The following is a 57671-nucleotide window of genomic DNA, read 5'->3' as shown; positions in this document are numbered from 1 at the left end:
GCTTCCATCGTCGGCGCCGAGCCTTCGATCAGCGCGGTGTTGCCGAGCGTCTTCACGCTGGGCGTGGAGGCGTCGGTGAGCGCGGCGGTCGCGGGCGCGCAGACTTCGATGCGCCATTTGGACGGCGTGCGCGTGTTCGGTTCCCACAACATGACATCGGTGACGCCGGGCGTCTTGCCGACCACCATCACGCCGTCATTGCCCTTGAGGATGAGCACGTCCGCCACGTTCGGATCGCCCACCGCGACGCGCCGGAGCGTCTTGCCCGGCGCGAGCGGCTTTTGTTCGCCGGTGGTGAGTTTGATGACATCGGTCTGCGTAGCCTCAGCTTGCGGGGCAGATTGCGTGCGGCGCGCATCGGCATGCGTGCTCGCGCACAGTGCGACCACGCACGTGGCGGCAAGCAGCGAATGTCGGAAGTAAAAGTTGGAGCGCATGGTCTGGTTGCCGCGATCAGTTGTTCGAAACGCTTTCGCTATGCGAGCCGCGTATCACTTCGATGCCGCCCACGCCCGACGACGCCACGCGGCGCGTGCTGCCCGTATTCGCGGGCATCGGCGGCAGCATGGGCGTGCCGGCGAGCATCGAAGGCGGCAGCGGGCCGTTGCGCGTGCTGCTGTTATTGACAGATGCGCCGCCCGTCAGCGTGGCGAGCGACACGCCCGCCGCCGCACGCGCAACCGGCGACTGGTTCTTCGCGATCGTGGCGACGCTCACTTGCGTGCTGTCGCCATCGGACGGATTGCGCAGCGCGAGCATCAGGCGTCCGCTGTTTTCGGCGAGCGTGAGGGCATCCACATCTTCCACGCGCACGCCGAGCACCGCCGTGCGGGCCGCACCGGACTGGCCGGGCGCTTTCGGCGCGGAAGAGGCATCCGCATTCGCGATCACGTTGTCGCCGAAACCGAGCACGCGCACTTTCGACAGCAGCAGACGCGCGTGGCTCGCGGGCACTTCGCCATCGGCGGAATCGCGTTTGAGGACGACGAACACATCCACCGCATCGCCCGGCTTCACGAGATTGCTTACCGCGTTGCTTTCATCCACGCGAATGGCGATGGCGCGCTCGCCCGGTTCGATCGCAGCGGAAATGCCCGTGCCGAGCAAGCCTTCGGTCAGCGCACCGCCCGCCGGAATGCGCGCGGCAGGCAAGCGTCCGATCAATACGGATGCCGAAGCAAATCCGCCCGCCGGCAACGCGTCCTGCATGGCGACGGCGAGATCGTCCGCCACCAGCGCGTGGCCCGGCGTGAGGTCGCGCGCGGCGACGATCACCGCCACCCGTGGCGCGGCGGGCGCGGCCATCGGCGCGTGCGCGTTCTGCGGCGCAGGCGTGCCGCGCGTGAGCGTGAACGCGTACAGGCCGAGCAGGCCCGCGACGCCGAACAGGCCGAGCGCGAAGAGGCGGGAAGCGTTCGCCATGACGTTGATTCTCTCCGTGGCTGCGTGTCAGAGCAGCGTGTTGGGGTTGATTTGCACGGTCGCGTGCGCGGCCAGTTGCGTGGGCAGTGCGAGCGACAAAAGCGGCAGCGTGGGCACCAGCGGATAGGCCGCGTAGTTGTACGTCACCGCCACGGAGATGCATTGCATGGTTGCGTCGAACGAACAGGACGCGGCGGTCGCGGTGCATGTCGGTTGATGCGCGCCGAGCCAGCCGGTCAGGCCGCTCGCCGCCGTGCAGGTCGCCGACACGCGCACGGCGAGCGCTTGCGCGATCGTCGTCGAACCGGCCTGATAACGCAGCGCCGCGCGTGCGCCTTCTTCCGCCGTCAACGTGAGCGATTGCTGCGCGACGTAGATCAGGCTATACGTCACGATCGCGTACAGGACCAGGAAGAACAGCGGAAACACCATCGCGAATTCCATTGCGCTCACGCCTTGGTCGTCGTGCGCGAGACGTGTGGCCCATCGTCGATTCTTCGAAATCCGCTTCATCTCTCGTGCTCTTTTTTTCATGCGGGCGGCGGTTGTGATACTCCGCTGCCCTCTACGTTTTAACGGGTTCAAACGCATGTCTCTTGACCTCGAACAGAGCCGTAAAAGCCCCGTATATCGGGCGATGACATCGTTCAATTCAACTGATACGAGAACGATGCATTCACGCGCGGACTGCGGCTCGTGCTTTCGACCGGTGCATCGCCGACCGCGCGCGCCACCGACAGATCGACGCTGTAGTGCTTCGCATCCGACACACGAAAACCGATGCCCAGCGACGACAATCGACGCGGATTCGGCGTGCCGCCATGCAGATAGACGCGCGCGGCATCGACGGAAGCGTAGGGCGTGAGCGACTTCAGATACGTCCATTCGAGCGGCAACGGACGGTTCACTTCGAAGGACGCGCCCCAGCCCGAATCGCCCGATACTTCGCCCGGCTGATAACCCGCCGCATAACGTCCCGCACCGAACGCGATCTGCTCGGACGTGGGCAACGTATCCGGCGAATACTGGCCGGTTGCCGAGACGACCGTGCCGATCTTGAACGGCCATTCGTTGGTCTGCGTGTAGGTCGCGCCGCTGCGGAAGAAGGTGAGCGAGACCGGGTTCGTCAGCGCGAGCCCGGCCACGTTCGATTCCGCCGCCTTCGACGCGCCGAACGTGTTCACCGCTTTCGCCACGTTGAAGTTCACGCGGCGCGTCATCTCCGGCTGCACGCCGACGTAATCCAGCGAGAGCTGCGCCACGCGAATCTGCGAGCGTTGCGTGAGATACGGCATGGTGTCGATGGCGGTGTTCTTCAGCCGGTCTTCGTCGTGCGTGGCATAGACCGTCGCCGTGCCGATCAGGCTGCGCGTGTTGCTCAGCAGGAACGGATACGTGCCCGAGAACGCCAGCTTGTCGTTGACCACCGTGCGTTCGATGTTCGACGGCAGGCCGGGGTTGTCCACCGGATGGCCGTAGTAATGCGAGGCATCGACCTTGAGCGCGAAGCCGTCCGAGCCGACCGGGGCCATCGCGTTGATGCCGTAATAGCTGTTGTCGTTGCGGCCCTTCGGCGCGAGCGCGGAGGCGGTGATCGTTTCGCCCAGACCGAGCATGCCGTTTTCTGTCGCGCTGAAAATGCCCTGCACGCCCGGATGATTCAGATCGATGCCGCTCGACAGATTGAAGCGCTTGCGCGTGACGTTCAGTTCGAGCGTGGTCGCGCCGTCGGTGTTTTGCGGCGGCGCGACGGTCGCTTCGATCTTCGCGCCCGGCACCATGCCGAGCACGTTGACATAGCGCTCGAAGGTCGATTGACGCAATGGCCGGTCAGCCGCGATGTGCTGCGCGATCGCGCGGATGCGCTTTTCCAGATTGCCCGGCTCGCCTTTGACGACGATGTCCTTGACATAGCCTTCGACCACCGTCACGCGCACCACGCCATTGGCGAAGTCCTGCGCGGGCACGAAGGCGAACGACAGCGCGTAGCCGCGTTCCTTGTAGAGCGCGGTGACGCCGTTGGCCGTATCCACGAGTTGACCGACCGTGATGTCCTTGCCCACGAACGGTGTGAAACGTTTGGCCACTTCCTCGAACTTGAGCGACTTCACGCCTTCGAGCTGAATCGTCTTCGGCGTGATGTGGCGCGCGAGGAGCGCCTGCAATTGTTGTTGAGGCGCCTGCACTTCGACTTCGACGGCGGGCGGCTTCGCGGGCGCGTTCACTTGCGGGAGCGCTTCCAGCGGATTCCCGCCGATGCTGGTGCGCGGTGCCGTCTGTGCTTGCGCGAGTTGCGCCGCGGCGAGGGCGGCGGCCAGCGCGGTCGTTTTCCAGATGCCCATTTCTCTCAGGTTCGCTTTGTGTTGTGTGATGAAGTGCTGCTCGGGCCGGGGCGGGCTGCCCCGGCTTTACTGCTTCGACTGGTTTTACTTGCGTGCGAGTGCGCCGCTCAAACCCGAGGTCACGCCGGTCAGCAAACCACCAACGAGGCCGGTGCCGCCGGTCGTGCCGCCGGTGAGGGCCGCAGTCGTGGTCGTCGCGGTAGTGGTCGCGGCCGGTGCGGCGGCGGTCGTCGCCGGCGCGGTCTTCACGCCGGAGGTGACCGTGCTGACCGTCGATGTCACCGGTGCGAGCGCCGTGGTGGCCGCGCTCGAACCCGTCAGTGCGCCGACCGCGCCGGTCACGGTGTTGACCGCGCCGGTGACCGTACCCGAGACGAGGCTCGCCACCGACGTGGTGCCGGTCGCCGCCGTGATGCCTGCGACCGTGCTGCCCGTGGCTGCAGCCGGCGTGCTCGTGGCCTTGCCGCCGACCAGCGTGCCCGCCGTCGCGACCGTCGAGCCGACGCCCGACACCAGCGCGCCGACGCCCGCGCCCGCAGCGCTGCTGCCTGCCGCTGCGCTGAGCTTGTCGCCGCCCGCCACCAGCGCGGAGCCGACGTTGTTCAGCAGACCCGCGACCGGCGCACCGAGACCCGTCGCCGAGCCAACCGTTTGCGTGGCCGTGCCGACCAGATTCGTGATCGGCGTGATGGCCGTGGTCACGTTCGAGGTCAACTGCTGAACGGGTGCGCTGGACAACGCGCTCGTCAGGCCCGTGCCGGTTTGCGTGACGCCCGTGCCCAGACCGCTCACTAGTGCGCCCACCGGATTAGTGATCGCGGCCAGCGGTGCAAGTGCGCCGTTGCTCAGGCTCGATACCACGCCGCCTGCGCTCGTCACTGCATCGCCGACTTTCTGCACGACGCCGCCCACGCTCGTCACCGTGGTGCCGACGCCGTTGGCGTTGGTCGCGAGCGAGCCGAGACCGTCCTGCACGCCGTTGCCGAGCGTCGCGACCGCCGCGCCCAGGTTCGACACCACGCCGCCAAGCTGGCCGGTGGTGGAGTCCGACAGGCCCGCGATCTTGGTGCCGCCGAGATTCGTGCCGACATCGGTGACGGTGTTGCCTGCGGTCGTGACCAGATTGCCGGCCTTGTCGACGACGGTTGCGACGACATCCGTCGCGGTCTTGCCGCCGACGTTGATCTTGGTGGGCGGAACGAGCCCGCCACCACCGCCGCCGGTATCGACGCTGACGAGTCCGCCGCCGTCGGTGCCGGTCGCGGCCTTCACCGTGCTGCTGGTGTCGTCGGCGGTGCTGCCCATGCCCATGTCGCGCGCGCCGACAGCCGTGTGCGAGTCGCCCGACGTATCGGCCGACGCGGTATTGGCCGATTTCGCGGCCGCGCCCGTGGACTTGCCGAGTGCGCCCGAGCCCCCGCAGGCGCCCAGTGCGAGCATTGCCGCCACGGCGGCCGCGGTGGCCGTCATGCGAATGGTTTCGCGATTAAAAATAAAGGTCTTCATAACGCTCTCTCAGAGATATCTGTTTTTGATTGATGGTTTATCCGCGACCTCGACGCGGTAAAACCATCAGGAAGCCGAAAAATAAACACGGCACTGCAAATGCACATGCGTGCTGGAAACCGGTTGATTTCTCGCGAGCATGGCGGTGCGGGCGCGTGCATCCGCGTGGTTGCGCGGACGAACATGCCCGTTCCGCGACTTGTGGTCGCGGTTTATCGTCGCTTCGGATGTGCGGTATTCCGCGCGCGTTCAGGCAGCCTTGAGCGCGGCGGTAATACTCTGAAAGGTCGTCGTGAGCTGGCCGGCGACGCCCGTTACGGCGGTCATGATGCCCAGTGCCAGCACGCCAGCGATCAGGCCGTATTCGATGGCCGTGATGCCGCGATTGTCGAGAAGATAACGTTTGCAGAAGTTCTTCATGATTCCGATCCTCGGTCAATGATTTGCTATCCGATGTCCGAATCGCTTGCTGGCCTATTTGCCACGGTGTTCCGACGCTCTCAGTTGACGGAACCCGGTGGTGTTTGGAAGTGCAAAAACGCCAATAAACGCCCGGACTTTTACTCTCAGGTTCTACTGCTCTCGGCTCGTGATCGAGCTCTGGTGAAGTTGTCTTTCCGGCTTGGACCCGGACATTTTTTTCCGGGGAATGGAGCAGGTAAGAGGTACTTCTTGCTACGTGTTATCGGACGGTATACCGCGGACCTTAGGGCCGCTGAATTAAAAGTTGAGGCTTAAATGAATCTTTAGGCTGTAATTTGTGCCGATGTTTGGATTTTTGGTTTTGCTGGCGCTTGGTTGGGTTGATTCATTTCTTTGCTTTCGGGCCGATAAAGGTTTTATGTGGTTTGGATTTTTGGTTTTTGAGGATTGGGTAATGAAGAAGCGATCGAGCGTTTCGTTTGTTGTTTGTGGATTGGTTTGCGCTAGTGCATTTGCCGAGGAACCACAGGTCGGGGATTCGGCGCAGGCCTGGATTTCTATGCAGGCTGACGGGTCTGCTGCTGCTCCCTCGGCGGGGACGATGCCTGGAGCGCAGGCGAGCGCGGCCTATACGCGGTATCTCAAATCGTTTGAAGGGAAGATTCCTGAGCGGTTTGGGTCTTCGGTTAAAGGGGATGTTTCGGGGTCTTCTGGAGGGTGAGGTTTTTTCGTGCAAAGGGTTGCTTCTGTTTGTGTCTTTATTGCAGTAGCCGCCTCCCCGGCGGGGGGGTAACTTTCTTTGCTGCTGCAAAGAAAGTCACCAAAGAAAGCAGCTTTTTACCCCATGCACGCTGGCTGGAGAGGGTTGGTCTGGATTAACGGATGCAGTGGCCGCAATAGGACGTTCCACTTATAGAGCCGCTTAGGCAACCTGGCGATTACGCGCTCTAACTCTCTAGTCTAAGTGGCCCGCATTCATTCATTCGGCCATGCGCTTCGCGCGCCGAGAGCTTTAGAACGGAATCCCGCAGCCTATCAGTGCCCAGCCACCTCACAAGTCCCCGCAAGATTGCTATTCGGCCCTACCTCGGTTAGCGCTTCAGCGAAAGCCGCATGGACCACGATATGTCAAAGCGCACCGGCACCCGCACCGCACCGCGCGGCAACTAGTGTCACGTCGGCGTGTGATTTTTAGTCGGAGCACTAACGAACGTAGGGCCGAATAGCGATATAGCGGGGAAGCGTGGGGAGACTGGGCGCTGATACGCTGCGGGGTTCCGTTCTTACGTTCTCGGCGCGCGCAGCGCATGGCCGAAGGAATGACTGCGGTCCACTAACACTAAAGGATTCGAGCGCGACATCGCGAGGTTGCCTAAGCGGCTTGTTCTGCGTGGCAAGTCCTATTGCGGCCACTGTATCGTTAATCCAGACCAACCCTCTCCAGCCATCGTGCATGGGGTAAAAAGCTGCTTTCTTTGGTGACTTTCTTTGCAGCAGCAAAGAAAGTTACCCCCCCGCCGGGGAGGCGGCTACTGCAATAAAGACACAAACAGCAGAAGCCCATTGCACGACAACAAAACCAAACCTACTCCCACCCACCCCCAAGCGCCAAAAACAAAGTAACCTGATCCTGCGCAACCTGTCCTTCAGCAGCCGCAACCTGCGCAGCAACACCCGTAAGCGTCCGCGTAGCATCAAGATCAGCAACAAACGACTCGCGTCCAGCAGAATAAAGCCGATGCGTCTCATCCGCCGACTGAACAGCCGACCGATAAGCCGTCCGAAGCGCATCCGCCCGCGTGGCATCCCCCGCATAGGTGGCAAGACTGCTTTGAGTCTCCCGCAGCGCGTTCAATACCACCCCATCGAAATGAGCAAGCGCACCGCTTGAAGAAGCCTCCGCCTGCACGATACGCGCCCTTTGCCCATTCACAGGAAAGCTCCAGCTAATCAGCGGCCCAAACGCCCACCGATTAGTCGACGCCCCCAGCAAATCATCAGCAATCCCAACCGACCCAACCGAAGCCCCAAGCGAAACCGAAGGATAAAGCGCCGCCGTAGCCACCCCAATCCGCGCCGTCGAAGCAGCAAGTTGCCGCTCAGCCTGCCGCACATCCGGCCGACGCTTCAAAAGCCCCGCGCCATCGCCGACTGGAATCGGCTGCCGCAACTTAGGCACACTCTTGCAAGCAAGCGCCGCCTTGGGCAAAGAAGAAACCGGCCGCGCCAGCAATTGCGAAAGCCGATACTGCGCCACCCGCTTGCGCGCAGTAAAACGCGGAATATCGGCGGCCAAGGTATCGGCTTGAGTCTGCCCGCGCGTGACTTCGGACTGGTTGCCACGACCCGCATCGCGCAGACGCCGCGACAACACCACACGCTGCTTCTGCAAGGAAAGCGACTGCTGCGCGATCGCCAGTTCCTCGCCCGCCGAGCACGATTCCACATACGCGCGCACGACATCCGCCACCACGGTAATGCGCGCAAGATCGTTCGCGGCCTGTACGGCATCGTCATCGGCCTTGGCGGATTCCACACCGCGACGCAGCTTGCCGAACAAATCGAGTTCGTAGGAGATCGAAAGATCGAGCGCACCTTCGTTGGCGACCGGGAGCTTCTCCGTCAACAGATACTGTTCCGCCGATTCCTGCGCGCGCTCGAACAACGCCGATGACTTCCCGGAAAAGCCGCCTTGCTGCTGTGCAAACTCGACTTCCGCCCGCGAACGCGCGAGATTCGCCGCCGCCACGCGCAAGTCGGTATTGGAGGCAAGCGCCTGATCCACGAGTTGATTCACCACCGGATCGTCATAAAGACGCCACCACTTCGCCGGCACGTTGCCCTGCGTGACAGGCGCATCGCTTGCGCCATCGATCGCGCCGTTCGCATAGGGCGCGTTGACCATCGCACTGTCGGGCAGCTTGTAATTCGGGCCGACGTTCATGCACGCACTCAACGCAAGTGTCGATGCAACCGCAAACGCGCGCCGCTTCATTGCGATGCACCCGACACATGCGATGCAGGCGCAGTCGGCGCCGCAGGCACCGTCCCCGACGCCGGCTGCGCCCCCAGCGATGGCCCGATGCCTCGCACCGACACCGTCGCCGTGCGCCCCGCGATCATGCGAAAGTCCGCCGGAATCTCATCGAGCGCGACACGCACCGGAATGCGCTGCGCCAGCCGCACCCAGCTAAACGAAGGGTTCACGTTCGGCAACAACGTCGAACTTTGCTGACGGTCGCGATCCTCGATCGCCGCAACGATACTCTGCACATGCCCGCGCAAGAGCCCCGGCTCGCCCATCACCTTGATATCCACCGGCTGGCCGATGTCGATATGGCCGAGCTTGGTTTCCTCGAAATAACCATCGACGCGAAACGAATGCATATCGACCACGGACAGCACCGCACGGCCCGCCGCCACATATTCGCCCACACGCGGCGCGCGGTCGTTGAGATAACCATCCACAGGACTCACGATGGTCGTGCGTTGCAGATTGAGCTTCGCGGTGTCGATGGCGACGTCTGCATCGGCGAGCGCGGCGGCGGCGGTTTCCACACGCGAATGCGTTTCTTCCGTCACTTCGCGCGCCACCAGATTGCCGAGCGAGCGATTGCGCGCATCTTCACGACGCGCCTGATCGAGCGTCGCGCGGCGTTGGAGCGCGGCGGCCTGCGCATTGCGCAACGCGAGTTCATAACGCGCGCGATCGATGATGAACAGCACTTGCCCCGCCTTGACCTCTTGGTTGTCGATCACGTTCACATCGGTGATGAGGCCCGATACGTCTGGCGCGACCTGAATGACGTCGGCGCGCACGTGGCCATCGCGCGTCCACGGCGCGAACATGTAGTAATCGACGAGCTTGTACAGCACGACCGCGGCAATCGCGACGACGATAAGCGTGAGCAGGACTTGCCCGATGGAGAACCAGGTTTTTTTCACGGAATGAGCCGATGCGAAACAACGACGACAAGCCCCAGCACCACCACATAGATGCCGAGATCGAAAACGGAGCGGTGCCACACGAACCGATAAAAGCCCACGCGCGCGAGTGCGGTGCGGATCGCCAGATTCAGCAGATAGGCGATGAACATGAGCACCAGCACGGCAGGCACGAACACGCCGAGAATGTCGATTTCACCGATCATGCCTGACGCTCCATGAAGAAAGATTGAAGGGATGCAGCGTCATCACGCCGGTTCCTCGCGCGGTGCGCCGCCGCGTGAATCGGCGCGGATTTCATCGGCGGGCGGATGCAGCGACAGGCGCATGCCGGTGAGCGCATGCAGCGTGTCGCGTAATGACTTTTCGCCGAGCGCCATGCGGGGCGCGGTCGATGCTTCGGCATCCGCAATATTGCGCGTGGTCACGCGAGAAGCCGCGGAATCGATGCTATGAATGAGTTCGCTCGGCACCGACTGACGCGTGCGCGAATCGATGCAATATTGAAAGTATTGACGCACGCCGCGCAGCACGTCTTCGATGGCGGTCTGCACATCGTCGGGCAATTTGCGATGCGCGCGTTGCAAATCCAGCGCATTGAGCGCCACGCGGAAATCGCGAAAACTTTCGATCGACGGATGCTTCTGCGAATCCGTCGCGGCCAGACGCGGCAGGAGTTGCATCAGCCGGTCGAGCATGCGCGAATAGAGATTGCGCTGATCTTCGACCGCCCCCGGCGATGCGCATACGACGATATCGCGCCACGCCGACCGCGTGAGCCGCGCGACGGCCAGATCCGCGCCGAACGGCCGCGTGGTCTGCGTCCAGACGAACGCGAACAACAGGCCCGCCACGCCCGCCAGATTACTGTTCAGGAACACGAAGAAATCCGCCTCGTAAGCGCTTTGAATGCTGATGAACGTCGCGGTGTTGACGGCGACGAGCATCGTCACGAGATTGAATTGCGGGCGCGGAATCAGCGTGCCGATGATGAGAAACGGCACCGCGAAAATGATCACGAGCATGGCGAAGTCGTGCACGTGCGGTAACACCGCGAACACGTAGAGACCGGCGAGCACCACGCTCAGACACGTCGAGAGAAAAAACTTGAACACTTGCGGCGCGGGGTCGTCGAGCGCGGCGAAGAAGCAGCATGCGACGGCCGCCAGCGTGACCGCGCCCGCGCCATCGTTCCAGCCTGATTCGATCCAGATGCCGCACGCAACGATGATCGCGCTTACCGCGACGCCCGTGCTGAACAGCATCAGGCCGCGATCGAAAAAGCGCTCGGTGCCGCCGAGCCGCCAATGTCTGAAATGCGCGCGCCATTCGCTGCTGCCTTGCAAAATAGCCGAGCGCAACGAGCGGATGTCCTGCCACACGTCCACCACTTGCGCGAGCCGCCACAGCGCGTTGGAGAGCAGCGCGCCGTTCAGCGTGGCGAGTTCTTCGGCGCTCGGGCGCATGGCCAGGATGCGTTCGCGCAGCGCTTCGGGCGGGCGGTCGTCGTCGGGTTCATTGGGTTTTGGCACGGGCTGCGCGACCCATTTGGCGACATCGGCGAGCAACGCTTCCAAACCCGGCGGATGCACGCCGCGTTCGCCGATCAGTTCCACCAATGGATCGGCCATCGACGAAATCAGTGGCAGAAAGATTTGCATGCGCCCCTTCATGAAGCGCATGCGGCGGATCGTGACAGGCTGCGTGTGATCGTAGGTCAACTGGCTCACGATCAGTTCCAGCCCGTTGACGGTGGCCGCGAGCCGTTGCCGTGCCGCCGAAATCTTCGCGCCTGAGAGACGGCCGGACAGCGTTTCGCTCGCGTAGAACGCGGCGTCGCGGAACCATGCGTCCGTTCGTTCGATGAGCGTGGGCGCAAGGCGGCTCGGAAACACCGTCGAGCCGACGATGCTTGCCACCGTGATGCCGAGCAGGATTTCTTCCGTGCGCGAGATGGCGGTATCGAATACCGTGGCGGGCGCGAACACGGTCGGCAGCGCGATCAACGGCAACGTGTAGCCCGCGAGCAGAAAGACATAGCTGCGCGCGCTGCGGTCGAACATCGACAGATAGAGCAGCGAGCCGGTCCATAAAGCGACGACCGTGCTGAACAGATACGGCGATTCCACGAACGGCGGCACGATCAGCACCGCGCCCGCCGCGCCGATCATGGTGCCGAGCGCGCGATACAGCGCCTTGGAACGCGTCGCCCCGACGAACGGATTCGAGACGATATAGACCGTCGCCATCGCCCAATAAGGACGCGGCAATTGCAGAAAGAGGCCGATGTACAGCGCGATCATCGCGGCCGCGAAGGTCTTCGCGGAGAACAGCCACTCGCGGGCGGATGGAAAGGTCATGGCTTCTGCGCGCGGCCCTTCGCGGGTGTGTCGTCGATGGTTCTCGCATCCAGCGACGCGTTGAACGCGTCCAGCACGCGCAGCGTGGTTTCGAGGTCCGCGCGGCTCACGCCCTTGAGCAGCCGCGCGCGCAGCGTGACGAGTCGTTCTTCCATGCGCGCGGTGACGGCGCGGCCTTCATCGGTCAGCGTGATGGTGTTGGCGCGGCGGTCTTCCGGGTCTTCGTCGCGCCGCACAAGGCCCGCCGCGCACAACTGATCCAGCAGCCGCACCAGCGACGGCCCTTCGATGCCAACATGTTCCGCCAGCGTGACCTGACGCACGCTCTCGCCCAGGCGATTCGCCGTGAGCAGCGGCACCGCGCACGCTTCCGACACGCCATAGGACGCCAGCACGCCGTGACTCGTGCGACGCCAGCGGCGCGCGGCGAGCACGAGCGTGCTGCTGACAGAGCGGCGGAGAATATCGAGATGACTCATGGGCCGCGATTATAGCCATAAAAAATGACGTTTATTCGTTAGCATGCTATCGAATGTGCGGAGTGTCGCTTTTGCGCAGCAGGCCGCTCGCCAATCTTCATACCGCTCGTTCTGCTTCCGCGACGATCCATTGCTCGAACGCGCGCATGCCCGGCGACGGCTTGCGCGAGCGCAGCCAGATGAGCCAGTAGCTTCCGTTGGCCACCTCGATATCGAACGCGCGTGCGAGCAGACCCGCCTGCAATTCCCGCTCGAACATGGACGGCGGCGCGAGCGCCACGCCCGCGCCCTGCACGGCGGCTTCCACCATCAGGCGCGAGGAATCGAACACGGGACCATTGAGCGTCCACGGTTCGAGCGCGGCGGCGGCGAACCAGTCGGTCCAATCGTCTGCGCGATACGAACGCAGCAGCACTTCATGCGTGAGATCGGCGGGCGTGCGCAGACGCCGCGCGAGTTCGGGCGCGGCGAGCACGGCGAGCGGGGCATCGAGCAGACGCGTGTTGTGCGTCATCGGCCAGTTGCCGGTGCCGAAGCGAATGGCGAAGTCCAGTCCTTCCGACGCAAGATCGACCAGATTGTTATGCGTGAGCAGTCTCAGTTCGACGAACGGATGCGTCTGCCGGAATGCCTTTAGACGCGGCATCAGCCAACCCACGGCAAACGTGCCGACGACGCCGATCGTCAGCACTTCATGAAAATGCCCGCCTTCGAATTGCTTCAGCACACCTTCGATTCGGTTGAATGCATCGCTCAAAACGGGCAGCAGCGCGCGGCCTTCGTCGGTCACGGCGAGACCGCGCGGAAGCCTGCGAAACAGCGTCGCGCCGAGCCGTTCTTCGAGCGCGCGCACTTGCTGACTGACGGCGGCTTGCGTCACGTTGAGTTCGTGCGCCGCGCGCGTGAAGCTCAAATGCCGCGCGGACGCTTCGAAGGCGCGCAATGCGTTTAGCGGAAGGTGAGGGCGCATTCAGGTTGAAAGGAGAGCATTAGATTTTCTTGACCCTGAGGCAAATTATCCTCGATTGTGCTTTTGCGCGCGTGCGCCGATAGTGCGGACTCGGCGGGCGATACATCTCAAGCCATTAGAATTTCAAGCCCAACTCATTCATTGCATCAGGGAAGGAATCGAACATGAAGCTCGGCGCTTTGCGTCTCGTGGTCAACGCCATGTTGTGTGTGTCTTTATCGAATGCGGCGCTGGCCGCCGATCTCTCGCGCGATGACATCAAGCGCACAGTCGATCGAACGATCGAACCTTTGATGGCGAAGAACAATATTCACGGCATGGCGGTCGGCGTGATCGTGCAGGGCCACGCGTACGTGTTTAATTACGGCTTGGCTTCTATCAAGCCGAAGCGGCCGGTCGATGGCAACACGCTCTTCGAACTCGGCTCGGTCAGCAAGACATTCACTGCCACGCTCACGGCTTATGCGCAGGAACGCGGCGCGCTGTCCTTGTCCGATCCCGTGAGCCAATACTTGCCCGAACTGCGCGGCAGCAAATTCGGCGATGACGTCACGCTTCTGAATCTCGGCACGCACACGCCCGGCGGCATGCCGCTGCAAGTGCCCGACGAGATTCACAACGACGCGCAACTCATGACGTGGTTCAGGGCATGGCAACCCGCGCATGCGCCGGGCACGTATCGCACGTATGCGAACCCGACCATCGGCACCCTGGGATTGATCGCGGCTAAAAGTTTGCATCGCGATTTCGACTCGCTTATGCAACTCAGCTTGTTTCCCGCGCTCGGCCTGAAGAACAGCTTCATCGATATCCCTGCTTCACGTGCGAAGGATTACGCGCAAGGCTATACCAAGGACGATGCACCCATCCGCATGAAGCGCGCCGAACTCGCGTCGCAAGCGTATGGCGTGAAAGCGTCGGCCGCCGACATGACGCGCTTCATGCAAATCAACATGAATCTCGTGCAGGGAATCGCGCCGCAATGGCAGCGCGCGGTGACGGCCACGCACACCGGTTACTTTCAGGCCGGACCCATGACGCAAGACCTCATCTGGGAACAATACCCGTGGCCCGTGAAGCTCGAAGCGCTTCAGGAAGGCAACTCGCCGCGCATGATCGTCGATGGCATGGCGGTCACGCGAATAGACCCGCCCCAAGCGCCGCGCGACGATGTGTGGATCAACAAGACAGGTTCGACGAACGGCTTCGGAACGTACATCGTGTTCGTGCCTGCGCAGCATGTGGGAATCGTGATGCTGGCGAACCGGAACTACCCGAACAGCGAGCGCGTGGATGCGGCGCATGCCATTATCGAAGCGCTGACGAACGGCGAATAAGCCTTGAAACAAGGGCTAAAAACATCGGCGAGTCATGCTACGCTCTTGTGCGCTGAACCTCATTGCATCTTCACCACATAGCGGGATTTTCATGACCTCTGTTTTCAAGTTGGCGATGGTCGGCATCGGCAAGATCGCGCGCGATCAGCATTTGCCCGCCATCGAAAATGGACATGGCTTCGAACTCGTCGCGTGCGCGAGCCGCAATGCGAGCGTCGAGGGCGTGCGCAATTATCCGGACATCGAATCCTTGCTGGCGGCGGAGCCGGATATCGATGCGGTTTCGTTATGCGCGCCGCCGCAGGTGCGTTTCGCGCAAGCACTGGCCGCGCTGCATGCGGGCAAGCACGTCATGCTGGAAAAGCCGCCCGGCGCGAGCGTGAGCGAAGTCGAAGCGTTGCGCGATATTGCGCGCGCGCGTGGCGTGACCTTGTATGCGTCGTGGCATTCGCGCGCGGCAAGCGCGGTGGAACCGGCGCGCGAATGGCTGGCGTCGCCGCAGGCGGGCGCGGTGCGTTCGGTGGAAGTGCGCTGGAAGGAAGACGTGCGGCGCTGGCATCCGGGGCAGCAATGGATCTGGGAACCGGGCGGGCTCGGCGTGTTCGATCCGGGCATCAACGCGCTGTCCATCGTCACGCGCATCCTGCCGAGTGAGATTGCGTTGCGCGCGGCCAATCTCATCACGCCGAGCGATACTGCCACGCCTATAGCCGCCGAACTCGATTGCGTCGATACCAACGGCGCACCGGTGCGCGCGGAATTCGACTGGCGTCATGGGCCGGTTGAGGAGTGGGCCATCGATGTCGATACCGATGGTGGACGGCTCGAAATTCGCGAAGGCGGCAAGCGGTTGAGCATCGCGGGGCGTGAGGTCGAAATCGGTGTGGAGCGGGAGTATCCGGCGCTGTATGAGCGCTTCCATGAACTCATCGCGGCGAAGCAGCAGGATGTGGATGTGCGGCCGCTGCAGATCGTCGCGGATGCGTTTTTGCTTGGGCGTAAGGTGGATACGGAGGCGTTTGGTCGCTGACGGTTGATGTGTATTTGCTGATGCTTGATCTGTGAGACAGCGGGTGAGGTGTCGCGTTCGCTGTTTTTTGGGTTGAGGGGTGGTGTTTTTGGTTGTCGTGCAAGGGGCTGCTGTTTGTTGTGTTTTTAATGCAGTAGCCGCCTCCCCGGCGGGGGGGTAACTTTCTTTGCTGCTGCAAAGAAAGTTACCAAAGAAAGCAGCTTTTTACCCCATGCACGATGGCTGGAGAGGGTTGGTCTGGATTAACCGATACAGTGGCCGCGTTAGGATGTCCCACGCATAACTTGCCGCTTAGGCAACCTCGCGATTGCGCGCTCGAATCTTCTAAACGCAGTGGACCGCATTCATTCAATCGGCCATGCGCTACGCGCGCCGAGAGCTTAAGAACGGAATCCCGCAGTCTATAAGCGTAGCCACATCACGCTTCTCCGCAAGATTGTTATTCGGTCCTACCTTGGTTAGTGCTCCGACTAAAAGGTGAATTGCGTTGGTGTGCGTGCTTTGCCCAGAAGCGCTTACCAAGGTAGGGCCGAATAACGACATAGCGGTGAGGTGTGATGTGGCTGGGCGCTGATAGGCTGCGGGATTCCGTTCTCAAGTTCTCGGCGCGCGAAGCGCATGGCCGAAAGAATGAATGCGGGCCACTGAGGGTTTATTTTTGGAGCGCGTATTCGCCAGGTTGCCTACGCGGCAAGTTATGCGTGGCAAGTCCTATTGCGGCCACTGCATCGGTTAATCCAGACCAACCCTCTCCAGCCATCGTGCATGGGGTAAAAAGCTGCTTTCTTTGGTGACTTTCTTTGCAGCAGCAAAGAAAGTTACCCCCCCGCCGGGGAGGCGGCTACTGAATAAACAACACAAACAAGAGAAGCCCTTTGCACGAAAGAACAACAAAACCTCAGCTCGAGCGCTGCCGCCTAAACTTCACGTACTCTCGCGTTCGATAATGCTGAACCCCGTATCGATACGCACAGTCCCCCGGAGCGCATCCGGTTTCGCACTGAAGCGCGCAAGCAGCGCCCGCGCCGCTTCGGTGCCGATCTTGGCGCCATCCACACGCACCGTCGAAAGCGCCGGAAACACATGCGCGGCGGAACTGAGATCGCCGAAGCCCATCACGGCGAGATCGCGCGGCACCTGAAGGCCGCGGCTCGCGGCTTCGGCGAGCACGCCTTGAGCGAGCGTGTCCGAACTGCATACGACGATTTGCGGCGCATCGCCCGAGGCAAGCAAACGGCTGAGTCCTTCGCGTCCGGCCTTGAAGGTCGCGGGCGCGGGCAATACTTCGAACGCCGTGCGCGCCGCGCGATGCTTCGCCACTTCGGCTTTGAAACTCTCGCAACGCCGCAAGCCGCGTGGATCATCGACCGACACGATGCCGAAGCGCTCATAACCCTTGCCAAGCAGATGCCGCGCGACCTCGCGGCCCACTTCCTCGTGTGAGAAACCGATCACGATATCGATCGGCTCGTCGGTCAAATCCCATATCTCGACGACCGGAATGCGCGCCTTGGTGAGCCGCTCGATGGTGGCATCGCTATGACTCGTGCCCGCCAGCACGATGCCGTCCGGACGACGGCCGAGAATGGCTTCGACCAGCGCCTCTTCCTGCTCGCGCGAATAGCCGGTAAGCCCGAGCAAGGTCTGATAGCCCGATGAGGTCACGCCGTCCATCAACGCCTGCACGGTATCCGAGAAGATCGAATTGGCGATGGTCGGCAGCAGAATCGCGATCAGCCGGCTCTTGTTGCTCGCAAGACTTCCGGCCAGCAGATTCGGCACGTAGCCGGTCGCGCGCACGGCATCGAGCACCTTGCGCTGCGTGTCGCTCTTGACCAGTTCGGGACGATTCAGCACGCGGGAAACGGTCATCGGCGCGACGCCGGCGACGCGCGCGACATCGATCAACGTGACGCTTTCGCTCATGCCCATCGGTTGCGCGGCGGCGGTTCGTTCGTTCTTTTTCGTCATGGATGATGGGTTCCGTGCATCTCATCGGGCATTAGACCATGAAGGACGCGGCGTTCCGTCGCCTCGGTGTAAACCACGATGATAGCGCAATCATATCGACCCAATGATTGCGCTATCATCGAATCAACGCCTCGAAAGGAAAAGCCTTATGAACGCCATCCATGCTCTCGCTCCGACGCCCGTCAACGATCAAATCAAGTGGATCCGCGTGGCGTCCACCTTCCTGCCGCTCGCCAATCCGATCAGCGACGCCAAGGTGCTTACCGGCCGTCAGAAACCGATGACCGAGATCGCCATCCTGTTCGTGGAGATCGAAACGGCGGACGGCCATCGCGGCCTCGGCTTCAGCTATTCCAAGCGCGCGGGCGGTCCGGGCCAGTTCGCGCATGCGAAGGAAATCGCGCCGGTCCTGATCGGCGAGGACCCGAGCGATATCGCGCGTCTGTGGGACAAACTGGCTTGGGCGGGTGCATCGGTGGGGCGCAGCGGGATGGCGGCGCAGGCCATCGGCGCATTCGACGTCGCGCTGTGGGACATGAAGGCCAAGCGCGCGAATCTGTCGCTTGCCAAGCTGCTCGGCGCGCATCGCGATTCCGTGCGCTGCTACAACACGTCGGGTGGCTTCCTGCATACGCCGCTGGATCAACTGCTCGTCAATACCGATGCGTCGCGCGAGAAGGGCATCGGCGGCATCAAGCTGAAGGTGGGGCAGCCGGATTGCGCGTTGGACATCCATCGCGTGCAGACCGTGCGCAAGCATCTCGGCGATGCCTTCCCGCTCATGGTCGATGCGAACCAGCAATGGGACCGTCCGACCGCGCAGCGCATGTGCCGCACTTTCGAGCAATTCAATCTGATCTGGATCGAGGAGCCGCTCGATTGCTACGATGCGGAAGGTCACGCCGCGCTCGCCGCGCAGTTCGATACGCCGATCGCGACCGGCGAAATGCTCACGAGCGTGGCGGAGCATTGGGACTTCATCAGGCTGCGCGCTGCGGACTATCTGATGCCGGATGCGCCGCGGGTTGGTGGCATCACGCCGTTTCTTAAGGTGGCGACGCTTGCCGATCACGCGGGCCTTATGCTTGCGCCGCATTTCGCGATGGAATTGCATGTGCATCTTGCGGCTTGCTATTCGCGGGAACCGTGGGTGGAGCATTTTGAATGGCTGGAGCCGCTGTTTAATGAGCGTTTGGAGACGAAGAACGGCCGCATGATGGTGCCGACGCGGCCTGGGCTTGGGTTGAGTCTTAGTGATCGGGTGAAGGGTTGGACGGCGCAGGAAGTGGAATTTGGTGTGCGGGGTTAAAAGCTTCAGGTGTATTAGGTGATGCTCGGGCTGTTTTTTATTGCGTGCAAAGGGCTGCTGTTGTTCGTGCTTTTTATTCAGTAGCCGCCTCCCCGGCGGGGGGGTAACTTTCTTTGCTGCTGCAAAGAAAGTCACCAAAGAAAGCAGCTTTTTACCCCATGCACGCTGGCTGGAAAGTGTGGCCTGAATTAACGATACAGTGGCCGCAATAGGACTTGCCACGCATAACTTGCCGCTTAGGCAACCTGGCGATTGCACGCCCGAGCAATCAACGCTTAGTGGATCGCCGTCATTCTTTCGGCCATGCGCTGCGCGCGCCGAGAACTTTAGAACGGAATCCCGCAACGTATCAGCGCCCAGCCATATCACGCTTCTCCGCAAGATTGCTATTCGGTCCTACCTTGGTTAGTGCTCCAACAAAGGGTGATTTGCGTTGGGGTGCGAGCTTTGCTCAGAAGCGCTTACCAAGGTTGGGCCCAATGGGAGAGGTGCGATACCGTGTGATGTGGCTGGGCGCTGATACGCTGCGGGGTTCCGTTCTAAAGCTCTCGGCGCGCGTAGCGCATGGCCGAAAGAATGAATGCGGACCACTAACACCAAAGGATTCGGGCGCGAAATCGCAAGGTTGCCTAAGCGGCTGTTATGCGTGGCAAGTCCTATTGCGGCCACTGTTTCGGTTAATCCAGACCACGCTCTCCAGCCATCGTGCATGGGGTAAAAAGCTGCTTTCTTTGGTGACTTTCTTTGCAGCAGCAAAGAAAGTTACCCCCCCGCCGGGGAGGCGGCTACTGCAATAAAAGCCCAAAAACCAGCAGCCCTTTGTACGAAAGAACAACAAACCCAACTCGCCAACGGCAGCAAAAACAAACACTATCTGTCACGCCATCCTCTCGGTCCATTTCCTCCGCCATTCCGGCGCATCGAACGGAGTCGAAAAGTACTGCGTCTCGCGCGCAACCTTCCCGTCGCGGAACTCCATGATGCTCACCGTAAGCGCCGATTGCAGCCCGTAGGTAATCAAATATTCAGTCACCCAAAGATCGCGCGTTCCCTGAATCCGCTTCACATCGAACCCCGAAGGCCTATCAGGATGATGCCCCCGCAACGCCTGCAAATTACTTCGCCCACGGATCCGTTCACCCGATTGCGGGTAATCGCAGAGTACGTCGTCATGATAAATAGCGTGTTCCGCTTCAAGATCGCCCGCTGCCGACGCACGCCAGTGTTCGTTAAAGCTTCTCGAATCTGCTCATCGTTCATGCTTGTCTCCGTATCCAGGGCAATCGTTTGCGAATGAAACCCATCGAGCGATCAACATTCTTCAAGTGAACACACGTTCGAGCCGACAGTAATATTTGCCACCCTCACGTGGGATACCCCACAAACGCCCGCCGCGACATGCTCCGCAACTGTGCGTGCGATGCTACCCTCGGGTCACTGTTCTGTAGTCGACTCTGGAACATTCAAAACACCTAATTCCAATCGGGGACGCCCATGCTGCGAAAGGTGGTCGATCGCGTCAGACGCTTCCGGCGCAGCGAAGGATTCAAGCACTCGCTTGCCACGCCGGTCCGCTTGTCGGTGCATGCGCGACAGCGATTGAACCGCAGCGTGTTCGCCATCGAGATTCGGGAGAACTCAGGGTTTTTCTCCGTCATGCAGATGGTGCTCTTTATCCTCATGCATTGCGAGGAGAAGCACTTGACGCCGCAAATCTCAGCGCGCGGCGGGTTGTATGGCGATGCCGAAGGCAAGATCGACTGGTTCTCGGCGTTCTTCGAAAGCGTCCGGCCAATGGCAGCAACGCGATTGCCCCGCAGAGTAAGAACGTCCACGGTGCGCGATCTGGTTCAGCTCGGGTTTCGTCAGCGCTACGAAGCGGGACTTCGCCTGCACAGCGCGAGCGAACTCTTCAACTCGTACTATCGCCCGACTGCCGCGATTCTTGAGGAAGTCGAATCAACGTGTGCGCGGCTCAAGGTCAGCAAGACGACGCTGGGCGTGCATTACCGTGGCACCGACAAGAAGATCGAAGCGGAAACCTTGCCGTGGCCCGAGTTCTGTCGTCTGGTCGAGCAGACGCTCGCGATCAATCCGCATCTGACCGATATCTTCGTGTCGAGCGATGAGAAGGCGTTCATCGAATTCTTTCTGGCTTGGCCGTTCACGCGACCGGTGAGCGTCGCTCCTGCAAAGCTGCTTGCGGATGGCGACCGGCCCGTGCATTTCAGCGGCTATCCGGGCCTTGAAATCGGGCGTGAAGCGCTGGTGTCCAGCTTGTTGCTCGCGAACTGCGGTTATCTGGTGAAGATGCCGTCGTACCTGTCCGCATGGTCGAAGATTTTCAATCCTGAATTGCCGGTCACGCTGGCCGTGCCGCCGCGTCCCGATGCGTTCTGGTTTCCGGATAGTCAAATCTGGATCGGTCAGGAGCAGGCTATCGGCGGAAAAGCGGCCTGAATTAAAAACGAGGTCCGCGCGGACCTCGCTTTTCATGCGGTATTGACTTCGAGCATCAACCGCAAGCCGGCGCCGCCTTCTTGCAGGCATCCGCGAGTTGCGGCGGCGGGTCTTTCTTGAACACCGTCTTGTACGATTCGAGCACGTTCGACTGAAGCACCGGCAAGGACTGCACGCCGATCCACGCAGGCGGCGTTTGTCCGAGCAGCGCCTTCATCATCGCCATGGCTTCGGCCACGCCCTGATCGTAAGGCCGTTGCGAACCGGTCGCCTTGAGCGGTCCGCCCTTGGCGATTTCGATTGCCGATTCCAGCCCGAGATCGACCGTCGTCACCGGCGTGTTGATGCCTTGCGCGCGCATCGACGTGAGCGTGTCGAGCGCGGGCTGATCCCACACCGCGAACACGCCCTTCACATCGGGATTGGCCGTCAAAAAGTCGCCCGCGATCTGACCGACCTTCGACGGGTCCGTGAACGCAACCTGCTTGATCTTGATATCCGGCCGATTCTTCTTGAGCCAGTCGTTCACAGCCTTGGTACGCTCCGTCGTGCTGAAATAATCCACGCCGAAGTTCACCAGCCCGACCGTGCCGCCCTTCGCCACGCACGACGCGAGCACTTTGGCCGCGATCTGGCCATTGCCTTCGCTGTCGGCAGAGACCATGGCCGCATATTGTTCGGGATGCTTGAGACCGGTCGGCACGTTGTCCATGAACACGAGCTTGATGCCCGCCTGCGAGACTTTCTTGTACGTCGCGGCGGTGGCCGTGCCATCGACCGGAATCGAAATGATGCCGTCCGGATGGCGCTGAATGGTGTTCTCGATGTCCGCGATCTGCTTGTCCACCTGATATTCGGCGGATGCCGTGCCGATCACTTCCACGCCGTATTTCTTGAGCGTATCCGTGATGCCCTGCACCTGAAGCTGCGACCAGTCGAGGTTCATCGTCTGCATCGAAATGCCGACCTTGAACTTGCTGGACTTGATCTTGGCGGCTTCGGCATCGGTGAGCTTGACGGCATCGACGGATGCTGCTTTTTCGCCGTTCGGCCCTTGCCCGACGATGCCCGCCGGCCCGATCGACGACGCCTGCAACTTTTCGCACGACTGCGCGAAGGCCTGCGAACAGCACAGCGCCAGCGCGCTCAATGCGGCGACACCCGCCAGCTTCGCTCCTGATCCACGACGATCGTTCATGTCTTCCTCCGTTGGTTTTGTTTTACTGCGTCTCCAGCAGTTCATGGGTTATTTGCGCGTGAACGCCACCGCCGCCACGATGATGATGCCCTTGATGACCAGTTGCAGCGACGAACTCACGCCGAGCAGCACCAGCCCGTTATTCAGGATTCCGATGATTAAACTTCCGAGCAGCGTCCCGAGGATGAAGCCGCGTCCGCCGAACAGACTGCATCCGCCGAGCGTGACGGACGCGATCACATCGAGTTCCATGCCTTGCACGACATCGGGCCGTGCCGCATGCGAACGCGCGGAGAGCACGAGCGCGGCGAGTCCGGCAAGCGTGCCCGTCAGCACGAAGGCAAGCGTCGTCACGCGGCGAATGTTGATGCCGGAATAAAGCGCGGCGGTAGGGTTGCCGCCCGCCGCATAGATTTGCCGCCCGAACACGCTGTAATGCAGCAGCAGAATGCCGCCGATCACCGCGAGCAGCGTCCAGATGATCGGCACCGGCACGCCTGCGATATCGCCTTCGCCGAAGATCGCGATGAAGCGGTCATTCGTGATGATCTCGGGCCGCGTCGTGGTCACCATCAATGCAAGCCCGCGCGCCGCGCTCAAACTGCCGAGCGTGACGAGAAACGACGGAATGTTCAGCCGCGTCGTGACGAAGCCATTGATCGCGCCCACAATCGCACCGGTGCCGATGCCCGCGACCGCGCCGATCATCCAGCTATCGCCGATATGCGACATGGCGAGCGCCGCCGACATGCCCGAGAGCGCGAGCGTCGAGCCGACCGAGAGATCGATCTGCCGCGCAATGATGACGAACGTCATGCCAATGGCGATAATCGACACCAACGCCGTCTGCCGCCCGATATTCAGGAAATTGTCGATGGAGAGAAACCACGGCGACGCGAAACTGAACACCACCAGCAGAATGGCGAACGCGATATACAGCATGTACGGGCGGTCGCCCTGCAAGAGAAGCCGCGCCACGCGCCACGCGCGTCCATGACGCGGGGCGCTTTGTTGTTCGGCGGGCAAAGGCGAAACTGACTCGTTCATGTCGCAGGCTCTTCGATGGAACGGGGGAGTTGAATGAGATGATGCAATTCCTCGGCATTGCGAAGCATCGCGCGCTCGATTGTCTGCGCGATGACGCCATCCACCACGATGGACACGCGATCGCACAGCCGCAGCAATTCGTCCAGATCCGACGACACCACGATCACGCCGGTGCCCGCGTGGGCGGCATCGCGCACCACGCCGTAGATTTCCTCGCGCGCGCCGACATCCACGCCGACGGTCGGTTCATCGAGCAACAGCACTTTCGGGCGCGGATGGTTCCACTTGGCGAACACCACTTTCTGCTGATTGCCGCCGGAGAGAAACTTCACATGGGTCGATGCATCGGGCGCTTTCACGGCGAGTTGTTTCATCGCGGTGCGCGCCTGAAGCGCTGCCGCCTGCGCGCGCAGCCAGCCGCCGCGCGAGAATTGCGGCAGGCGCGGCAAGGTCAGATTGCGTTCGATCGAGTGATCGAGCACAAGCCCCTGCACATGGCGGTCTTCCGGCACGAGCGCGATGCCGCGCGCGATGGCATCGGCGGGAAGGCGCGCGGCGAGCGGCTTGCCTTCGAGTTCGATGGCGCCCGCATCGATCGGCAGGAGGCCGAAGATAGTCTGGAGAATCTCCGTGCGGCCGCTGCCGATGAGTCCCGCGAGACCATGCACTTCGCCGGGATGCACCGCGAGATTCACGCCATGCAGACGCGTGTTGCTCACGTTCGAGAGCTTCAACACGGGCTTAGTGCTCACGATTGGTGCCGTGGCATGCGGTGCGCTGTCTTGCCGCGCCTGCATCGCCGCATGGCGCGGGCCGACGATGGCCGCGACCAGTTGCTTCATGTCGGTGTCGGCGGTGGCGAAATGGCCTGCGTTCGCGCCATCGCGGAACACGGTCACGCGCTGCGAGATGCGGAACACCTCGTTGAGCCGATGCGTCACATAGATCACGCCGACACCGCGCGCCGTGACGGTGCGAACGGCATCGAAAAGAATCTGTTCTTCGCCTGCGGTCAGCGCGGACGTGGGTTCGTCGAGGATCAGCACGCGCACGTCGCCCATCAGCGCCTTGCAGATTTCGGTCATCTGCCGATAGGCGAAGGGGAGCGAATCCACGGGCGCGCGCGGGTCGAGCGGAATATTGTGCTCGCGCAAAAACGCGCCGACCTGCGCCATGAGTTCGCGTTGCTTCACGAAACCCAGACGCGTGCGCGGTTCGCGCCCGAGCATGAGATTCGCGCCCACCGAGAGCGATTCGACCAGACTCAAATCCTGATAAACGACGGCCACGCCCGCTTCGCGCGACTTCGCGGGCGATTCGAACGCGACCTTCTGACCGGCGATTTCGATCGAACCTTCGTCGTGCGTATGAACGCCGCTGAGAATCTTGATGAGCGTGGACTTGCCCGCGCCGTTTTCGCCGAGCAACGCATGCACTTCGCCCGGCAGCACTTCCAGATTCACGCCGCGCAGCGCCTGCACGCCACCGAAGCGTTTGGTGACGCCCGCCACGCGGATCAACGGCGCACGGAGCGGTGAAGCGGCCGCGCCCGCAACCGGCTCACTCATCCTGATGTCTCCTTCGTCGGATGGACGAATTTCTTATGTTTGCGCGAATCGGGTCGCGCGCTATGTTGTGATCTTCGCATCATGAAAATGATGCGTCAATAACATTTAACCCGTATTGGGAGGGGGTTTGGGGTGTGGGGTGGGAGGATTGTGACGATGGTTTGTGAAGATACTAACGCTAAACGTCAAATTTAGACGCCACCGGCTTTATCTGACTGACTCTTCCCAATTGGTCATATTGTGCAGTGCCGGTATCGATTCGATGCGGTCGGCCCCTATAATCCGGCCGGCTTTTTACCGCCTCACTCGTTACCTCGAATCACCGCATCAAGCACTGACCCGAAATGGCAATACCCGCAGAACAAGAAGCTAAAAATCGTCCGTCGCAGTCCGCAATCAAACCCCTCAACACAATCGACCTCGAGGACATCAAGGTCGCCGCGCAGCACTTCGATCAGTGGCTGCAAAGGATCACGAACGGGGTCGTGTCGCTGGAGCGCCTCGAGAGTGTCGCGGGCGGATTGCCCGTGGTGGGCAATGTCATCGCGCTGGTGTCGGTGGCGCTGGATCTCAAAGAACTCTACGACAAGCAGCAGAAGAACATCCCGATCGATGTGCTGGACTATGTGTTCATCGGCATCGACGGCATCGGCTTGATTCCAGTACCGCCCGCCTTCACCGCGATGCGCGCGAGCCTGCGTCCAATGCTGGCCGAGGTGCGCAGCGAGTTGGTGTCGCAGGGCAAGGCGCTGGTGAAGGACTATGCCAGGGCGACGCTGGGCGACTCGCTGGTAGCGCTGTTCGGCAATCACCTGAACGACACGATCATTGGCGACCTCGAACGATTTCTCGCGGAGGCCGAAAGCCGGCTGGAAGAGATTCTTAAGGATACCGGCGTATTTCTCGACGAGTTGCTGGATCACCTCGCCCGCGGCTTGGAAAGTGCCGCCACGGGTTCGCTCGACGCGACAGGCACCGCACAGCAGTCCGCGCGGGAGAGCAGGGAAGCGGTAGAGATCTTCGTTCACGATCCCGGCAAGAGCATCGGCAAGGGGATTGCTTCGCTGTTTCACGCTTACGAAGCGACGGCGCAGGCCGCCGTGAACGCGGGCGCCCGGCAGTTGAGCGATGAGCAGCGCGCGACGTTGATCGCCGCCATCAAGGCTGATATCGGGAAGCTCGGCGCGCTTTGCCGCAAGGCCATGACCGAGTTGGCGGACCCGAAAGTCGGTGCCATCGCGAAGTTGCTGACGATTTTGCTTGGCGTCGTCAAGGCCTATCGCAAGAAACACGGCAAGGGCCGACACGCGAATGTGCCGACTGATCAGACCGGTCATGCGAAGAAAAACCACGATCAGGGGTCGGTTGAGACTACGCGGTTTGAGGCGCAATGCGCGGGTGACGGTGGGTGCAAGAACTGTCCGGACGGCACCTCTAACAGCATCAGCTTCGCGCGGGGTGCGGAGCGTATCGCGCATGGCGACTTCTTGTTGCCGGGTCTCTTCGCGCTTGACTGGGAGCGTATGTATCGCTCCGATCTGGCTGCTTACGATTCAGGTCCGCTGGGCGCGCGCTGGACTTCGGCCTTTACCACGCGACTCGATATCGTGCGGCATGGTGCGCGGCCCGAGACGTTGCGCTATCACGCGGTCGATGGTCGCACGCATGACTGGCCGTTGCCGAAGGTCGGTGCGTTTCACTACGATGCCATCGAGAACGTCACGCTCGTCCGGGTGGCGGAGAACAGCGTCGCGGTCGCGCATGGCTTCGATGTCAAGGAAACCTACGAGCGTCACGGCAACCACTTTCGGCTGATCAACATCGCGCTGCGCAATGGCGCGATGGTGGCGCTTGCGTATGAACACGAAGGCGAGGCCAACGCGCTCACGCCTTCAGATTTGATGAGCTGTCACGGCGACACGATCAATGCGCACGTGCAAAGCGCGACGGATGATGCAGGCCGCATCACCGAACTGTGGCTTATCGAAGAGGGCAAGCCGGTGCGCCCGCTTGCTGCTTATACCTACGATGATGCTGGCGATCTGATTAAGGCAATCGACGAGAACGGGGCGACGCGCACGTACGCCTACGATCATCACCTGGTCACGCGCTACACAGATCGCACCGCACGCGGCATGAACCTGCGCTGGAACGGCACGGAGCCCACCGCGAAGGCAGTACGCGAATGGGCCGACGACGGCAGCTACGACACCACGCTCGAATGGGATCCGAACATCCGCCTGACATACGTCACCGACGCCCACGGCAATGAGACCTGGTACTACTACGACATTCTCGGCTACACGTATCGCATCCGTCACGCCGATGGGCTGTCGGAGTGGTTCTTCCGTGATGCGGCAAAGAACGTCACGCGTCATTTGCATGTCGATGGCAGTTCCGACTATTACACGTACGACGATCGGAGCAATCAGGTTTCACATACACGCGCTGATGGCACAACCGTGCACTTCGCTTACGACGAGCGCGACAATCTGATCAAGATCCGCGATGCCGAGGCCGGCCTGTGGCTGCGCGGTTACGATCAGAAGGGATACCTGATCGAAGAGACCGATCCGCTGGGCAACACCACGCAGTACGAGAACGATGCAGCAGGTCTGCCGGTGCAGATCACCGATGCGAAGGGCGGCGTCAAGGCGCTCGTCTATACCGCGAGCGGGCAACTGGCCACGTACACCGACTGCTCGGGCAAAACGAGCCGCTGGTGCTACGACGAACGAGGCCGGTTGACGAGCTTCACCGATGCCGCAGGCAGTGAAACGCGCTATCGCCACGAGGCGGGGCAGTTAGCCGTGGGGAAATGGCGTGGAGTGCGCAGTATCGGGCGTGGGGCGCTGCGAAGGAAGTCATCAGTGAGGCGGCGCGTCGGGCGGGGATCGTCAATCCCCTGCGCTTTCAAGGGCAGTACGCAGATGATGAGACGGGGCTGCATTACAACCGACATCGGTATTATGATCCGCAGACGGGGCGGTTCGTTAGCAAAGATCCGATAGGCCTAAAAGGCGGCCTGAATGCGCACGCCTACGCACCTAATCCGATCATTTGGGTCGATCCGCTTGGATTAAGCAAATGTCCTACGCAAGCGCAGTGCAAAGCACTCTTAGCCAAGATATACCTGAAGGCAATTGGCCAAAAAAAGGTTAATGGCAGTCGGGGGATACAAGAACGGATCGATCATTTAAAGGAAGATACTTATAAGCTCTACGATTATGCCCCTGAAAAACCTGATAGGAAAAACTACGGTCAGCTTGCGGGTAAAGGATCGTACGAAGGACATATTGACGCCGCTGGAGACCTGCAAAATGGGCTCAAAGGCGACATAGATGCCTATGACCAAGGCGGGTGTTCACAATTTAATCGAATTCCTAAATCGATTCGAAATGTTGCGTACGCAAAGATTCCAACTTCGCCAGACGGACGATGATGAATTTCAACAATGTCATATTCGCGTTAAGCACTGATTGCTATTCATCCGTGCTTTTTCCGACGGAAAAAGCCAAAACTTTGTCCCAAGTAAGAGAAATTGCTCGGGAGGCGGTTCATTTCATCCTAGATGGCGCTCGAAACTATTATCTTGGATGCGAAATCTCACCAGAGAACAAGCAAAAAAGTAAGGAGTTTTTTTGGTCTGCCGTGCATCGGGAGCGATTGAATGGCAGCGTGTTATCGAAAATTCAGCATTTCGAGCGGTTGACCGGAGAACGAGATGAGAGTGAAAATATTGCTGTTCACACCGTCTATAGCGTTTCCGCAAGATTGCGCTGGCTTCATACAGATGGATTCTCGATTGAGCTAAGCGATAAGCTAATTGAGATTGTCTTTAGTCTGCAGGACGAACAGTATGCATTGGATCATACGCAGGAACTGAGCTATTGGGATATCGGCGCTATCTGGGAAAATTCGAAGACGAAATGGGATCAGTTTATTGAAGATGTTTTATCCGACGTCCCCGATTCGGTATCCACAACAGTGAGCGAACTCTTAAATTCTCAAGCTTATTTAGATTTTCTGTGGACATGGAAACGGGAAATCTCGGTCGAAGATTTTGCTGTTTTAATTGATGCTATTGAAGAAGAGGCCTTTAACGAGTTGATCAGAATTAATTTTGAGGCAGCAGAACGTGTTAAAGCTGTCTTGGACAACTTGAGGTGACTTGCAATAAGACTGCATAATCAAAAAAAGATCGAGCGAGTATCGCTATGACCCGGTAGGTCGATTGCTGGGCGCACTCAGCACGCTGGGTCATGAAGTGTTCGCCTTCGACCCTGCGGGCAATCTGCTCGATGAAACGCATACGCGTCCCGTTGCCGCCGATCCGGTGCGCGGCACGCTCGGCTATGCAAACCGCGTGCAGGGCTCGCCCGCGCTGCTCGACAATCTGCTGAAAGCGTACGCCGGCACGCACTATGAATACGATGCGCACGGCAATCTCGCGCGTCGGGTGCAGCAGGGCGAGAAGACGGAGTATCGCTGGGATCTGTTCGATCGGATGACCCGTTCGAGTAGCGCGAAAGCGAACGTCGAATACTTCTACGATGCATTGGGACGACGCATCCTGAAGCAATCGTCGAGTTCAGGCGCGACGCTCTACGGCTGGGATGGCGATACGCTTGCGTGGGAAAGCGGTCGGGGACGCACGACGCATTACGTGTATGAGCCGGGCAGTTTCGTGCCGCTGGCGCAGGCGACTTGCGATGGCGCGATCACGCTGCACGCGCAACCGGACTACGCGGGACGATACGACATCGACCGAGATCCGCTGTGGGTGGATGCGCCTGAACCACAAGCGTTTGCGGAGATTGGGTATTACCAGTGCGATCATCTGGGCACACCGCAGGAGATCACGGATAGCCGTGGGGAAATGGCGTGGAGTGCGCAGTATCGGGCGTGGGGCGCGGCGAAGGAAGTCATCAGTGAAGCGGCGCGTCGGGCGGGGATCGTCAATCCGTTGCGCTTCCAAGGGCAGTATGCGGATGATGAGACGGGGCTGCATTACAATCGACATCGGTATTATGATCCGCAGACGGGGAGGTTCGTTAGCAAAGACCCGATTGGGCTTTGGGGTGGACTGAATCTTTACCAATATGTCGCCAATCCTATCCTATGGGTCGATCCCTTAGGACTTTCGGCCTGTATGTTGGGTCGTCATGGAGACTTGAAGAACGATCCAAACCCTGGGCAATCACATCATTTGAATCAGGATGCAGCGTTCCGCGATTTGATTCCCACTAATGAAGGCGCTGCTATTAAGCTTGAAGGCAATGCATTCACCCAACCCGGGACGGCGCACTATGAGGCTCATCGCTCGCTTGAAGGATTTTGGAATCAATATCGTCGGGGTGGTGCATTGTATGGACAGGTTCCGACAAATTTACAATACACTCAAGCCTTAAAACGCTCAATGGAAGCAGCCGCGCTAGCGCCAAGTGAGGTTAATGCAGCGTTAAAATGCGCGATGAAAAACCGCATCCGATATGGTGCTCTGGGAGGAATGAATGTCCCTAGAATTCCCGGTCGAATAAATCAGGTAAAGTGATGAATATTTCTGATATTGCGATAAAGAGAGTTAGCTCGATCAAGTGGTTTCACGATGTTGGAAGCGGTTACTCTTCAACGAGAGTTTTCTCCGTGGAAGCGTCGGAGGCCGCTAAACTCATTGTTGAATCCGAGTGGGAAGATGTAACTCTTCGAGCATCGAATGAAATATCTGGTTTTTTAGCAAAGAAACACGGCATAGCATTTCAAAGCTGGAACAAGTTAGCGAAAGACGCAAGAGAATTCTTTGAAAAGCAGATTGTCAACACTATTCCTTCACTCAGTGGATTCGATAAGACGTTAGTTGCTCAGTGCATCGGCTGGGATATCGTTCACTTTCTGATCGAGGATGCATACATCGAAAAATTGCCTAGGCCACTTTTTTTTGAAAATTTAGTAAAAATTTATGAGTGCGGGAACCTCCCTTGTGGTTGGAAAGGACCTTGGCCGCAGGGGGAGCTTTTAATTTATTGAGCATAAGCACGAAGGGGCCGCTCGCGCAGTCCTTTGTTCATTCGGTGGAAATGATCAACTGCCCGTGTTCAACATTGATCTTCACGCGTTGCTCTGCTGCAAATCCGGCGGGCTCGATCCATCGTCCGGCAAGCTTGAGCCGCGGATAAAGTGGCGCATTGGTGCATTTTCAAAACGGCTTGCCCCACCAGTTGCGGTTCTCGCTCCATGACTGCTGAATGGTCGCGAATCGTTCCATGACGGGTAGGGCGTGCTTAAAGATTGGCATCAGCCATAGTCAACTCCCTTATGAGTTGGTGGTGGTCAGCAGCCGCGAGTCTTGACGCACTCGCGGCCCGCGCTTCGATTACCGCTTGCCTGCTTCATTTGCTCGCATGGAAAGCCGCTGCGCTTCGTGCTTGAGCAGCATCCCGTCAATCAGTTCCTTGATGACATTGCACTCATCGGCATCAAGTTACGGCACGGGTCACGTACACGGCGTGCTGCTCGATGTAAGGAACTGGTGCAGATCGAGCGGGACGATCTTCATCGCGAGATCGGGCGGCTGCAGGGCAATGGTCTCACGCAGCATCAGCAATACGATTCCGTGGGGCGCCTCAAACTGCAGAAGCTCACGAATTCGCGCGAGACTACGCCGGGCAGCGCGCAGTTGATGAAGCGCGAGTATCGCTACGATGGCGCGGGCCAGTTGACCTCGATTCGCGATCAGCGTCGCGGCAGTCTTGAGTATCGCTATGACCCGGTAGGTCGATTGCTGGGCGCACTCAGCACGCTGGGTCATGAAGTGTTCGCCTTCGACCCTGCGGGCAATCTGCTCGATGAAACGCACACACGCCCGGTCGCGGCCGATCCGATACGCGGCACGCTCGGCTATGCGAACCGCGCGCAGGGCTCGCCCGCGCTGCTCGGCAATCTGCTGAAAGAGTACGCCGGCACGCACTATGAATACGATGCCCACGGCAATCTCGCGCGTCGCGTGCAGCAGGGTGAGAAGACGGAGTATCGCTGGGATCTGTTTGATCGGATGACCCGTTCGAGCAGCGTGAAAGCGAACGTCGAATACTTCTACGATGCGTTGGGACGACGCATCTTGAAGCAATCATCGAGTTCAGGCGCGACGCTCTACGGCTGGGATGGCGATACGCTCGCGTGGGAGAGTGGTCGGGGACGCACCACGCATTACGTGTATGAGCCGGGCAGTTTCGTGCCGCTGGCGCAGGCGAGTCGCGATGGCGCGATCACATTGCACGCGCAACCGGACTACGCGGGACGATACGACATCGACCGAGATCCGCTGTGGGTGGATGCGCCTGAACCACAAGCGTTTGCAGAGATCGGTTACTACCAGTGCGATCATCTGGGCACGCCGCAGGAGATCACGGATAGTCGTGGGGAGATGGCGTGGAGTGCGCAGTATCGGGCGTGGGGCGCGGCGAAGGAAGTCATCAGTGAAGCGGCGCGTCGGGCGGGGATCAGTAATCCGCTGCGCTTCCAAGGGCAGTACGCAGATGATGAGACGGGGCTGCATTACAACCGACATCGGTACTATGATCCGCAGACGGGGCGGTTTGTTAGCAAAGATCCGATTGGGCTGGCGGGTGGATTCAACGCGTTCCAGTACGCTCTCAATCTGGTGCAATGGGTTGATCCGCTTGGGCTGAAATGTGGCACATCTTTTGGATTTAAGAGTTTCGGCCAATTAGGCAGTTTGGCCAAGCGCTCCAAGCCGGATTTGGCAAAGATGGATTCGCCGGCGCCGTTTCATATATGTAAGGTAGCGCAGCCTCAGGTTCTAGCTTTCGCACAGGGAAAGCTTTTGACTATGGACGAGTGAGCGATTTTGATGTGGCCGTGATACAGCCTGCTTTGTATTCTAAGGCCGAAAGCTTAGGGCTAACTAAAGGTGGTCGCACCGGCCCCATTGAAATGGGAAGTGATGCAGCCAAAGCATTAGAAATTAGTGGCACGTCGGAAAAAATGTCAAGGCTATCGGGTGGCAGAGATGTTAATGCGATGATTTTTGCTTCAACTGATGATGCTAAGGCAAAGAATTTCTTTGGAATTCGTATTTCGGGAAGGTGTGGGGGCTAATGATGAGGAAATCGTATTTCCTAACATACGGTACTGGGAAGGAGAAAGAAGAGATTCGAAACATTTTTGATTCGTGTCTGGACATGGAGTTTGTGGAGCACGACAGTGAATATTTCGGAATTTATCTTTTATATAAGGGTTTGTTTGCAGATAGATTTAAGATAGCAGATAACTATATTTCTGGTGAGCAAGGATGGTCGACGAGAAGAATAAATATAAGACGCTTGTGAGTGTGTGTTTTACTGGTGGAAAGAATGCTGACAAGTTAAGCAAGTGCAAACACATAAAAGATATATTCAGGAGCCACGCTGCCCTTAAGGAAGTAGTTTTGCTTGAGGAGAAGTGCATGGAAGAAGCTTCGTAGATGCAAAGGGCCGCTGAAGCGGCCTTTCGGTCATTCGGCCGTAATGGTGAGCCGCCCCCGTTCAACGCTGATTCTAATGCGCTGCCCGGCTTCAAAACCAGCGTGCTCGATCCGTCGCCCAGCGAGCTTAAGCCAAGTATAAAACAGTGGCGTGTTCTGTTGAGATCGCAGTTTGAACAAGCACGCAGGCCTGTACCTGCTCCCGTCTTGCTGACATAACAAATTCCCCTATCAAACTTCGCTTCCCACCCTACAAACGAAAAAAAGCCCCGCCATGAGGCGGGGCATAAGCAGTGCGTGTGGGGCACTGTGGGTGCTTCAAACCCACCTGAATTATTAGGAAAACGGACCAATCTTCCCACCAGTAAACTCTTAATTTTGACCGCTATATAACTGACGAAAAGCAACGTTCATTGCGCCACCCGCTTGCAGACGAACGGCCCCAGCGTATCCAGCGCATGTTCCGCCGAAGGCGCGAACGCCACATCGAGTTCGCACGCGCGGCTGCCTTCGATCGTGTTCCATTGCGCGAGCAGATGGTTCTTCGGCTTGAGATCGTCGATGAACGCCAGCCCGTCGTACCCCACGACATATTGCTTGCCAGTTTCAGCCACCGTCGCACGCGCGCCGGGCGCAAGCGGCTGGCCGCGTTCGTCGATCAGCTTCAGTTGCGCGCCACTGAAGCTCTCGATGCTGAACTTCGCGATCACGCCCGCGCGCGCCTGCGGCGACACGTTCAGGTTCGTCGCGCTGATCGACGTGCTCGCAGGCAAACCGAGCGGGTCGATGGAAAGATGGTTCGAATCGTAAGCCAGCAGATTCGGCACCAGCAGATGCCCCGCGCCGTTGGTCGTGCCGATCAGCCGGTTCTCGTGCAGCACAGGCACGTTCGCCACGCCGTTCGTATCCACCACCGCGAAGGCTTCGTCGATGCGACGCCCCGCCAGCACATCGCCCGCCATCAGCACGATGGAGCCGGAGCCGTCGAGTTCGGTCGAGGTGCGCCCGCGGTTTTCGTAGACCGAGCCGATCACATCGCCGTAACGGCCGCGATAGTTCGCCTGCGCGAGTCCCACTGTGTTGCCGCCTTGCTCGCCGCCCTGAACCTGCCAGCCAAGACCGCCGTCGAAGTCCGAGGTACGCGAGATCGACGCGTTGAGCATCGGCGAATGCTGGTCGAAACCGCCGGACACGCTGGCGTTCATGGTGCCGCCAATCGGCATCGACAAGGCGACGAACAAGCCGGTGTTATGCGTCGAGCCGAAGTCGTGGTAAAGACTCGCGGATGCCGCCACGCGCCCGCCAATGGTCGATGACATCGCCAGCGAACCAATGCGCGAGCGTCCCGAATAAGGATCGTCGATGCCCACATACGTCGCGCTCACCGAACCCGGCACGTTCGCGACGCGAAACGGCATGGCGATGGTCCCGCGCTCGCTGGTGCGCGACACGGGCGTGCCTTCGCTGGACGCGAGATCGCCGTAACGCGAGGTGGCATGTTGCGCCTGAAGATCGATGGAAAGCAACGGCGCGCGGTATTGCCAGCCCACGTTCAATTGCACGCCGGTGCCGGAAGTCGTCGTCGTGGTCGAAGAAGGAACGTTGTTAGTCTGACCGTAGAGATAGACATTCGCGTAAGCCGGCATCGGCGTGTTTACATGACCCGTGCTCGCCGCCGCCGACACGTTCACCACGCCCGCCGCGCCCGCGCGAATCAGCCCGCCCAGCCCGAGATTGACGAGTCCGCGCGTGGCTTCCATGTGCGCTTCGAGCGTGAGCATCGGCACGATGCCGCGCCGCATCGACCCGGACAGCGACGGTTCGCCATAGTTGAGCGAATCGCTGCCGTAGTTGCGTCGAACGAAGCCTGCTTCCATCGAAAAATCGGTGAGGCCGGGCGCGAGCAAACGCGAATCCATGTAGAGCGGGACGGTCGTCATCACGTTGCGGCCGAGTGCATCGCGCGTGACGATGGTCGCTTCGCCCGCACCCGTCACCGCAGGCACGGCATTCACGACGAACGGGCCGGACGGCGCATTGCCGCTGTATTGCCGCACGTTGTTCACGTACAGATCGACGGCGGTCGGCACGGCGGCGGAGCCGTTGAGCGAAGGCACCGGATAGGTCACGAGGTCCGGGCGCAGCGAGAAATCGCGCGAAACCTGCACGCCGCCGAGGCGCACCGCGCGCGTCCACGAAAGCGACGAACTGATGGTGTCGCCAACGCGCGTGGTCACGAGCGTGGCCGGATCGGAATGACGCCACGAGGTATCCAGACGCGTGTAGCCGGTGCTGTTTCCATAGCGATACGCCGTGCCCGTGTTGCTGAACGTGCCGCCCGGATAGAAGAGACGTTCCTCGCTGTAGAGCGCATAACGCGAGCCGTCCTGCGGCTGCACGGTGAATTCGTAATTGATGAGCGCGCCGGTGCCGGTCGCGGTGAGCGGTCGGCGCATGGGCGCGTCGCCGAGCATGGAGGGCACGCGCTGGGCGTCCGTCACGTGCAGGTCGAGGCGCTGCTCGTTCGGCTTGTAGTCGTAGGTGAGACCAGCAATCGCGTTGAGGGCGACGCGGCCCTGTGCATCGACCGGCGCGCTGCCCGCGAGAATGCCGACTTCGGCCAACTCGGCGGGGCGCGCGAGAATCGTTCCGTGGTCCATGAAGAACTGGGCGATCTGCTCGGTCGATGTACCGTTCACCACGACTTCGAGATACAACGCGGGCGCGGCAACGTTTGCGGCACCGGCCGGAGAAGCGGGCGCAGAGGCCGCCCACGCCGCATTCACGGCGAGCGAAAGCGTCGCGCTGGCGGCCAGAGCCGGCCAGCGCGATGGCCAACGATTGCGCGAACGCGCAGGAGTCGGCTTCCGGCCCGGTCGGGAGCCGTCGCTGTGCTTCGCCCGCTTCACGTCGCGCTACTTCGCGGACGAAACCACGATCGGGCTGTCCACCGTGATGCGTGCCGTGACCGGCGAGCCGTTGACGATCGCATGCACCGTGGCGGCGGAAGCACTCGCCACCGCATCGGCGACCGGCCATTGACGCGTGGCATGCGCGAGCGCATAGCCCAGCAATCCCGGCGCGACTTCGGTGATGCGTCCATCCGCCCACTCGATGCGCACCTGGCTCAACTGCGCATGCTCGCCGTCCGCATTGGCGGCGCGCAACACGAGACGCGTGGGCGACCCTGTGCTGGGCGACGCGCCATCGAGCGGAATGTGCTGAAGCGAAAAGTCGACCTTCGGCGTCGGGCCGTTGGCGTTCGCGGTCGCGAACACCGGCACCGAATAGCGCAACTGCATGCGCACGCCGGTCGTGCGCGCGGTCTCAACCTGCGGAATCTCATCGACGAGCAGACGATACGTTTCCTCGCCCGAAGGCGCGTCCTTGCTCGTGCGCAAAATACGCACGGTCTGATCGCCGCCCGCCGGAATGGTGATGATCGGCGGACTCGCGACGATGCGCTGGGCGTCGTCGAGCTTGTCCTCGTCGAGCGTCTGCGACCAGCCGAACACGCGCACCTGCGCGGTGATCGGCTCGGTGCCGCGGTTGTGCAGCTTCATCACCGCCGCGGGCTGCTCCGGCGAGAGATCGACGCGGATCGGCGAAACCTGGAGCGATCCGGCGTGCGCGTGGGCGGCGGCGAGCAACGGCATAGCTGCCGCGACGCACCTGACCGCCGTGCGCCGCATGAGGCGAAATGTCGGCATCGTCGCGTCCTTAGAAGGTCACCGTCGCCGTGATGGTCGACGAGTACGCGCCCGCCGCCGGAGCGGTTTGAGGCGGCACGCGGCCATACACGGTAAGGGTTTGCGCGGTGCCGCTGCCGGTGTTCGAAAGCGTGTCCGTGCCGACCGTTTGCCCCCAGTTCTGGGTGCGCGCGGCATCGCGGAACAATGCGAAATTGACGGTGGGAACGGGCGAGCCGGAGCCGCCGAGCAAGCGTGTCGCCACGGTCGAACCGCTCACCGAGCCGCCGTCCAGACCCACGTTGTACGCCGTGCCGCTGCTGCACACGACATTCATGGTGGTCGTCTGGTCGATATTCGACGTGATGAGGCCGGTCGTCCCGAAGTCGAGCGACGTAGCCGTGATGGAACAATCCGCCTGGATGGTCAGCGAGACCGTGAAGGTCGTCGTTTTGGGGCTGGCGGCATAAGCCACCGGAGCCGCGCCGATCATGGCCAGCGAAGCGCCCAGCGCGACCACCCGCGCGCCGGTGCGACGGATTCTCTCAGTATATTTCCGCATTTTTTTCTCCAAACATGCGTGTCGGTGGAGGACGCGGCGCAAACGTGCGCGAGCCCTTCCTGAGTCTCTTAACGACCGTCGGCAATAAATCCTGACCCCTTACCGCCATTAAATTTATTGAAGTAAATTTGACCCATACGATCAGCGTGCTTATGAAGTCGATGTGCGCTTTACAAACAGCGCCGACTTCAATATTGATGAGTTCACCTCGCGAGTTTTTGCGATCCGAACAAGGTGACGGCATGAAGCGCAGCAAGGGCATGGCGATGCTGATGTGCGGCATGCTGGCCGCGGCATCGAATGGAGCGCGCGCGACGGAAGGCGGCATCGGGCGTCCGGTCGCGGGCGCGAGCGTGTTGTCCGGCGTGGGCGTCGTGCCGGATTCGCAGCTATGGATCGCCAGCCTTCAGGAGTTGTATCTCGACGGCACGATCTCCGGCGGGCGTCAGGTGCCGATCGGCGGGCGTGCATCGATCGGACTGGAAGGGCAGGTCGCGTTCACGCTCGCCACGCTCATGCGCACGTGGGGCGGCTTCGGCGGCTGGGATTTCGCTTCGGCCATCACGTTGCCGTATGTATGGGACGAGGCGCGCGGAAATTTCGCCGTCGGTCGGGCGACGACGACGGTCAGCGATCGCGCGTCGAATCTCTACGACATGTACTTCACGCCGATCGTGGCGGGGTATCACATCACAAAGACGGATCACATCGCGCTGAGCTTCAACTTCTGGGCGCCGACCGGTAATTACGAAGCGGGCGCGCTCGCTAATCCGAGCCTCAATACGTGGACCTTCGTGCCGCAGATCGCTTATACGAAGCTGGTGCCAAAGTACAACCTCGAATTCGATGCCGTGCTCGGGCTTCAGTTCTACACGCGCAATCACGGGACCGATTACCAGAACGCGCCGCTCTTCACGCTGGATGTGATGGGCCTGAAGCGCTTTTCGAACGGCGTCGGCGCGGGCATCGTGATGGGCACGGTGCAGCAGCTTGGCAACGACAGCGGGCCGATTGCCGACCGGCTCGATGGCTTCGTCGGACACGATTTCACGCTCGGGCCGATCGTCACGTATGAGACGAGGCTGGCGGGCAAGACGCCGCTGTCGGCGAGCGTGCGCTGGATTCCGTCGATCACGAGCACCAATCGTCTCAAGAGCACGAAGACCTTCATGGCGACGGCGACGGTGGCGTTTTAGCCGACTTCCGCGCGCGTTCGGTCTTCAATCGGGCGCGCCGAGCACCCAGCGGTAATACGGATTCGCGGCATCCGCGTTCAACACGGCGCGGATGTTCTCGCCCCATGCGCGATGGTCGCCGCGATAGGCGTCGAGTCCTGCGCGATAGAACGTTCGAAGCGTGGTGCGTTCGGTTTGCAGTCCAGCGAGGAAGTTTGCGTCGGCGTGTGTTAGCGGCGGTTCGCTCTGCAACGCGAGCAAATGCGCGAGCGTCGCGGGGAACGCATCCGCCGTCACCCAAGGCGCGTATTCGATGCGCGGATCATCGTCCGTGACGGGCGGCGCTTCGGCGGCGTAGTACGCGAGCGACGGACCATCCGCGATCCAGTTCGCCAGCAACGCTTCCGGCGATGCAATGCCCACTTCGCGCAACGCCCGCGCCACTTCCGGCTGCGCGAAACGGGCGCGGATGCGCGGCACATCGAGCGTGAGCGGCGCGTCCGAACCGACCAGCATCATCTCGTGGAATTCGGTGGTCCAGAGCGCCGCGTGCGGAAACACCTCGACGAAGCTGCGGATCAGCGAGCGCGTCTGCGCCTCGTTCTGCGTCGCGAGCGGCAGCCATTGCGCGGCGATGCCGCCCGCGTTCAGCCGCCGCGCCGCGAGCCGGTAGAAATCCGTCGAATACAGATTGACGACGCCCGCAGCCGAGGGCGGCGGCGGTTCCAGCGTCACGATGTCGTAGCGGTCGTCGTGCGCGAGCAGTTCGCGCCGTCCGTCCGCGATGCGAATGTCCATGCGCGGATCGGCGTTCGCGCCGAAGTTGCCCTCGAAACTCGACGATGCGCGCACCACCGCTGGCAGCAGTTCGGCAACGCGGCGCGTCTGCAAGTCCGGCCACGTGAGCAGCGCGCCCGCCGTGATGCCCGTGCCCAATCCGATGACGAGCGCGGAACGCGGCGCTTCGCCATGCACGATCAGCGGGACCAAAGCCTGAAGGCGCATGTAGCGGAGTGAAGTCATCGCATCGCCGGAATTGGACACGCCTTGAATGTACAGGCGTGCGAAGCGTTGACGCAGCACGGCGACCGTGCCGCCCGCGCTTTCTTCGTAGTAAGCGAGCGTGCCGCCGTGGGCTTGCGCGAGTTGCTGGCCGAGGCGGTCAGAAGGCGTAAGCACGACTGCGAGCGCCGTTAGCGCCGCCAGTCCCGCGCAAACCGCGATGCCCGCCTTGTGCGCAACCCTGCCTGACAACGCCGCCGACAGCCCGATCAACGACGCCGCGACCGCGAGCACGCCGAGCGCGCGGATCACGCCGAGCGACGGCACCAGCGCGAAACCCGCGAACAGCGTCCCGGCGATGCCGCCCACCGTGTTGCACGCGCTTACGCGGCCTATGTCGCTGGCGATGCCGCTTGCCGTGGGTGTTCCATCATGCGATGCCGCCATGCGCAGCGCGAAGGGGAACGCCGCGCCGAGCAGCATCGTCGGCACGAGGACGATCGCGCAGGCCGCGACGACGAAGCCCGCGCACATCGCGACGAGCAGATTGCCGGTGAGGGACAGCGCCAGCGCGGAGACGTGTTGTTGCGCTATGACGAGCCAGCCGCCCGCACACGCCACGCCTGCGAATGCCGCCAGTCCTGCCAACGCAATCAGCATGCCGAAGGCGCTCCATGCATCGCGGATGCGCTCGACGAAGCGCGCCCCGATTGCGCTGCCCGACGCCAATCCGAACAAATACGTCGCGAGCACCACGGAAAACGCGAAGCTGCGCGTGCTGATGAACTGGCCGATGGCCTGCGTCCAGATCACTTCATAGCCAAGCGCGATGCCGCCCGCGATGGCATAGAGGCCGAGCGCGATGGCATCGGTATGTCCTGCACCGCCGCGTTCGGGCGCGCGATCCGCCGGTGCCGCAAGCACGCATGCGCCGAGCGCAGCCATCGCATTCAACGCGGCTGCCGCGAACGCGCTGCCCTGCACGCCGAGCCATGGAATCAACACGAACGCGGGCAGCAATGCGCCGAGAATCGCGCCTGCCGTATTGGCTGCGTAGAGCTTTCCGCCCGTCGAACCCAGCGCGCCACGCGATGGCCCAAGCGCACGCGCAAGCACCGGCAACGTGCCGCCCATCGCGATGGCGGGCACGCCGACGAGCGCGAACGGAAGCACCCACGCCAACGGCCCGGACGACGCCTGAAGCGCGACAAACGCCGCCGCCGAATGACCAAGCAAGCGCGTCGTGCAAATGCCGAGCACGAGCGTGGCGACTTCGAGCGCCGCATAAAGCAAAAGCGGCCGCGCGCTGCGATCCGCAAGCCGCCCGAAGCCATAACCCCCAAGCGCAAGCCCCGCGAAAAACGCGCTGATCGCAATCGTGACCGCATGCACTTCGACGCCAACCACGAGCGTGAGTTGCTTCACCCACACGACTTGATACACGAGCGCCGCGCTGCCCGAGAGGAACAGCATGAGCATCGGCCAGACGGCCTGCGTGCTTGGCATCGCCTCTTCAATACGGCCGCTGATCTCGACTCGCGCTGCGCTCATGGGCTGCCTACTTGCTCGTCGCCGACATGCTGCGTTCCAGCGCCTCCGTCATCTGATCGATGCTGAAGCTCGCGGGCCGCTGACTCGGCGGATACTGCTTGAACGTCTGCAGGAACGGCTCGACCTTCGATACACCGTACTGCGCGAGATAGGCGTTCTTGGTCACCCAGTCGTAATACTGGTCGGACACGATGTCCGCGCGTTCGTACGGGTCCATGCGCAAGTTGAATAGCTTCGGCACGCGCAAACACGTGAACGGATTCGCCCACACCTGAAAGCCGCCCGGCAGACGCTGTTCGCAGAAGACGATCTTCCAGTCGTTGTAACGCATGGCGACCAGCACGCCGTCATCGTTGAAATAGAAGAACTCGTGACGCGGACCTTCCTTCGCCTGACCCGTGAGATAGGGCACGAAGTTATAGCCATCCAGATGCACCTTGAACGTCTTCCCGCCGATAGCCGCGCCCTTAAGTAAGCGATCCGAAATATTCCCGTCACCCGCTGCGGCGAGCAGCGTGGGGAACCAGTCGAGGCCGGACATCATTTGCCGCGAGATGGAGCCGGGCTGGATATGGCCGGGCCATCGTATCAAGGCGGGCACGCGGAACGCGCCTTCCCAATTGGTGTCCTTCTCGCTGCGGAACGGCGTTGTTGCTGCATCCGGCCACGAGAACTGATTCGGCCCGTTGTCCGTGGTGTACACGACGATGGTATTGTCCTTGATGTTCAGATCGTCCACGGCCTTGAGCAGCTTGCCGACATCGCCATCGTGCTCGATCATGCCGTCTGCGTATTCGTTGCCGGGCATGCCGCTTTGACCTTGCATCGATTGCCGCACATGCGTGAACAAGTGCATGCGCGTGGTGTTCATCCACACGAAGAAGGGCTTGCTGGCCTTCACCTGACGCTGCATGAAATCGATCGCGGCTTGCGTGGTGTCATCGTCGATGGTTTCCATGCGTTTGGTGGTGAGCGGGCCGGTGTCCTGCACGCGGCCATCGGCGAAGGAATGAATCACGCCGCGCGGCGAATTGGCCTTGACCCAGGCGGTATCGTTCTTCGGATAGTACGGACGCTCCGGTTCTTCTTCCGCGTTCAGGTGGTACAGGTTGCCGAAGAATTCGTCGAAGCCGTGTTTGGTCGGAAGGAACTCGTCGCGATCGCCCAGGTGGTTCTTGCCGAATTGCCCGGTGGCGTAACCGAGCGGCTTGAGCGCTTCCGCAATGGTCACGTTCTGCGCCTGCAAGCCAACCTTCGAACCCGGAATGCCGACCTTGGACAAGCCTGTGCGCAACACCACTTCACCGGTGATGAACGTCGAACGCCCCGCTGTGCAGCTGTTTTCCGCGTAGTAATCGGTAAAAAGCATGCCTTCGTTTGCAATCCGATCGATGTTCGGCGTCTCGTAGCCCACCACGCCGCGTCCATACGCGCTGATGTTGGTCTGCCCGATATCGTCGCCGAAGATGACAAGGATATTTGGCTTCTTGCCGTTCGAATTGTTCTGCGCAGCGGGCGCGGGCGCTGGTGCTTGTGCCGGCTTGTTCGCAGCGGCAGGCTTCGCATTGTTCGGCGTCTGCGCGGTAGATACGAGCGGCGGCACGATCAGCACGCATAGCGCCGTGAGCGCAGTGAGCGCGCCGATGAGCGCACGAAAACGTCGTGATTCAGGCTTCTTCATGGATGTCACCCCTGTGACGAATGGCCCATCGTCTGCTTCATCAGTTTTACGAAATAATCGGATAACGATTCGGGCATCAACGCGCGGCGACCGCCGTCTGCCCGCTTGCGCGCGCTTCTTTCTCCCACGTATCGCGATCCATCACCAGACGAAAGCCCAGATGCGACATGCTGTTATAAGGATCGGTGCCGCGCCGCGCGCTCGGGCGATAACTCAGGCAATACGCCTCGTTGCATAGAAACGAGCCGCCGCGTGTCACGCGCTTGGGCGCCTGCACGGGCACACCGGGGTCCGCCGGGTCCCACGATTCGCGCGGCCCTTTCGGTTCGTCGATGACACCGCCCGCCACCGCTTCACGCCGGAACTGGTCCGCGCGATACCAATCCGCAGTCCATTGCCACGCGTTGCCGGTCATGTCGTAGAGCCCGTAGCCATTGGCCGGAAACGTGCCGATGCGGCTCGTGCCCGCCGCACCGCCCGCCTTCGCGCTCACCACGGGGAAGGGCTGCGCCTGCTGTCCCTGCCAGACATTGGCCATTTGCTTGCCGTTGGGCGCGAAATCGTCGCCCCATGCGTAAGTGGCCTGTTCAAGACCGCCGCGCGCCGCATATTCCCATTCGGCCTCGGTCGGCAAACGCTTGCCTGACCACTTCGCGTAGGCTTGTGCATCGTCGAAGGACACTTGAACAACGGGATAATCGTCTTTCCCGTCGATGTTGCTCGACGGCCCTTGCGGATGCCGCCAGTCCGCGCCCGGCACGAAGCGCCACCAGCGCGAATAGTCCTGCAAGGACACTTGCTCGGGTGTGCCGACGAACACCATCGCACCGGGCACGAGCGCGCTGTCGGGCGGGCGCGGCGTGCCGGGCGGCAACTGCACTTCGAGCGTGTTCCAGTCGGGTTTCTTTTCCGCGGTGGTGACGTAGCCGGTCGCGGCGACGAAGCGGCGAAACTCGGCGTTCGTCACATGATGCGTGTCCATCCAGAAGCCATGCACGCGCACGCGATGCGCGGGACGCTCGTTCGCTTGCGCCATGCGGCTGTCGCTGCCCATGAGGAATTCACCGGCGGGAATCCACGCCATCTCCTTCGGGCCATTCGCGCCATTGCCGAGCACGATCTTGACCGCCTGCGGTCTCGCCGGTTCGCTCGTCGCGCGGCTGATCGCAAAGCCCAGCAGCGCCGGACAAAGGATCAACACCAACGCCCACGCACCGAAGCGGCGCGCGGCGTTCGAGGCTTGCACGTGCTTACGCATGATCGATTCGCGCTTCATTGCCGCCCCCTCCCGCGCAGTCATCGGTGCCACCAATATACGAACGGTTCAGCGTTATCAATCATTTTCTGCGGACTGTCGGCACATTCGTGTCGCGGCATGACGCGTGGCTTTGACGAAAGCGCACGGCTCCAGTATTTTTGAGCGTCATGAATGCTTGAGTTCATCGTGAAAGGGCAGGCCATGCGCGACACCATCCTGCGTTTCGAGGCGAGCATCGGGGAAGCCGTGGTCGGGCAGGAAGCGGTCGTGCGGCAAATCCTGATCGCCTTGCTCGCGGATGGACACGTCCTGCTCGAAAGCCTTCCAGGCCTCGCCAAAACGCGCACGGTGAAGGCCATTGCCGCGCGGCTCGCGGCCACCATGAAGCGCATCCAGTTCACGCCGGACCTGTTGCCCTCGGACATCACCGGCGGCGAGACGCTGCTGCAATCCGGCAGCGAACGCATGCTGCAATTCCAGCCCGGCCCGATCTTCGGCAATCTGATTCTCGCGGATGAAATCAACCGCGCGCCCGCGAAAGTACAAGCCGCGCTGCTCGAAGCGATGGAAGAACGGCAAATCTCCGTGGCGGGCACCACGCACGCCATGCCCGATCTTTTTCTCGTGATGGCGACGCAGAATCCCATCGAGCAGGAAGGCACGTATCCGCTGCCCGAAGCGCAGATGGACCGGTTTTTGTTAAAGGTACTGATTACCTATCCGTCTCCGCAAAGCGAATGCGATGTGCTGCGTTTGCTTCGACGTGAAAGCGAAGGCACGCAGTCGGTGTCCGATACGCTCTCGCAGCAAGACATATTCGCCGCGCGCGACGAAGCGCGTCGCGTGGCGGTAGCCGATGCCATCGATCGATACATCGTCGCGCTCGTCAACGCCACGCGTCACACTCACGCCGATTCGCCCGACGCCGATCTCGCGCGCTGGATCGATGTGGGCGCGAGTCCGCGTGGCGCAATCGGTCTGGATCGCGCGAGCCGCGTGCATGCGTGGCTCGATGCACGCGATTACGTCACGCCCGATGATGTGCGCGCCGTGATTCATCCCGTGCTGCGACACCGCCTGCTTCTGTCCTATGATGCCCGCGCCGACAACGTGAGCGCGGACAGCGTGATCGACCGGCTGGTGCAGAAGGTCGCCGTGCCGGCCTGAAACCGGAGGTCCGAAGAATGCCGGATGTTCAGGATACCGCAGGAACCGTCTATGTCGATGCCGCTCATCTCGCGCGGCTCGAACTACATGCACGCGGCCTGAGCTATCTTGCGCCCGCGCCCGGTTCGAGCATTCTCGCGGGACGTCATGCCTCGCGTCTGCGCGGTCGCGGACTCGATTTCGAGGAACTGCGCGGCTATCTTCCGGGCGATGACATTCGCCATCTCGACTGGCGCGTGAGCCTGCGTACCGGACGCCCGCATGTGCGCGTGTTCACCGAGGAACGCGACCGGCCTGTGCTCGTCGTCGTGGATCAGCGCATGAGCATGTTCTTCGGTTCGACGCGCGCGTTCAAGTCGGTGGTCGCTGCGGAAGTCGCGGCGCTTGCGATATGGATGGGTTTTGCAGCAGGCGACCGCGTGGGCGGCGTCGTGTTCGGCGATGATGCCGTGGTGCCCGTGCGGCCGCGTCGCAGTCGAAGCGGCATCGATATGCTGTTCGGCGCCATCGTGCGGATGAATCGGGCGCTCGCCGCCGACAGTCCCGCACGCACGCATTACGCGCAACTGAACGCGGCGCTCGAGGGCGTGTTGCAGATCGCGGGACACGATCATCTGATATGCGTCGTCAGTGATTTCGCGGGCGCGGACGAACGCACGCGCAGGCTGCTGCGCCAGCTTGCGGCACATAACGATGTGATTGCCGCGCTCGTGTTCGATCCGCTCTGGCAGCGCATGCCCGAGCATCGCGCATTGGTGGTGAGCGAAGGGCATCTGCAAGTTGAATTGCGGATCGACAACGAACGTGTGCGCGAACCGCTCGCCAGTTTGTTCAAGGGACGCGCGGCGGAAGTCGCGGCCTTGTTGCGCGCAAGCGGTGTTCCGTTGATGGCCATCTCGACTGCGGAACCGGTCGTGGATCAGGTGCGGCGTTTGTTCGGTGATCGTCCGCGACGCTTGCAAGGCGGTGGTTTATGACTGCACCAAATCTCACGCCAACGCTGCGCGAATTGCCGTTGCCCGCGCCCGTGCCGTATTCGCCGCAAACGGTAGGATGGCTGATCATTGCGCTTATCTTGTTAGCTATTGCGATGCTGTTAGCGTGGCGCGCATGGCGTCGTCACGAATGCGCGCGGTATCGGCGCGAGGCGCTCGCCGAACTCGCGATGATCGAAACGAAGCTGGAAAAGCAGGACAACGCGGCATTGGCCGATATCGCGCCGCTCATCAAACGCACGGCACTTGCCGCCGCGCCGCGTGCGCAGATTGCATCGTTGAGCGGAGCGGCGTGGATCGCGTTCTTGCGCCGCACGCACAACACCTTCGATGACGAAGACGCCACGTTGCTCTACACATCGACCTATGCGCCGCGCGACCGTCTGAACGCAGTTTCACAAAAACAAGCGCAACGTCTCGTACATTCAGCACGCGAGTGGATCGAGCATCATCATGTGGAAGTTTGAGTTTCCGTGGATGTTCACGCTCCTTCCGCTGCCCGTGCTGATGTGGTGGTTAGTGCCTGCTTATCGCTCGGCCACGACGGCGGTGCGCATGCCGTTCTTCAAGGAAATGGCCGAGGCCGCCGGAGAAACGCCGTCACCTGGCGGCGTGCGTTTGCGCCGCAACTGGCTCATGCGCGTGTTGATGCCGCTCGCGTGGATCATGCTGTTGATCGCGGCGGCGCGGCCCGTGTTCGTCGAACCGCCGGTCACGCGCGACATGCCCGCACGCGATCTGCTGCTCGCCATCGATCTGTCGCAATCCATGAGCGAGCGCGATTTCATCGATCCGTCTACAGGCGAACGCATGGACCGTTTGAGCGCGGTAAAGCGCGTGGTCGCGGATTTCATCGCGAGAAGAAAGGGCGATCGTATCGGGCTGATCGTGTTCGGCGATTCGGCCTATCCACAAGCACCGCTCACGCTCGATCACGACAGCGTGCTGATCTTGCTCGACGCCATGCGCATTGGCATGGCGGGGCCGCGTACCGCCATCGGCGATGCAATCGGTCTCGCTGTCAAGATGACGGACGACACGCCCGCGCAAGAGAAAGTCCTCGTGCTGCTCACCGATGGCAACGATACCGCCAGCGCGATTCCGCCGTTGCAGGCCGCGCGTATCGCGAAGCGGCACGGTGTGGTCGTGCATACGATCGGCATCGGCGATCCGGGCACCGAGGGCGAAGACAAGGTGGATCTCGATGCGCTCTCACAACTCGCGCAGGCCACGGACGGCCGCGCGTTTCATGCGCAAGGCAGCGAAGCGGATTTGGCCGGCGTGTATGCCGCCATCGACAAGATGACGCCGGAGAAGGTGCGCCGCGAAGTGTATCGCCCGCAAACGGAGTTCTATTGGTTACCGCTCGGCGTTGCATTGGCGATGCTCACGCTTTACCACGTATGCGCTTGGCTGCTTGCATTGATGCGTGCGCCACGTCGTGCGACGCTCGAAGAACGCGAGGCGTGAGATGGCGATCGACCTCACTGCATTCCATTTTCTAAGGCCGCTGTGGCTGCTGTTGTTGATTCCCGCGCTGCTGCTTCCCATCGTCTGGTATCGACGCAACGATACCCGCGCGCGTTGGCGCAATATCATCGCGCCGCATCTGCTCGAACATCTCATCGTCAACAATGCCGCGCGCCGACGCGTGCAACCCATTCACACGCTTGCGGTTCTGATCGCGCTCGGCGCGCTCGCCGCAGCAGGTCCGGCATGGCAACAGGAGCGTCCGCCATTCGATCAGGACCGCGCGCCGCTCATGATCGTGCTGTCGCTTGCTCGTTCGATGGATGCCAGCGATATCGCGCCGAGCCGCATCGAACGTGCAAAGCAGAAGGTGCTCGATCTCGCGTCGGCGCGCAAGGGCGCACGCACGGGGCTGATCGTGTTCGCATCGAGCGCGCATCTGGTGGTGCCACCGACCGAAGACCCGGCCATGCTTCAGCTCTACGTGCCTGCATTGACGCCCACGCTCATGCCGCGCGACGGGCATGACGCGTCGGCGGGTTTAGCTATCGCGGAACGCGTGTTGCAGAAGGACGAGAACGAGGCAAGCGCCGGAACCATCGTTTTCGTGAGCGATGGTTTCGATGCGAGTGGCACCGATGCATTCATCAGCATGGCGAAGCAATCGAAACATCAACTGCTGTGGCTGGCAGTCGGCACTGAAAACGGCGGCGCGATCCGCAACGCGAACGGCGAACCTTTGATGGATGACGCAGGCCATCCCGTCATCGGCACGTTCGATGAAGCTGCGATTCGCAAGATCACGCAGGCGGCATCGATTCCGCTCGCCAGCATGCGTCCCGACGATGACGACATCGACTGGGTACGCGCACGCGCGCAGGTCTATCTCGAAGCCGCGCAGGAAGCACGCCGCGCGCCGCGCTGGAAAGAGAGCGGTTACTGGCTGACGTGGCCGTTATTGCTGATCGCGCTATATGGCTTCAGACGCGGATGGACCGTGAAGTGGCTGCCTTGCGTTTTGCTCGGCTTGACGTGCATGACCACAACGCAACACGCGCAAGCTGCATCGTTCGCATGGATCGATCTTTTCGCGACGCACGATCAACAAGGGCGCTTGCTGTTCGAGCACGGCGATTACAAAGGCGCGGCGGCGCGCTTCGACAATCTCATGTGGAAGGGCCGCGCTCAATATCTCGCGGGCGACGATGCGGGCGCACTCGAAACGTTCTCGCGCATCGATAGTGCGGAAGCGGACTTCTATATCGGCAACACGCTCGCGCATTTGCAGGACTATGCGGGCGCGGTGAAGGCTTACGACAACGCGCTTGCACGTCGCGCTAATTTCGCGGAAGCGTTGGCGAATCGCGAAGTCGTGCGTCGGCTCATCGTCAAGCAGAACGACGAAAACAACGAAACGTCGAACGAAAAGCCCGATCAGATCGACACGAAGAAAGGCAAGAGCAAGAACGGAGAACGCGTCGTCACGAACGAAGCGCGTCCCGCCGAAGATACGTGGATGCGCAATCTCAACACATCGCCTGCGGTGTTCTTGCATCAACGCTTCGAACAGGAAGCGGGAGCGCCGCCATGATGCGCTTGCTAATCGTCCTGATGTTGTTATGTTCAACCGCGTTCGCCGACGATACGCCACGCGTCATGCTGCGTGCTCATCTCGAACCATCGGGACCGGTGGTGGCGGGCAGCACCGTGAAGCTCGTCGTCGATGCGCTCACCACGACATGGTTCACCGCCGCGCCCGACTGGCCATTGTTCGACTTGCACGATGCCTTCGTCACGCTGCCCGACGACGATGCGCAGAACCTCAACGAAACCATCGACGGCGTGCATTGGTTCGGCGTGAGCCGCGCGTATCGGATCGTGCCGCGAACGGCGGGCCGTTTCGATGTGCCGCCATTCGCAATCGTGCTGCATCCGGGCGGCATGGACACGCCGGTCACCCAGAACACGCCGCCGTTGACGCTGACCGCGACGCTCCCGCCCGGCGCGGAAAACATGACGACGTTCTTCCCCGCGCCCAACGTCACGGCGACGCAGCGTATCGAGCGCGCGGACAAGCTCGAAGTCGGCAACACGATCACGCGCATCGTCACGCAACGCGCGGATGCCACCGAAGCCATGCAGATTCCGCCTATCGCGTTCGGTGAAATCGAAGGCTTGCGCCGCTACGCGAAGCCGCCCGCGACGCGCGACATCACGCAGAATCGCAATGAGTTCGTGGCAGGCGAGCGCACGGACACCGTAACTTATGTCGTGAACAGGCGCGGACATTTCGAGCTTCCGCCGCTCACCATCGAATGGTGGAACACAACAACGAAAAAACGCGAAACGATTCAACTGCCCGCCGTCACGTTCAACGCGCGCGCCGCGCACGAAAAGCCCTTGTGGGAGATTCCGGCGGACGCATTGGGCGGCATCGCGCGTCACACTGTGATCTACTTCAGCGCGCGCGATCTCGTGATGGCGTGCATCGCGCTGGCAGGCGTTTTGTTCGGCGTGTGGGCCTATCCGCGCGCAAGATTTCAGGCAGTGCGTATGATCCACCGATGGTCCGCCGCACGCCAACGTCGCGCGCAAAGCGAACAAGCCGCATGGCGCGCATTGCGCATCGCGGCGCGCGGCGGCATCATGCAACGCGTGGCACCCGCGTGGTATCGATGGAAGGATGCCCGCACGCGTGACTCGGCAAGCGTGACAAAGAACGACGACCCGCAACTCAGCGAACTCGCGCACAAGGTCGCCGCGCATTACGCACCGGGCGGCGCGAGCGAAGCGGCATCGCCGATACGCTTGAAAAGACGCATCCGATGGCACCGCGCATTGTTTCGCAAACGGCCTGCGCTGCCGCCACTGAACGAAGAATGAAAACGATACCCTGTAGCTGATTCTTTGGAGACGTCATGCAATTGAAGCGCCTGAGACTCGCCTGCCTGTTCATGCTCATGCTGCTGTCCACTTCGTTCGCGCTTGCCTGCACGCGCGCGCTGTATGTGGGCGACAAGGGCCTCGTCATCACGGGCCGTTCGATGGACTGGTCCGAGGACATGCGCTCCAATCTCTGGGTGATGCCCGCGGGCATCGAACGCGATGGCAACGCGGGACCGCGGTCCATCAAGTGGAAATCGAAGTACGGCAGCGTGGTGGTGTCGGGTTATGAAATCGGCACCGTGGATGGCATGAACGAGCGCGGCCTCGTCGCCAATGCGCTTTATCTGGCCGAAACGGATTACGGCAAACCCGACCCGAAGCGCGATCCGATGTCCATCAGCCTGTGGGCGCAATACGCGCTCGACAACTTCGCGACCGTGGCGCAAGCGGTCTATGTGATGAGCCGCGAGCCGTTTCAGATCATCGCGCCGCCCTTGCCGAACGGGAAGCCGCTGACCATCCATCTGTCGCTGTCGGATGCGCATGGCGACTCGGCCATCTTCGAATATCTCAACGGCAAGCTGCTGATTCATCAAAGCAAGAAGTACAAGGTGATGACCAACTCGCCCATCTACGACGATCAGCTCGCCATCGATACGTACTGGAAAAGCGTGGGCGGCGCGGGCTTCCTGCCGGGCACGAACCGCGCGGCGGACCGCTTCGTGCGTGCATCCTTCTTGCTGGATGCCATTCCGAAGAAGGCCGACCCGAACTACATGGCGGGCGTGCCGCAGCAGTCGCCGTCGAATCAGGCCGTGGCGAGCGTCATGAGCGTGATGCGCGCGGTCAGCGTGCCGCTCGGCATCTCGACGCCGGATCAGCCGAACCTGTCTTCCACGATCTGGCGCACCGTGGCGGACCAGCAGAACATGGTCTATTACTTCGATTCGGCCACGCGGCCGGATACCTTCTGGGTCTCGCTCAAGAAGCTCAATCTCGCGCCCGGCGCACCGGTGATGAAACTGACCATCGATAGCGGACAGGTTTTCTCGGGCGAAACGTCGGGCAACTTCGTTTCGACGCCATCGTTCGAGTTCATGCCCGCGAAAGCGCCCTGAACGCCCGGGCATTTACCCCGCGCGGGCGATACTTCTTCCGCGCCGTGTAAACTAGCGGCTTTTTCCTAAAACGGTGGAATCGTGCAAGCCCCGACGCGCACGGCTTTCGGCGGCCCGGCGCTCGTGCGCCTGCTGGCGCACATGGCCGAATCCGACGTTCGACAACCCTTATCTTCGCTGTCCGACCGCCTGAGCCAGTGGCTCGGGTGGACGGACGCGATCGCGCTTTCGACCGCGCTGACGGCCGAACCGGCGGCATCGTCCGCACGGATCGACGAGCACGCCGAGGAAACCGCCTGCACGCGCGTTCGTGCGGCACTCGTCAAGGCGCTCACGCATGACGAGCACGCCGAAATCGCGCGGCGCAACCGGCGTCATCATGCGGCGGATTCCGAGGCACCGGTGGATTACGCGGTGCTGCGTCATCGCTATGTATCGCTGCAACAGACGATGGAAACCGATATCGGCGCATTGCGCGCGCGCCTGCGTTCGGCGCTGGCAGCATGCTCGCCGGACCTCGCGCGCCTCGCCGTCGTCGATGCCGCGATGGAACAGGCGTTGGCTGCGCGCGAACGCGGTCTGCTCGCGCAGATCCCGGCGCTGCTCGGAAAGCACTTCGAACGCCTGCGCCGCGCGCACGCCGATGCATCGTCGCCCGCTACATGGCTCGACCCGTTTCGCCGCGACATGCAGAGCGTCCTGCTCGCCGAACTGGACATCCGTTTTCAACCGGTCGATGGACTGCTCGCAGCCCTTCATACCCGCTAACCGGCCTGTTGGCCCACTGGCACGCCATGCCCCGAACTCTCCTGTACGTTGCTGTTTTTGTGGCCGGACTCGCCGCCGTGTGCGGCATCGCGATCGGCTATGTCGGCTCGAATGTGCTCGCCTTCGCGGTGTCGCTGCTGATCGGCGCGTGTTACGTGACCGGCGCGATGGAGTTGTACCGCTACCGGCAGACGACGCTTGCGCTCGTTCATGCGCTCGATGGGCTGAACGTCGCGCCGAAGAATCTGTTCGTCTGGCTCGATGTGCTGCCGCCGACCGTGCGCCAGGCGGTGCGCGCGCGCATCGAAGGCGAGCGCGGCGCGTTGCCGGGGCCGTCGCTCACGCCTTATCTCGTTGGGCTGCTCGTGTTGCTCGGCATGCTCGGCACCTTGCTCGGCATGGTCGTGACGCTGCACGGCACGGGCGCGGCGCTCGAAAGCGCTACCGATATCTCGACGATCCGCTCATCGCTCGCCGCGCCGGTGACGGGCCTGAGCTTCGCGTTCGGCACGTCCATCGCGGGCGTCGCCAGTTCGGCGATGCTGGGCCTGCTGTCCACGCTCGTGCGTCGCGAACGGCTGGACGCCGCGCATCTGCTCGACACGAAGATCGCGACGATCTTGCGCGCCTTCACCGGCATGCATCGCCGCGAAGAATCTTTCCGGCTGATGCAGCGTCAGGCCGATCTCATGCCGCGTCTCGCGGAACGGCTCGACACGCTGATGAACGCGATCGAAGCGCACAGCCTCGCGGCGAACGAACGGCAGATCGCGAATCAGCAGGCGTTTCATGAGAATACGGAGACGGCATACAGGCGGCTGGCGGCATCGGTCGAACAGACGCTGAGGCAGAGCGTGACCGAAAGCGCGCGCGCGTCGAGCGCCGCGTTGCAGCCGATCATGCAGGCGACGATGGACGGCATCGCGCAGGAAACGCGCAATCTGCAAGGCAGCGTGCACGATGCCGTGCGGCAACAGCTCGACGGGCATCGTGAGGCAAATGAGGCGCAAGCCACGGCGATTGGCGCGACGTTCGACCGGTTTGCGCAGACGGTGGAAGCGCGCGCGACAGGTCTGGTCGATGGCGTCGCCGCGCAAATGACGACCTTGAACGAAGGCTTGAACGCATCCGCCGCGAAGCAGGAAGCAACGCACGCCGCGCTCGTCGCGCGGATGGATGCATCGATGGAACGCTTTGCGCAGGGTTTCGATGCGCGTTCGTCGTCGTTGGTCGATGGCGTCACCGCGCAAACGAAGTCGCTGCACGAAGGGCTGGAAACGTCGGTGGCGAAGATGGCCGATCACTGGACCCGTTCGTTCGAAGCTCAGACGCATACGAACGAAGCCACTGCCGAACGCATGGCGCAGCATTTCGATGAACGCTCGACGCATCTGATCGAGCAAGTCAGCGCGCGTCTGGACACCACGCAATCGAATCTCGCCGATGCCTGGCGCGATGCGCTCGCGCAGCAAACGCACGCAAACGAAGCGCTTGCAGCGAAGAACGAACACGCGCTGACAACGGCATCCGCGAGTTTCGAAGCACATGCTGCGTCGTTGTTGAGTTCGCTCGACCGCTCGCATGCCGACCTGCGCGCACAACTCGCCGCGAACGGCGATGCGCGTCTCGCCGCATGGACCGAATCGCTCGGCACGTTGGCCGCCACCTTGCGCGACGAATGGCAAGCTGCGAGCGCCATTGCGGCGAACCATCAACATGCGCTGTCCGAGACACTCGCGCGCACTGCGAACGAAGTCTCCGACAGCACGCGCGCGCACGCGACGGCCACCATCGCGCAGATCGAAACACTCGTGCAGCGTGCGTCCGAAGCACCGAAGGCCGCGGCGGAAGTCATCGCGGAACTGCGCCAGAAGCTCTCCGATTCCATGGTCCGCGACACCGCCATGCTCGACGAACGCGCGCGTCTGCTCGCCACGCTCGAAACCTTGCTCGATGCCGTGAATCACGCCTCGACGGAACAACGCACGGCGGTGGATTCGCTCGTGTCCACCTCGGCTGAATTGCTCGAACGCGTTGGTACGCAGTTCGAAACAACCGTCGATGCACACACGCACAAGCTCGACGGCATGACCGCGCAAGTCAGCAGCAGCGCCATCGAAGTGGCGAGCCTGTCCGATGCGTTCGGCGGCGCGGTGCAGGCGTTTGGTACATCGAATGAAACGCTGGTGGCGCAGTTGCAGCGCATCGAGGCGGCGCTCGACAAGTCGCTCACGCGCAGCGACGAGCAGTTGGCGTATTACGTCGCGCAGGCGCGTGAAGTGATCGATCTGAGCATGATGTCGCAGAAGCAGATCGTGGAAGATCTTCAGCACCTTGCCGCGCAACGCGCGGGTGCGGGAGCGCGCGCCGCATGATCGACGACTTCGAGGGCGATGCCCAGACCGCCGCGCCCGTCTGGGCCGCGTTCGCGGATTTGATGTCGGTGCTGACCGGCGTGTTCGTGCTGATCGTGGTTGGGGTGATCGGCGTGCAGCTTCATTTGTCCACCAAGCTCGAAGCGGCGGTGAAGCAGCAGCAACTCGAAACGCAACGCCGCAAGACGTTGGAGCAGGCGCTCGCGGGTCCGCTGGCGTCGGGGCGCGTGACGCTGGTGAACGGGCGTATTGGTATCGCGGGGAATGTGTTGTTCGCGCTGAACTCGGATCAGTTGCAGCCGCAAGGGCGTGATGTGCTCAGGAGTCTGGCCGGACCGCTCGCTGCGTATCTCGGCTCGCACGAAGAAATTCTCATGGTCAGCGGTTTCGCCGACGATCAACAGGTGCGTGAAGGCAATCGCCGGTTCGCGGACAACTGGGAATTGTCGGCCAAACGTGCGCTGACTGTGACGCGTGCGTTGATAGAGGCGGGCGTGCCGCATGCATCGGTGTTTGCGGCGGCGTTCGGGTCGGAGCAGCCGGTGAGTCCCAATACGGATGACGAAGGGCGCGCGAAGAATCGTCGTGTGGAAATTTCGGCGGTGCCGCGTCCTACTGGTTCGGTGGCGAAACCGCATGGTTGATGACGACGTTCATGCCAAGCTCGAAAGCTGGCGCGCGCAAGGTCACGATCGTTTCAATGCGATGCGCTTTCGCATCATGGAAGCGCTCGTGCGACGTGCGTCGGTGCAGGAAGGGGAGACGCGCCGTTTGCTCGATGCGCGGTTGTCAGGGATGGTGAGCGACTATGCACGCGATATTGAATCGCGTATTGAACGCGTGGAAGCGCCGCATGCATCGGTCTCGCTCGCCTTGTTGCTCGATGAATTGAATCAACGTGCGGAGTCCCATCAACCGCCTGAAGAACTCATCGATCACCTACGGGGCGTGTGGGCCAAAGTCAGCGCGGAAAAACGCGTGCGCGAATCGCTGGCGCGCGTGCCGAAGAATGCGGGGCCGCTTAACTCGGATAACCTCGTGCATCGCTCGCTTGCGTTGATGCGTGAAGTCTCGCCCGGCTATCTTCAGCACTTTCTTGGCTATCTGGATGCGCTTTCATGGATGGATGCATTGACGAGCGCGCCGGCCGTGAAAAAGCCCGCGCGCCCGAAGCGAAACAGCTAGAGATCAGCCGAGCCATCCTTTGATCGATGCCGCCATCGCCTGCGTCGAGATGCCGTAACGATCATGCAACGTGGGCAATGCGCCCGCATCGAGAAAGGCATCCGGCAGCGCTATTTGCTTATAAACGCAGGACACGCCCGCGCTCAACAACGTGATCGCGACCGCTTCACCGAGACCACCGATCACCGTGTGATTCTCCGCCACCACGACCATGCGCCCCGAACGCTTCGCCTCGCGAATGATGGTTTCCGTATCCAGCGGTTTGATGGTTGGCACATGTAGCACGGCCACATCCACCTTGTCCGCTTCGAGCGCCTTCGCGGTTTCCAGCGCACGCATGGTCATGATGCCCGACGAGATCATCAGCACGTCACGACCGTCACGCAGCATCTTGGCCTTGCCGAGTTCGAACGTATAGTCGTATTCATCGAGCACGGCGGGCACGTTGCCACGCAACAGCCGCGCATAAACCGGCCCTTTGTGCGCGGCGATGGCCGGGACCATTTGCTCGATATCGAGCGCGTCACAAGGATCGATCACGGTCATGTTCGGCATCGCGCGCATGAGCGCGAGATCTTCCGCCGCCTGATGGCTCGGGCCATAACCCGTTGTGAGGCCGGGCAGCGCGCAGACGATCTTCACATCGAGATCGTCTTCCGCGATGGTTTGATGGATGAAGTCATACGCGCGTCGCGTCGCAAAGACCGCATACGTGGTGACGAACGGTTGCGCGCCTTCGTGCGCGAAGCCCGCTGCCGCGCCCATCAACAGTTGCTCGGCCATGCCCATCTGATAGAAGCGCTCGGGAAACTCCTTGGCGAAGATATGAAGGTCCGTGTACTTGCTCAAGTCCGCCGTCATGCCGATGATGTCCGTCTTCGTGCGCGCGAGTTCCGTGAGCGCGTGACCGAACGGCGCGGAACGCGTGACCTGTCCATCG

At 61.4% G+C, this 57671-nt stretch carries 48 protein-coding genes and 2 pseudogenes (2 of these 50 cut by a window edge); 24 read left to right on the top strand and 26 right to left on the bottom strand.

Annotated elements, in window-relative coordinates; genetic code table 11:
• From ACZCWR_RS24140 to ACZCWR_RS24115, 6 genes are all read right to left on the bottom strand, one after another.
• Positions 1 to 437 carry the start of a type II and III secretion system protein family protein gene (locus tag ACZCWR_RS24140; protein WP_487305571.1) on the bottom strand. It extends 940 nt beyond the left edge of the window, so 437 of the gene's 1377 nt are visible here — the first part of the coding sequence; it begins with the start codon at positions 435 to 437; the stop codon falls past the left edge of the window.
• A gap of 16 nt (positions 438 to 453) precedes the next feature.
• Complete coding sequence (gene cpaB / locus ACZCWR_RS24135; protein WP_487305570.1) at positions 454 to 1422, bottom strand: Flp pilus assembly protein CpaB; 969 nt, start codon at positions 1420 to 1422, stop codon at positions 454 to 456.
• A gap of 27 nt (positions 1423 to 1449) precedes the next feature.
• Positions 1450 to 1935 carry a TadE/TadG family type IV pilus assembly protein gene (locus ACZCWR_RS24130; RefSeq protein WP_487305569.1) on the bottom strand — a complete coding sequence of 162 codons (486 nt, stop codon included), beginning with the start codon at positions 1933 to 1935 and terminating at the stop codon, positions 1450 to 1452.
• A gap of 134 nt (positions 1936 to 2069) precedes the next feature.
• Positions 2070 to 3764, bottom strand: coding sequence for a ShlB/FhaC/HecB family hemolysin secretion/activation protein (locus tag ACZCWR_RS24125; protein WP_487305568.1), 1695 nt, complete (start codon positions 3762 to 3764; stop codon positions 2070 to 2072).
• 84 nt (positions 3765 to 3848) lie between these two features.
• On the bottom strand, positions 3849 to 5270 hold the full coding sequence (locus ACZCWR_RS24120; RefSeq protein WP_487305567.1) for a collagen-like triple helix repeat-containing protein: 1422 nt from the start codon (positions 5268 to 5270) through the stop codon (positions 3849 to 3851).
• Between the two features lie 249 nt (positions 5271 to 5519).
• Positions 5520 to 5690 (bottom strand): Flp family type IVb pilin, encoded by a 171-nt coding sequence (locus tag ACZCWR_RS24115; protein ID WP_487305566.1) that lies wholly within the window; start codon positions 5688 to 5690, stop codon positions 5520 to 5522.
• 346 nt (positions 5691 to 6036) lie between these two features.
• Between ACZCWR_RS24115 and ACZCWR_RS24110 the strand changes: the two genes are divergently transcribed.
• The gene (locus tag ACZCWR_RS24110; RefSeq protein ID WP_487306132.1) at positions 6037 to 6414 is read left to right on the top strand and encodes a DUF3613 domain-containing protein; all 378 of its coding nucleotides are present in this window, start codon (positions 6037 to 6039) and stop codon (positions 6412 to 6414) included.
• A gap of 864 nt (positions 6415 to 7278) precedes the next feature.
• On the opposite strand, the gene ACZCWR_RS24105 is transcribed toward ACZCWR_RS24110, so the two are convergent.
• From ACZCWR_RS24105 to gcvA, 6 genes are all read right to left on the bottom strand, one after another.
• On the bottom strand, positions 7279 to 8688 hold the full coding sequence (locus ACZCWR_RS24105) for an efflux transporter outer membrane subunit (RefSeq protein WP_487305565.1): 1410 nt from the start codon (positions 8686 to 8688) through the stop codon (positions 7279 to 7281).
• On the bottom strand, positions 8685 to 9638 hold the full coding sequence (locus ACZCWR_RS24100) for an efflux RND transporter periplasmic adaptor subunit (RefSeq protein ID WP_487305564.1): 954 nt from the start codon (positions 9636 to 9638) through the stop codon (positions 8685 to 8687). The genes ACZCWR_RS24105 and ACZCWR_RS24100 overlap by 4 nt, the downstream gene beginning before the upstream one ends.
• A complete protein-coding gene (locus ACZCWR_RS24095) occupies positions 9635 to 9844 on the bottom strand; it encodes a DUF1656 domain-containing protein (protein ID WP_487305563.1) in 210 nt (69 codons plus the stop codon). Before ACZCWR_RS24095 ends, ACZCWR_RS24100 begins: the two co-directional genes overlap by 4 nt.
• Positions 9845 to 9886: 42 nt before the next feature.
• The gene (locus tag ACZCWR_RS24090) at positions 9887 to 11998 is read right to left on the bottom strand and encodes an FUSC family protein (protein WP_487305562.1); all 2112 of its coding nucleotides are present in this window, start codon (positions 11996 to 11998) and stop codon (positions 9887 to 9889) included.
• Complete coding sequence (locus ACZCWR_RS24085) at positions 11995 to 12477, bottom strand: MarR family winged helix-turn-helix transcriptional regulator (protein WP_487305561.1); 483 nt, start codon at positions 12475 to 12477, stop codon at positions 11995 to 11997. The genes ACZCWR_RS24090 and ACZCWR_RS24085 overlap by 4 nt, the downstream gene beginning before the upstream one ends.
• 97 nt (positions 12478 to 12574) lie before the next feature.
• A complete protein-coding gene (gene gcvA, locus ACZCWR_RS24080; RefSeq protein ID WP_487305560.1) occupies positions 12575 to 13447 on the bottom strand; it encodes a transcriptional regulator GcvA in 873 nt (290 codons plus the stop codon).
• A 164-nt stretch (positions 13448 to 13611) separates the two neighbouring features.
• Here gcvA and ampC point away from each other — a divergent pair, with 164 nt between their 5' ends.
• A complete protein-coding gene (ampC, locus tag ACZCWR_RS24075) occupies positions 13612 to 14784 on the top strand; it encodes a class C beta-lactamase (protein ID WP_487305559.1) in 1173 nt (390 codons plus the stop codon).
• Positions 14785 to 14875: 91 nt separating this feature from the next.
• Positions 14876 to 15814, top strand: coding sequence for a Gfo/Idh/MocA family protein (locus ACZCWR_RS24070; RefSeq protein WP_487305558.1), 939 nt, complete (start codon positions 14876 to 14878; stop codon positions 15812 to 15814).
• A 924-nt stretch (positions 15815 to 16738) separates the two neighbouring features.
• Here ACZCWR_RS24070 and ACZCWR_RS24065 read toward each other — a convergent pair.
• Positions 16739 to 17785, bottom strand: a complete 1047-nt coding sequence (locus ACZCWR_RS24065; protein WP_487305557.1) for a LacI family DNA-binding transcriptional regulator — start codon at positions 17783 to 17785, stop codon at positions 16739 to 16741.
• A gap of 148 nt (positions 17786 to 17933) precedes the next feature.
• Between ACZCWR_RS24065 and ACZCWR_RS24060 the strand changes: the two genes are divergently transcribed.
• The gene (locus ACZCWR_RS24060; RefSeq protein WP_487305556.1) at positions 17934 to 19094 is read left to right on the top strand and encodes an L-talarate/galactarate dehydratase; all 1161 of its coding nucleotides are present in this window, start codon (positions 17934 to 17936) and stop codon (positions 19092 to 19094) included.
• 877 nt (positions 19095 to 19971) lie between these two features.
• Here the strand turns inward: ACZCWR_RS24060 and ACZCWR_RS24055 are convergent.
• A complete protein-coding gene (locus ACZCWR_RS24055; protein ID WP_487306131.1) occupies positions 19972 to 20274 on the bottom strand; it encodes a nuclear transport factor 2 family protein in 303 nt (100 codons plus the stop codon).
• Between the two features lie 314 nt (positions 20275 to 20588).
• Here ACZCWR_RS24055 and ACZCWR_RS24050 point away from each other — a divergent pair, with 314 nt between their 5' ends.
• Positions 20589 to 21554 carry an O-fucosyltransferase family protein gene (locus ACZCWR_RS24050; protein ID WP_487305555.1) on the top strand — a complete coding sequence of 322 codons (966 nt, stop codon included), beginning with the start codon at positions 20589 to 20591 and terminating at the stop codon, positions 21552 to 21554.
• Between the two features lie 55 nt (positions 21555 to 21609).
• On the opposite strand, the gene ACZCWR_RS24045 is transcribed toward ACZCWR_RS24050, so the two are convergent.
• The 3 genes from ACZCWR_RS24045 to ACZCWR_RS24035 are packed head-to-tail and all read right to left on the bottom strand — an operon-like array spanning position 21610 to position 25367.
• The gene (locus tag ACZCWR_RS24045; RefSeq protein WP_487305554.1) at positions 21610 to 22752 is read right to left on the bottom strand and encodes a substrate-binding domain-containing protein; all 1143 of its coding nucleotides are present in this window, start codon (positions 22750 to 22752) and stop codon (positions 21610 to 21612) included.
• 48 nt (positions 22753 to 22800) lie between these two features.
• Positions 22801 to 23799, bottom strand: coding sequence for an ABC transporter permease (locus ACZCWR_RS24040; RefSeq protein ID WP_487305553.1), 999 nt, complete (start codon positions 23797 to 23799; stop codon positions 22801 to 22803).
• Entirely contained in the window at positions 23796 to 25367 is a 1572-nt protein-coding gene (locus tag ACZCWR_RS24035; protein ID WP_487305552.1) for a sugar ABC transporter ATP-binding protein, read from the bottom strand. Before ACZCWR_RS24035 ends, ACZCWR_RS24040 begins: the two co-directional genes overlap by 4 nt.
• 344 nt (positions 25368 to 25711) lie before the next feature.
• Here ACZCWR_RS24035 and ACZCWR_RS24030 point away from each other — a divergent pair.
• The 5 genes and pseudogenes from ACZCWR_RS24030 to ACZCWR_RS24010 form a co-directional block, all read left to right on the top strand.
• Positions 25712 to 28045: pseudogene (locus ACZCWR_RS24030) on the top strand (DUF6531 domain-containing protein); the annotation flags it as partial.
• 134 nt (positions 28046 to 28179) lie between these two features.
• A pseudogene (locus ACZCWR_RS24025) lies at positions 28180 to 28467 on the top strand (RHS repeat-associated core domain-containing protein); the annotation flags it as partial.
• A 338-nt stretch (positions 28468 to 28805) separates the two neighbouring features.
• On the top strand, positions 28806 to 29537 hold the full coding sequence (locus ACZCWR_RS24020; RefSeq protein WP_487305550.1) for a hypothetical protein: 732 nt from the start codon (positions 28806 to 28808) through the stop codon (positions 29535 to 29537).
• A gap of 64 nt (positions 29538 to 29601) precedes the next feature.
• Complete coding sequence (locus ACZCWR_RS24015) at positions 29602 to 30921, top strand: RHS repeat-associated core domain-containing protein (protein ID WP_487305549.1); 1320 nt, start codon at positions 29602 to 29604, stop codon at positions 30919 to 30921.
• Positions 30921 to 31394 carry a hypothetical protein gene (locus ACZCWR_RS24010; RefSeq protein WP_487305548.1) on the top strand — a complete coding sequence of 158 codons (474 nt, stop codon included), beginning with the start codon at positions 30921 to 30923 and terminating at the stop codon, positions 31392 to 31394. Before ACZCWR_RS24015 ends, ACZCWR_RS24010 begins: the two co-directional genes overlap by 1 nt.
• Before the next feature lie 37 nt (positions 31395 to 31431).
• Here the strand turns inward: ACZCWR_RS24010 and ACZCWR_RS24005 are convergent, their stop codons facing one another.
• Entirely contained in the window at positions 31432 to 31512 is an 81-nt protein-coding gene (locus ACZCWR_RS24005) for a SymE family type I addiction module toxin (RefSeq protein WP_487306130.1), read from the bottom strand.
• Between the two features lie 384 nt (positions 31513 to 31896).
• Here ACZCWR_RS24005 and ACZCWR_RS24000 point away from each other — a divergent pair, with 384 nt between their 5' ends.
• Together ACZCWR_RS24000 and ACZCWR_RS23995 are read left to right on the top strand one after the other, a co-directional pair.
• Positions 31897 to 33228 (top strand): RHS repeat-associated core domain-containing protein, encoded by a 1332-nt coding sequence (locus ACZCWR_RS24000; RefSeq protein WP_487305547.1) that lies wholly within the window; start codon positions 31897 to 31899, stop codon positions 33226 to 33228.
• Positions 33225 to 33485 (top strand): hypothetical protein, encoded by a 261-nt coding sequence (locus tag ACZCWR_RS23995; protein WP_487305546.1) that lies wholly within the window; start codon positions 33225 to 33227, stop codon positions 33483 to 33485. Before ACZCWR_RS24000 ends, ACZCWR_RS23995 begins: the two co-directional genes overlap by 4 nt.
• Before the next feature lie 394 nt (positions 33486 to 33879).
• On the opposite strand, the gene ACZCWR_RS23990 is transcribed toward ACZCWR_RS23995, so the two are convergent.
• The 4 genes from ACZCWR_RS23990 to ACZCWR_RS23975 all read right to left on the bottom strand — a co-directional run bounded on the left by ACZCWR_RS23990 (position 33880) and on the right by ACZCWR_RS23975 (position 38031).
• Positions 33880 to 34029 (bottom strand): SymE family type I addiction module toxin, encoded by a 150-nt coding sequence (locus ACZCWR_RS23990; RefSeq protein ID WP_487305545.1) that lies wholly within the window; start codon positions 34027 to 34029, stop codon positions 33880 to 33882.
• 230 nt (positions 34030 to 34259) lie between these two features.
• Entirely contained in the window at positions 34260 to 36758 is a 2499-nt protein-coding gene (locus ACZCWR_RS23985; protein ID WP_487305544.1) for a fimbria/pilus outer membrane usher protein, read from the bottom strand.
• Between the two features lie 6 nt (positions 36759 to 36764).
• The gene (locus ACZCWR_RS23980; protein WP_487305543.1) at positions 36765 to 37559 is read right to left on the bottom strand and encodes a fimbrial biogenesis chaperone; all 795 of its coding nucleotides are present in this window, start codon (positions 37557 to 37559) and stop codon (positions 36765 to 36767) included.
• Positions 37560 to 37569: 10 nt separating this feature from the next.
• Positions 37570 to 38031 carry a Csu type fimbrial protein gene (locus ACZCWR_RS23975; protein WP_487306129.1) on the bottom strand — a complete coding sequence of 154 codons (462 nt, stop codon included), beginning with the start codon at positions 38029 to 38031 and terminating at the stop codon, positions 37570 to 37572.
• Positions 38032 to 38342: 311 nt separating this feature from the next.
• Between ACZCWR_RS23975 and ACZCWR_RS23970 the strand changes: the two genes are divergently transcribed.
• Entirely contained in the window at positions 38343 to 39296 is a 954-nt protein-coding gene (locus tag ACZCWR_RS23970; RefSeq protein WP_487305542.1) for a SphA family protein, read from the top strand.
• 24 nt (positions 39297 to 39320) lie between these two features.
• Here ACZCWR_RS23970 and ACZCWR_RS23965 read toward each other — a convergent pair whose 3' ends face one another.
• The 3 genes from ACZCWR_RS23965 to ACZCWR_RS23955 all read right to left on the bottom strand — a co-directional run bounded on the left by ACZCWR_RS23965 (position 39321) and on the right by ACZCWR_RS23955 (position 44785).
• Positions 39321 to 41828, bottom strand: a complete 2508-nt coding sequence (locus ACZCWR_RS23965) for a fused MFS/spermidine synthase (protein WP_487305541.1) — start codon at positions 41826 to 41828, stop codon at positions 39321 to 39323.
• Between the two features lie 7 nt (positions 41829 to 41835).
• On the bottom strand, positions 41836 to 43509 hold the full coding sequence (locus tag ACZCWR_RS23960) for an arylsulfatase (protein ID WP_487305540.1): 1674 nt from the start codon (positions 43507 to 43509) through the stop codon (positions 41836 to 41838).
• A 76-nt stretch (positions 43510 to 43585) separates the two neighbouring features.
• Positions 43586 to 44785, bottom strand: a complete 1200-nt coding sequence (locus tag ACZCWR_RS23955; protein ID WP_487305539.1) for a formylglycine-generating enzyme family protein — start codon at positions 44783 to 44785, stop codon at positions 43586 to 43588.
• Positions 44786 to 44938: 153 nt separating this feature from the next.
• Between ACZCWR_RS23955 and ACZCWR_RS23950 the strand changes: the two genes are divergently transcribed.
• The 11 genes from ACZCWR_RS23950 (at position 44939) to ACZCWR_RS23900 (ending at position 56731) form a co-directional block, all read left to right on the top strand.
• The gene (locus ACZCWR_RS23950; protein ID WP_488876511.1) at positions 44939 to 45934 is read left to right on the top strand and encodes an AAA family ATPase; all 996 of its coding nucleotides are present in this window, start codon (positions 44939 to 44941) and stop codon (positions 45932 to 45934) included.
• 17 nt (positions 45935 to 45951) lie between these two features.
• Positions 45952 to 46911, top strand: a complete 960-nt coding sequence (locus ACZCWR_RS23945; protein WP_487305538.1) for a DUF58 domain-containing protein — start codon at positions 45952 to 45954, stop codon at positions 46909 to 46911.
• Positions 46908 to 47396 carry a DUF4381 domain-containing protein gene (locus tag ACZCWR_RS23940; RefSeq protein ID WP_487305537.1) on the top strand — a complete coding sequence of 163 codons (489 nt, stop codon included), beginning with the start codon at positions 46908 to 46910 and terminating at the stop codon, positions 47394 to 47396. Before ACZCWR_RS23945 ends, ACZCWR_RS23940 begins: the two co-directional genes overlap by 4 nt.
• Entirely contained in the window at positions 47383 to 48399 is a 1017-nt protein-coding gene (locus ACZCWR_RS23935; RefSeq protein WP_487305536.1) for a vWA domain-containing protein, read from the top strand. The genes ACZCWR_RS23940 and ACZCWR_RS23935 overlap by 14 nt, the downstream gene beginning before the upstream one ends.
• Position 48400: 1 nt before the next feature.
• Positions 48401 to 49990 (top strand): VWA domain-containing protein, encoded by a 1590-nt coding sequence (locus ACZCWR_RS23930; RefSeq protein WP_487305535.1) that lies wholly within the window; start codon positions 48401 to 48403, stop codon positions 49988 to 49990.
• A complete protein-coding gene (locus tag ACZCWR_RS23925; RefSeq protein ID WP_487305534.1) occupies positions 49987 to 51282 on the top strand; it encodes a hypothetical protein in 1296 nt (431 codons plus the stop codon). The genes ACZCWR_RS23930 and ACZCWR_RS23925 overlap by 4 nt, the downstream gene beginning before the upstream one ends.
• 35 nt (positions 51283 to 51317) lie before the next feature.
• The gene (locus ACZCWR_RS23920) at positions 51318 to 52403 is read left to right on the top strand and encodes a linear amide C-N hydrolase (protein ID WP_487305533.1); all 1086 of its coding nucleotides are present in this window, start codon (positions 51318 to 51320) and stop codon (positions 52401 to 52403) included.
• A 78-nt stretch (positions 52404 to 52481) separates the two neighbouring features.
• On the top strand, positions 52482 to 53171 hold the full coding sequence (locus tag ACZCWR_RS23915; protein WP_487306127.1) for a DUF3348 domain-containing protein: 690 nt from the start codon (positions 52482 to 52484) through the stop codon (positions 53169 to 53171).
• Between the two features lie 26 nt (positions 53172 to 53197).
• The gene (locus ACZCWR_RS23910) at positions 53198 to 55546 is read left to right on the top strand and encodes a DUF802 domain-containing protein (RefSeq protein ID WP_487305532.1); all 2349 of its coding nucleotides are present in this window, start codon (positions 53198 to 53200) and stop codon (positions 55544 to 55546) included.
• On the top strand, positions 55543 to 56190 hold the full coding sequence (locus ACZCWR_RS23905) for an OmpA family protein (protein WP_487305531.1): 648 nt from the start codon (positions 55543 to 55545) through the stop codon (positions 56188 to 56190). Before ACZCWR_RS23910 ends, ACZCWR_RS23905 begins: the two co-directional genes overlap by 4 nt.
• The gene (locus ACZCWR_RS23900) at positions 56183 to 56731 is read left to right on the top strand and encodes a DUF2894 domain-containing protein (protein ID WP_487305530.1); all 549 of its coding nucleotides are present in this window, start codon (positions 56183 to 56185) and stop codon (positions 56729 to 56731) included. Before ACZCWR_RS23905 ends, ACZCWR_RS23900 begins: the two co-directional genes overlap by 8 nt.
• Before the next feature lie 3 nt (positions 56732 to 56734).
• Here ACZCWR_RS23900 and ACZCWR_RS23895 read toward each other — a convergent pair whose 3' ends face one another.
• Positions 56735 to 57671, bottom strand: partial view of a transketolase family protein gene (locus tag ACZCWR_RS23895; RefSeq protein WP_487305529.1) — the 3' portion only. 65 nt of this gene lie beyond the right edge of the window; only the last 937 of its 1002 coding nucleotides appear in the window; its start codon lies beyond the right edge, outside the window; its stop codon occupies positions 56735 to 56737.

This window comes from Caballeronia sp. A2-2 (assembly GCF_057612605.2).
The sequence above is the reverse complement of the archived record's forward strand: the minus strand, read 5'-3'. Positions and strand labels throughout refer to the sequence as shown.

Coding starts and splice junctions, on each gene's coding strand:
- cpaB (WP_487305570.1), bottom strand. CDS start 1,422: ATGGCGAACGCTTCCCGCCTCTTCGCGCTCGGCCTGTTCGGCGTCGCG.
- ACZCWR_RS24130 (WP_487305569.1), bottom strand. CDS start 1,935: ATGAAGCGGATTTCGAAGAATCGACGATGGGCCACACGTCTCGCGCAC.
- ACZCWR_RS24125 (WP_487305568.1), bottom strand. CDS start 3,764: ATGGGCATCTGGAAAACGACCGCGCTGGCCGCCGCCCTCGCCGCGGCG.
- ACZCWR_RS24120 (WP_487305567.1), bottom strand. CDS start 5,270: ATGAAGACCTTTATTTTTAATCGCGAAACCATTCGCATGACGGCCACC.
- ACZCWR_RS24115 (WP_487305566.1), bottom strand. CDS start 5,690: ATGAAGAACTTCTGCAAACGTTATCTTCTCGACAATCGCGGCATCACG.
- ACZCWR_RS24110 (WP_487306132.1), top strand. CDS start 6,037: ATGTTTGGATTTTTGGTTTTGCTGGCGCTTGGTTGGGTTGATTCATTT.
- ACZCWR_RS24105 (WP_487305565.1), bottom strand. CDS start 8,688: ATGAAGCGGCGCGCGTTTGCGGTTGCATCGACACTTGCGTTGAGTGCG.
- ACZCWR_RS24095 (WP_487305563.1), bottom strand. CDS start 9,844: ATGATCGGTGAAATCGACATTCTCGGCGTGTTCGTGCCTGCCGTGCTG.
- ACZCWR_RS24090 (WP_487305562.1), bottom strand. CDS start 11,998: ATGACCTTTCCATCCGCCCGCGAGTGGCTGTTCTCCGCGAAGACCTTC.
- ACZCWR_RS24085 (WP_487305561.1), bottom strand. CDS start 12,477: ATGAGTCATCTCGATATTCTCCGCCGCTCTGTCAGCAGCACGCTCGTG.
- gcvA (WP_487305560.1), bottom strand. CDS start 13,447: ATGCGCCCTCACCTTCCGCTAAACGCATTGCGCGCCTTCGAAGCGTCC.
- ampC (WP_487305559.1), top strand. CDS start 13,612: ATGAAGCTCGGCGCTTTGCGTCTCGTGGTCAACGCCATGTTGTGTGTG.
- ACZCWR_RS24070 (WP_487305558.1), top strand. CDS start 14,876: ATGACCTCTGTTTTCAAGTTGGCGATGGTCGGCATCGGCAAGATCGCG.
- ACZCWR_RS24065 (WP_487305557.1), bottom strand. CDS start 17,785: ATGACGAAAAAGAACGAACGAACCGCCGCCGCGCAACCGATGGGCATG.
- ACZCWR_RS24060 (WP_487305556.1), top strand. CDS start 17,934: ATGAACGCCATCCATGCTCTCGCTCCGACGCCCGTCAACGATCAAATC.
- ACZCWR_RS24050 (WP_487305555.1), top strand. CDS start 20,589: ATGCTGCGAAAGGTGGTCGATCGCGTCAGACGCTTCCGGCGCAGCGAA.
- ACZCWR_RS24045 (WP_487305554.1), bottom strand. CDS start 22,752: ATGAACGATCGTCGTGGATCAGGAGCGAAGCTGGCGGGTGTCGCCGCA.
- ACZCWR_RS24040 (WP_487305553.1), bottom strand. CDS start 23,799: ATGAACGAGTCAGTTTCGCCTTTGCCCGCCGAACAACAAAGCGCCCCG.
- ACZCWR_RS24035 (WP_487305552.1), bottom strand. CDS start 25,367: ATGAGTGAGCCGGTTGCGGGCGCGGCCGCTTCACCGCTCCGTGCGCCG.
- ACZCWR_RS24020 (WP_487305550.1), top strand. CDS start 28,806: ATGATGAATTTCAACAATGTCATATTCGCGTTAAGCACTGATTGCTAT.
- ACZCWR_RS24010 (WP_487305548.1), top strand. CDS start 30,921: ATGAATATTTCTGATATTGCGATAAAGAGAGTTAGCTCGATCAAGTGG.
- ACZCWR_RS23980 (WP_487305543.1), bottom strand. CDS start 37,559: ATGCCGACATTTCGCCTCATGCGGCGCACGGCGGTCAGGTGCGTCGCG.
- ACZCWR_RS23975 (WP_487306129.1), bottom strand. CDS start 38,031: ATGATCGGCGCGGCTCCGGTGGCTTATGCCGCCAGCCCCAAAACGACG.
- ACZCWR_RS23970 (WP_487305542.1), top strand. CDS start 38,343: ATGAAGCGCAGCAAGGGCATGGCGATGCTGATGTGCGGCATGCTGGCC.
- ACZCWR_RS23965 (WP_487305541.1), bottom strand. CDS start 41,828: ATGAGCGCAGCGCGAGTCGAGATCAGCGGCCGTATTGAAGAGGCGATG.
- ACZCWR_RS23960 (WP_487305540.1), bottom strand. CDS start 43,509: ATGAAGAAGCCTGAATCACGACGTTTTCGTGCGCTCATCGGCGCGCTC.
- ACZCWR_RS23955 (WP_487305539.1), bottom strand. CDS start 44,785: ATGAAGCGCGAATCGATCATGCGTAAGCACGTGCAAGCCTCGAACGCC.
- ACZCWR_RS23950 (WP_488876511.1), top strand. CDS start 44,939: ATGCTTGAGTTCATCGTGAAAGGGCAGGCCATGCGCGACACCATCCTG.
- ACZCWR_RS23945 (WP_487305538.1), top strand. CDS start 45,952: ATGCCGGATGTTCAGGATACCGCAGGAACCGTCTATGTCGATGCCGCT.
- ACZCWR_RS23940 (WP_487305537.1), top strand. CDS start 46,908: ATGACTGCACCAAATCTCACGCCAACGCTGCGCGAATTGCCGTTGCCC.
- ACZCWR_RS23935 (WP_487305536.1), top strand. CDS start 47,383: ATGTGGAAGTTTGAGTTTCCGTGGATGTTCACGCTCCTTCCGCTGCCC.
- ACZCWR_RS23930 (WP_487305535.1), top strand. CDS start 48,401: ATGGCGATCGACCTCACTGCATTCCATTTTCTAAGGCCGCTGTGGCTG.
- ACZCWR_RS23925 (WP_487305534.1), top strand. CDS start 49,987: ATGATGCGCTTGCTAATCGTCCTGATGTTGTTATGTTCAACCGCGTTC.
- ACZCWR_RS23920 (WP_487305533.1), top strand. CDS start 51,318: ATGCAATTGAAGCGCCTGAGACTCGCCTGCCTGTTCATGCTCATGCTG.
- ACZCWR_RS23910 (WP_487305532.1), top strand. CDS start 53,198: ATGCCCCGAACTCTCCTGTACGTTGCTGTTTTTGTGGCCGGACTCGCC.
- ACZCWR_RS23905 (WP_487305531.1), top strand. CDS start 55,543: ATGATCGACGACTTCGAGGGCGATGCCCAGACCGCCGCGCCCGTCTGG.
- ACZCWR_RS23900 (WP_487305530.1), top strand. CDS start 56,183: ATGGTTGATGACGACGTTCATGCCAAGCTCGAAAGCTGGCGCGCGCAA.